The following is a 57,671-nucleotide window of genomic DNA, read 5'->3' on the forward strand; positions in this document are numbered from 1 at the left end:
CGTCAGGTCGGCGATACCCTGCTTGACGTCCTGCAGTTCGTTGCGCAGCTGTTCGTAGCTGTAATCGAGGGTCTCGGTAGGGTCTTCTGCCCGGTTCAGGACGGCGTTGAGCTTCGACCGGATGACGTACGACGCGCGCGAGAGGATTCCCATATGGTCTGATTCGTGGCTCCTGACTTAAATTTCTTACATGGTGTTTCACCCGGAGAGAGTTTTCGAGACGAACCGGCCCGGTCGACAGGTTCAGGCCGGCAGCGATCGACCGTCCGGTATGAGCGACGTGATCCACGTTCCCGGCGGCCGGCACGTCGTCGGCTCCCTGGACGCATCCGACGCCGACGCGGTGGTCGTCGCCTGCCCGCCCCACCCACAGCACGGCGGTTCGCGGTCGGACCCGCGGCTCCGCGCAGTCGGTGACGCGCTCGGGCCAGACGTGGCCTGTCTCCGGATCGACTACGGCCCCTGGGACGAGGGCCACGGCGAGCGGGTCGACGCCGAGAACGCCCTCGCGTGGGCCGCCGACAGCTACGACGCGGTCGGCCTGTTCGGCTACAGTTTCGGCGCGGCGGTGGCGCTGTGGGCGGCTGCCGAGTTCCGGGACGACAATCCGGACAGTCTACGGGCCTGTTCCGTTCTCGCACCTCCCGCAGGACTGTCCGCCGACCGTGAGACAGTCGATGCCGTCGGCAACATCGGATGCCCCCTCCAGGTCGTCTACGGCGAGCGCGACGAGACGGTCGCCTGGGAGCCGGTCGTCGAGCGAGCACGCGAACGCGGCGGGACAGTCGAATCTGTCACGGCCGGCCACCAGTTCGCCGGAGAGCGCGACGCGGTCGCCGACCTGGTAGCTTCGTTCCTCCGAGCACATCTCGTGTCCAAGCGATAACCTCACCCGAAGACATATCTCTCAGCCGAAACGAACGCCGCTGTGCGCCGCCCGTCCCTCCCCCTCGTCGTCGCACTGCTCGTCGGCCTCGTCCACGCCATCGCCGTCGTCGGCGTCCAACTCCGGTACGGCTACGAGGTCGGTCCGGCAGCGTACCCGCTACACATGACGCTGTGGCGCTACGGCGGGCTGGTCGTCCTCGGCGCCGTGCCGGTCTGGCTCGCGCTCCGGTACCGACTGGTCACGCCGTTGGTGCTCGTCGCCGCGCTGGCCGCCCTCGCCTTCCAGGCCGAACTGACGCCGCCGGACCCGGTGTTCCGTGACGTCGCCGAACTCGAACCCGGCGTCGACGGCCCGACCGGCATCACCGTCGTCGAGAACGGCCTCCACCTCGCGAAGTACGCGGGACCGTGGTACGTCTGGACCGTCGGGGCCGGACTGCTCGGGCTCTGGGAGGCTGTCGTCCGCCAGCGCCACGAGTGGCTGCCGGATTCGCCTGCCTGGATGGGGGCGCTGGTGGCGAACAAGTGGCCCGTGGTAGCGGTGTCCGGCGTCGCCCACGCGCTCGCCTCTGTCGCGTACGCCTGGGGGTGGGGGATGTCGGGGACCCCGCTGGGAGCCATCTGGGCGTTCGTCGGCGGCGTCGCCATGGTCGGTATCCCGGTGTACTACCTCCTAGCCGAGGACGTCGTCTGGCCCACCTTCGTCGCTACAGTCCTGTTCGTCAACAGTGTCCACTCACAGCAGTACGCCGGCCCCGGCGACCCCCACGCGCTGTACGCAGTCGGGTGGTTCTTCTTCCTGGGGATCGCGTTGCTCCCCGGCGCGGCCGAGTACGCGCTCCGACGCGTGGGCGACCGGTTCGGCTGGCGATCAGTGTGAGGAGCGCTAGCTCACCCAATACCCTTATAGTATATAATGATAAATAGGCATATATGGCGACAGCCCGCCAGCAGCGTGTCTCGCGAACGACCCGTCACGGAATGGTATCACTGACAGCCGGGTTCATCGCCGGTGTGACCCTCTTTTTACTGATCGGTGCGGGCGTCAACGACGCCGTCATCTCCGCGCTCTCGCTGGCGACGATCGTCACGATCAGTCGACTCCTCTCGCTGTGAGACGCTGCCGAGACCCACAGCCTTTCGGTACACCACCCCTTCGTGGCGATAGATGCCAGCCGAAGAAGGCCTCGTCGGTCGGACGCGTCGGTGGCTCCTGCTGGATGGGCGCCGGCTGGTCGTCACGGCCACGCTACTGGTCGGTATCGGCCTCGTCCTGGGGCCGATCGGCCACACCGTCGCCGGCGCGACCGGCGATGGCCTCACCGGCACGCATACGCTCTCATCCCTGCTTTCGACCCAGCTCAGCGGCGTCTTCCTGCTGGTCTCGATCGTCGTCTCGATCAACTCCCTGTTTATCTCCAACGAGCAACAACCGCTGGGCCAGCAACTCGACCGCATCCAGGAAGTCGGTGCGTTCCGGCGCGAACTGGAGTCGACGACGGACAAGGCGATCAGTCCGACCGAGCCGGCCCGGTTTCTCTCGGTGCTGACCCAGACGGTGCTGACACAGGTCCAGGCGCTGCAAGACGACCTGGCCGACGCCGACGCCGACCTCCAGGCCGACGTGACTCGGTTTCTCGAAGGTGTCACCGAACAGACCCGCGAAGTGAGTGACCGGCTCTCGGCGGCCAACACCCCCTTCGGTATCGTCCGGGCGACGATGGCGTACGACTACGGCCGGATGAGCCACGATCTCCGTCGAATCCGAACCGACTACGGGGACGACATCCCCGAGTCGTCCCACGAGACCATCGAGACGCTGCTTGACCTCCTGGAGTACTTCGCGACCGCCAGGGAGTACTTCAAAACGCTGTATTTCGCCCGTGAGTTCGCCGCGCTGTCGAAACATCTCCTCTACGTCGCCATCCCGGTCATCGTGTTGCTCGCCTTCTTCCTGTTGCATCTCGACGACTTGCCCAACACCCATCTACTGGTCCTGTCGGTTCACACCGTCGGCTACGCGCCGTTTGCGCTGCTTGCGGCCTACGTCGGCCGCGTGACCACCGTTTCACAGCGGACGGGTGCGGCCGGCCAGTTCGTCGTCGACCACTCGACGGACGGTCCCTCGCTGGACGACTGAGCCCGGCGGTTGACACATGCTCACGAAGCAGGGTGGTCCCGAAACCGTTTTGACGACCCACGGCGCACCGTCGGTATGCCGACCGAACCCGAAACGGACTACGACCCGGAGCTGGGTCGGAAGTTCATCTTTGTCACGGGCGGTGTGATGTCAGGACTGGGGAAAGGCATCACCGCCGCCAGTACAGGCCGATTGCTCAAGAACGCCGGGTTCGACGTCACCGCCGTCAAGATCGATCCGTACCTCAACGTCGACGCCGGGACGATGAACCCGTTCCAGCACGGCGAGGTGTACGTCCTGAAAGACGGCGGCGAGGTCGACCTGGACCTGGGCAACTACGAGCGCTTCCTCGATATCGACATGACGTTCGACCACAACGTCACCACGGGGAAGACCTACCAACACGTCATCGAGAAAGAACGGGCCGGTGACTACCTGGGGCGAACCGTCCAGATCATCCCCCACATCACCGACGACATCAAGCGGCGCATCCGCGAAGCCGCCGAAGGCAACGACATCTGTATCATCGAGGTCGGCGGCACCGTCGGCGACATCGAGGGGATGCCCTACCTGGAAGCGCTCCGGCAGTTCGCCCACGAGGAAGACGAGGACGACATTCTCTTCACTCACGTCACGCTCGTCCCCTACTCCAAGAACGGCGAACAGAAGACCAAACCCACCCAACACTCCGTGAAAGAACTGCGCTCGATCGGGCTCCAGCCGGACGTGCTGGTGGGGCGGTGTTCGGACAAACTCGACATCGACACCAAGGAGAAGATCGCGCTGTTCTGTGACGTGCCGACCGAGGCCGTCTTCTCGAACCCCGACGTCGACGACATCTACCACGTCCCGCTGATGGTCGAGGAAGAGGGACTCGACGAGTACGTCATGGAGCGACTGGACATCGCCGACGAGGCCCTCCCCGAGGCCGAACGGGAGAACCGCTGGCGTGAACTGGTCACCCAGCAGACCGACGGCGAGGTCACCATCGCCCTGGTCGGCAAGTACGACCTCGAAGACGCCTACATGTCGGTCCACGAGGCGCTGAAACACGCCGGTCTGGAGGAGAACGTCGACGTCGACGTGCAGTGGGTCGACGCCGAGAAGATGACCGACCGCCACGCCGACCGGATGCGAGACGCCGACGGCATTGTCGTCCCCGGCGGGTTCGGCTCGCGGGGCACCGAAGGGAAGATCGAGGCGATCCGCTACGCCCGCGAGAACGACGTTCCCTTCCTCGGGCTCTGTCTGGGCTTCCAGATGGCCGTCGTCGAGTACGCACGAAACGTCCTCGGTCTCCACGGAGCCCACTCGGCCGAACTGGACGAGGACACCCCCCATCCCGTCATCGACATCCTCCCCGAGCAGTACGAGGTCGAGGACATGGGCGGGACGATGCGGCTGGGCGCCAACGAGACCGACATCGAACCGGGGACGCTCGCAGCCGCACTCTACGAGAGCGACTCCTGTACTGAACGCCACCGCCACCGCTACGAGGTCAACCCCGAGTACATCGAGGACCTGGAGGAGGCCGGCCTGGTCTTCTCGGGCCGGTCGGACAACCGCATGGAGATTCTGGAACTGGCCCCCGAGGAACACCCGTACTTCATCGGGACACAGTTCCACCCCGAGTTCCGGTCGCGGCCGACCCGGGCGAGTCCGCCCTTCGTTGGCCTGCTGGAGGCGATCATCGACGAGGACCCACACAGTGTCGGGGAACAGGAGGTGAGCCACTGATGGTCGACGTCGAGTCGTTCATCGAGGACGCCAAAGCCGAGATCGCCGAGGAGATCGGCGACAAACACGCCGTCATCGGGCTTTCCGGAGGGGTCGACTCCTCGACAGCCGCCGCACTGGCCTACGAGGCCATCGGTGACCAACTGACAGCGGTCTACGTCGACACCGGACTCATGCGGAAAGGCGAGACCGAGGAGATCCGCGAGACGTTCGACTACATGGACTCGCTGCGGATCGTCGAGGCACAGGACCGCTTCCTCGACGCGCTGGGCGGCGAGACCGACCCCGAGGAGAAACGGCACATCATCGGCGAGCAGTTCATCCGGGAGTTCGAGACCGTCGCCCGCGAGGTCGACGCCGACTACCTCGTCCAGGGGACGATCTACCCCGACCGGATCGAGAGCGAGGGGACGATCAAATCCCACCACAACGTCGGCGGCCTCCCCGAGCGCATCGACTTCGAGGGGATCGTCGAACCGATGCGGGACCTCTACAAGGACGAGGTCCGGGAGGTGGCACGCGCGCTTGACCTCGAAGAGATCATCTCCGAGCGGATGCCGTTCCCCGGTCCCGGGCTGGCCGTCCGCATCATCGGCGAAGTCACCGAGGAGAAACTGGAAGTCGCCCGCGAGGCCAACCACGTCGTCGAGGAGGAACTGGTCGAGTACGAACCCTGGCAGGCACTCGCCGCCGTCATCGGCAAGGCGACCGGCGTGAAGGGAGACAACCGCGTCCACGGCTGGGTCGTCGCCGTCCGCTCGGTCGAGAGCCGCGACGGGATGACCGCCCGCGCACAGGAACTGGACTGGGAGACGCTCCAGCGCATCCAGAGCCGTATCACGGGCGCCCACGAGAACGTCGCCCGGGTCGTCTACGACGTGACCCACAAGCCGCCGGCGACGATCGAGTACGAGTAGGCGAGGCGGTGTTTTTCGACGCGTTCGCCGATCACTCCGCGAGGTCGGCCCCGGTGTTTCGCGGGGCGACGACCCGAACCGTCCCCTCGACACCCGCGGACGCCAACGCGTCCTGGCCCGCCTTGCGCGCCGTCTGCTGGTCCTCGACTGTGGTGAGTCCCCAGACCGTCGGTCCCCACGACGACTGGCCGGCACCGGTGATCGCCGGCACGTCGTTCAACCGCTCGACGAGTTCGCCCGCCGGCGGACGGTAGACGCCACCTTGCTCGTCGGCGTACCAGGCCCCGTTGAGCCGGCCCAGACGGGCCGCGGCCGACCCGAACGCGCGCCGGTCCCGCGTGGCGATCGCGGGGAGGAGCTGTCGAGTCAGCAGTGTCGAGATCTCGTCCGCGATCCCGGGATCGGCACGCTCGACGGCGTCGCGCATACTCCGGTCCTCCGTCGCGCCGCTGCGTCCGTGTTCGACATCGGGGACGACCAGCAGGAACCGCCAGTCGGCTGGAACGTCGTGGCGGGCCAGCACCGGCGGGACCTCCCAGTCGCCCTCGGCGGGCGGTTCGGCGGTGAACCGCTCGGTCGGGTGGCCGCCGTCGACGACGAACCCGCCCTGGAGGAAGGTGGCGACGCCGATGCCGCTTCGTCCCCCACGACCCAGTGCCGGCGCGTAGCTCCGTGCGTCGGCAGTCAGATCGTGAGCACGGGCGACGGCGATCAGCGCCGCCAGCGAGAGCTGTGTCCCGCTCCCGAGTCCGACGTGGCGCGGGAACCGCTCGGTGACCGACACCGCCGCGCCGGGCACGTCCAGTACGTCGACCGCGCGCTCGACGTACGGCCGCGCAGCCTCGTCGTCACACCGGAGTTCAGCGGCGGGCTCGGCCTCAACGACGAGTAGCGGCTCCGCCAGCGCGAGTCCGACACCACCGTAGAGTCGCTCGTGTGCCAGCGCGAGGTTCTGGAAGCCGAAGTGGAGTCGCGCGCCGGTCGTGACCGTCGGCATGACCGGCGGTTGGCCGCGACGAGGAATGAATGTAGCGACCCCGCGCCGGCCGGCGAAACGGCCGAAAAGTACATATCGACCAGTAGACTACCTCGGCACATGTCAGTCGACACGGCGTTGCGGGCCTTGGCCGATCACCTCGATACGTCGGCCAGCGCCGGGACCGCTGTCGAGCACGTGTCGGCAGCGACCGACGGCGAAGAACTCACGACGGAACTGACGATCGAGTTCCCGCTGGAACTGGCGACCGGCGCCGAGACGGTCACTGTCACGGACAGCGAGTACAGGGACGGGAGCGTCCACGTCGATATCTCGATGACTGTCGACGCTGAGACCCTCTGTGGGACGACCGCCGACGAGGGAGATCGCTCCGTGCCGAGCGCTCAGGACACCGAGGCTGCCGCCGGGAGCGAGGAGACGGCCGATCGGAACGCCAAAACGGATACCGGGACCGACGACACTGGGGCCGTCCCCGCGTACAAAGACCCCGAGCGGCTCCGAGAAGTCTACGAGGGTAACAACTCCTTCGCGGAGATGAAAGACGCTCTCGACGTGGACGTTACTGCCCAGACCGTTCGGCGAAACATGATCAAACACGGGATTCACGAGCCCGAGACGAACGCTGGGTCCGAAGCGGACGACAGCCCCGAACCCGACGACACCCGTCCGGCCCCTGAGCCGGGGTCCCGGGCGTTCGACGACGCCGATCTCCCCGAAGGGATCACCCCAGAGGATGTCCGCGACGCGGCAACGGAGTCGAGTTCCCTCCACGGTGCACAGCTCGCCCTGGATCTGGACATGGGCGAGACGCGGTCACTGCTGAAGGAGCTGGGCGTCCTCGAACACGTCACCGGACGGATCGCCGACCACGAGGACGACCCCGACCCCGCCGAGATCGAGCGCCAGATCTACGACTCGCTGACAGCGCGTGCCGACGGCGGCGAGAACGACGACTGAGTCGCTGGCCCCGGCCGATCGGTACGCGTGCCCTGCCCCCGAGAGAGTCTACTGTGACGGGGAGCCGTGGGTTACGGTACCGCGACTACAAGTTATTTAAGGTCGCCCGCGGCTTCGGTAGTGGTATGAGTCAGCAGGAACACCACGAGCGACCGGAGAAGGACCCCGACCTCCGGAGCAACGAAGTCACCGAAGGGCCGGAACACGCCCCCCATCGGGCGATGTTCCGGGCGATGGGCTACGACGACGAGGATCTGTCCTCGCCGATGATCGGCCTGGCCAACCCCGCAGCGGATATCACGCCGTGTAACGTCCACTTGGACGACGTGGCCGACGCTGCCTACGACGGCATCGACGACGCCGGCGGGATGCCCATCGAGTTCGGGACCATCACCATCTCCGACGCCATCTCGATGGGGACCGAGGGGATGAAGGCCTCGCTCATCTCCCGGGAGATGATCGCCGACTCCGTCGAACTGGTCTCCTTTGGCGAACGCATGGACGGGCTGGTCACCATCGGCGGCTGTGACAAGAACATGCCCGGCATGATGATGGCCTCCATCCGGACCGATCTGCCCAGTGTCTTCCTCTATGGCGGATCGATCATGCCCGGGGAACACGACGGTCGCGAGATCACGATTCAGAACGTCTTCGAAGGAGTCGGTGCCGTCGCCGAGGGCGAGATGAGCGAGGACGAACTCGACGAGATGGAGCGCAACGCCTGTCCCGGCGCTGGCTCCTGTGGCGGGATGTTCACCGCCAACACAATGGCCTCGATCTCCGAGGCACTCGGGTTCGCGCCGCTGGGGAGTGCCAGCCCGCCGGCCGAACACGAGTCCCGCTACGAGGAGGCCCGGCGCGCCGGCGAACTCGCCGTTGAAGTCGTCGCCGAACAACGCCGTCCTTCCGATTTCCTCACTCGGGAGTCCTTCGAGAACGCCATCGCCTTGCAGGTCGCCGTCGGCGGATCGACCAACGCCGTCCTCCACCTGCTCGCGCTGGCCGCCGAGGCCGGTGTCGACCTCGACATCGAGACGTTCAACGAGATCAGCAAGCGCACGCCCAAGATCGCCGACCTCCAGCCCGGCGGCGAGCGGGTGATGAACGACCTCCACGAGGTCGGCGGCGTCCCGGTCGTCCTGAACGCACTGTACGAGGCCGACCTCCTGCACGGCGACGCGCTGACGGTCACCGGCAACACCATGGGCGAGGAACTGGAGGCGTACGACCCGCCGGCGATCGAGGAGCTAGACGCCGACTACCTCTACACCGTCGACGAACCCAAAAACGAGCAGGGCGCCATCCGCATCCTCACCGGTAACCTCGCGCCCGACGGCGCCGTCATCAAGATCACGGGCGAGGACCATCTCCACCACGAAGGCCCCGTTCGGGTCTTCGACGAGGAGGAAAACGCCATGCAGTACGTCCAGGAGGGCCACGTCGAGTCCGGTGACGCCATCGTCATCCGCAACGAGGGTCCCCAGGGCGGCCCCGGCATGCGCGAGATGCTCGGCGTCACCTCCGCCGTCGCCGGCCAGGGCCACTCCGAGGACGTAGCCCTGTTGACCGACGGCCGCTTCTCCGGCGCGACACGGGGCTTCTCGATCGGTCACGTCGCCCCCGAGGCCTACGTCGGTGGTCCGATCGCCGCCCTAGAGGACGGCGATCAGATCACGATCGATATCGACAACCTCGAACTGTCGATCGATCTCACCGACGAAGAGATCGAACAGCGCCTCGACGACCACGACCCCGAACCCGCCTACGACAACGGCGTGCTGGCGAAGTACTGCCGGGACTTCGGTTCTGCGGCCAACGGCGCCGTGACCAATCCCGGCGTGAAGTGGGACTGAGATCGGTAGCGTTCGGACCTGAACTCGGGATATATCACCATCGCCGAATTTAAATACTATCCCGAACCACTCCGGAACAAACGTGCTCGACGGAGTGACAGCAGCTGACGAACTGGTGAACAGTACCGATCAATCAGTCTCGGGCGTCCCGTTGCAGGCGTCACAACCGGCCGAACCGCTTCTCCCGGAGTTGAGCGCCAAAATCGCGGGCGTCATCGGTGCCATAGAGCCGACCGTTACTGTCGCGTTTGCCGTCTTCGTCCCGCTGTTCGCTCTGTTCGTTCTCGGACCGTGGGTCGGTAGCCGGGTCGTGGCCGTCACGCGACGCATCGACCTCGGGGAGGCGATCATGGAGACACCACTGGGCGGGGCGTTCGTCTCGTCTAGTGAGGTACACGACCTCCTCTCGGGGATCGTCACCGCGCTGTTCGTGCTCATCGGGCTCGTGGTATCGCTGAGTCTGCTGGAGTTCAACCGGATGGTCGAGTGGGCTATCGCCGGTGCGCGGTACGTCCCGTCACTGTTCGGTGGCGTGGTGATCCTGTTGGTCGGATTCGTCGTCGCCGGCTACGTCTCTCGCTCGATCAAGGACACCGAGGTCGTCGGCGAGACCGATTTCGCGCCCCCGATCGCACTGGCTGGACGCGCCGTCGTCTACTTCACCGCGGTGTCGCTCGCGCTGGACGCGTTCGGATACAGTACGGCCATCCTGAACACGATGGTACAGGCGGTCGCGATCGGACTCGGGTTAGGTGTGGCCATAGCACTCGGCATTGGGTTCGGTCTCGGCAGTCAGGAGTACGTCGCCGAGCGGATCGGCGGCTGGGTCGAAGACGGGTAACGGGAGTCGGGCGGGACCACGGCCCCGAGGCACAACATCCGAATATCTGGACCCCGTAGTTCTCGCTGTGCCAGAGACGTATCTGTGTGCGAACTGTCGTGCGACGATCACCAGGGAGTTCGGCGTTCGATCGGTCATCCGGACCTGTGAGGAGTGCGATCGGAACGGCCGGTTCCTGCACACGTCGCTGGTCGACTCGCTGGAGTCGATCCCCGACTCGGACAGACCCGACGAATGGGAGACGATGCCCCTCGACGAGCGGTTCACGGACGCGCTCAAGCGAGGGCTCATCCAGTTGACCCGGTGACGGATCCGAACCCGTATTGTGTCGCCGCTCCAACGACCGGGTATGCTCGAACCCGGAGCCGACGCACCGGCAGTCAGCGCGACGAACCAACACGGAGAGACAGTTACTCCCGATTTCTCGACGCCGACAGTCGTCTACTTCTATCCCAAAGACGACACGCGGGGCTGTACCGTCGAGGCCAACGAGTTCCAGGCCGCGTTGCCGCAGTTTCGGGAGGGTGGAATCAGCGTCTACGGTGTCTCGATGGACGGCGTCGAGAGCCACGCCGCGTTCGCCGAGGCCGAAGGGCTGTTGTTCGATCTGCTTGCGGACCCTGCTGGCGAAGTCGCTGCTGCCTTCGGCGTCGACACGAGCGCGGGCCATACCGGTCGGCACACGTTCGTCCTCGCCGACGACGAGGTGGTAGGGGTCTACGATTCCGTCGACCCGAACGGCCACACCCAGGACGTCCTGACCGATGTCCGCAACGAGTTCGTCCGCGGTGGCTGAGACAGCGAGTTCTGTGACAGTCAGTGCATATTTCACTCGAGCGTGACCTCCAGTGCTCGGGTGGTGCCAGGGGGAAGACCCGGTCCCGAACACGTCAGTCGCCGACGCTACTCGTGAAGCTCGACGTTCACGATGTCGAAGCGTATCCCGCCGTCGGCAGCCTCCGAGAGTTCGATCTCCCACCCGTGGTTCTCGGCGACCGTTCGAGCGATATAGAGCCCGAATCCGGTGTTGCCCTCGACAGTCGTGTAGCCGGCGTCGAACACCCGTTCCGGCGGCTCGACATCGACACCTGGGCCGTCGTCTGCGACGAAGAACCCGTCCGGTGTCGCTCCGACAGTGACGGTGACCGACGGGCCGACGTGTTCCAGTGCGTTCTGGAAGAGAAACTGCATGAGCAGCCCGGCGGACTCCTGGTCCGCGACGAGGCGAGCATCGCTTTCGATCCGGAGTTGGGCCTGACTCTCGGCAAGGGTGTCCCAGACCTCGCGGCTGAGTCGAGAGAGCCACACCGGCTCCTGGTCGGCGATTTCGGTCTCCTGTGTCGAGAGGGAGACAACGGTGTCGACGACAGCCGAGATGCGGGCGAGTGACGCCTCGATGTGGTCGAGTTCCTCGGCGTCACAGTCGAGGAGTTCGAGGCGTCCGTGCGCGATCTGGAGTTCGTTCCGGAACTTGTGGGCAGCCAGGAGTGCGACTTTCACCATCCGCTCGTGTTGGCGCCGCAGGTCACGTTCACGTGTCTTCCGGGTGGTGATATCCTGGGTGAGCCCGACCAGTCCCTGAATAGTATCGTCGGCGTCGTACCAGGGGACCTTCTTCGTGAGGACGTACTCGGCGCTCAGGCCGAGGAACTCCTCGACCTCGATCCGGTCGGTCTCACCGTCGAGGACAGCCATCTCGTCACGGTAGGCCGCTTTACTGTGTTCGTCGACCAGTTCACCGACTTCGAGATCCGTGAGCCCGATCCGGTCGGTCGGCTGGTTGAACCCACGCCCCATCATGACGTGTCTGGCCGCCTCGTCTTTCGCGTAGAGGTGATCGGGCATCTCGTTGAACAGCGAGAGCAGCAGTGTCTCCATCGGCGACGGCTCCCGACCGGCGACCGACGGTGCAGAGCTGTCGAGAGCGGCTCGAACTGCGGCCTCGACCGACGGGTCGCGAACAGTTGTGACATCGAGCGCGGTCACGCCGAGTTCGTCGGGCACCGTCGCCGGATCGACGCCGACGAGGACCACCGGGAGATCGGGGAACAGTTTCGTGACGCCGCGCGCGATGTCGACCCCTGCCTGCCCGTCGACGTGTTCGGGGAGGACTAGACAGTGGTACACTTCGGTTGTCAGCCTGTCGAATACGTCGGTGAGCGTGGTCAAGACAGTGGCTGAGACGGACGATTCGGCGAACGTCGCCCGAGCCGTCTCGGCGTCGACACCGAACCCAGCGACCAGCAGAACCGATCGTTTCTCGCAGTCCCCCATCGTAACTAGGATAGTGAGACGGATTCACCTCATTGTTTCGGCAGATCCCGTCGATTGCGTCCCGCTGTGAGAGGGGTCCCTGTTCATCGAGGCGACAAAAACGGCCACCATAAGCCGGACCGACAGTTCGGTGATGCGAAGGGCGAGCCGCCGTGTTCGGGCTGACCGACGCCCTCTCGCTGCTGAGCCCGTCACAATCACCCACTCGCTGTGGACAGTGCCACGGAGTGACAGGTTAACTTGGAGACGAGTCGGACCCGCCAACAGAGAATAGTTAAGTTCGCCCTCTCCGTTCGTGGTGGTTGTACATGGCTGTTCGAGATCCGGATAGACAGCAGTCACGACACTCTCGACGATGAGCGGGGCGCTCACGCTGCTGGGACCGGTCATCACCATCGTCGCACTGGGGGTCGCTGCACAGGTGCTGGCCGATCGCCTCGAAGTGCCGAGCGTCCTCTTTCTGATCCTCGCGGGAATCGCCGTCGGTCCCGAGGGCGTCGGCTACTGGCTCCCGGTGGCCGCCCAGGCGCTGCTGGGGTCGGAAACACCGACGTGGATCGCGGCGATCGATCCGATCGTCACCCGAGAGTCGTTCGGTGACGCCCTGCCGGCGATCGTGAGCTTCAGCGTCGCGATCATCGTCTTCGAGGGCGCCTTTCACCTCCGGATCGAACGGCTCCGACAGGCCCCTCGGGAGACGATCCGGCTCGTCACCATCGGGGCAGCGATCTCGTTGCTCGCGACGGCAGCCGTCGTCTACGTCGTCCTCGGCGCTTCCTGGCCGATCGCACTGCTGATCGGCGCGTTGCTGGTCGCGACGGGACCGACCGTGATCACGCCGATCATGAACGTCATCGCGGTCCGGGAGCGGGTATCCTCGACGCTTGAAACAGAAGGCGTCGTCAACGACGTCGTGGCGGCGATCCTCGCGGTCGTCACGTTCGAGTATATCGTACTGGCAGACAGTGGCCTTCTGCGATTCATCCAGGAGTTCGCGTTCCGTCTCGGCGTCGGCGTCCTCGTCGGCTGTGCAGTCGCCGTCCTCGTGTGGTATCTCCTCAGCCGCACCGAACTCACCGCCGAGAACGCCCCGCAGAACGCCCGCTTGATCGTCCTCGTCGCGGCACTCGTGATGTACGGGCTCGCGGACGCGGTGGTCGCGGAGGCCGGGATCGCCGCCGTCGCGGCCGGTGGACTGGTCCTGGGGAACGTCGATCTGCCCTACCGCGAGGAGATCGAGCAGTTCAAAGGCGACGTGACGCTGCTGGTGCTGGCGTTCGTCTTCATCACGCTCGCCTCGCTGCTCTCGATCGGTGACCTCCTCTCGCTAGGGCTGGGGGGAATCGTCGTGGTCCTCGTCGTGATGGCCGTCATCAGGCCCGTCGCGGTCGCGCTGTGTACGGTCGGCGACCGGTTTACGCTCGCCGAACGGACCTTTATCGGCGCGATCGGTCCGCGTGGGATCATCCCCGCCAGTGTGGCGACGCTGTTCGCCCTGGAACTACAACCGACGAACCCCGAGGCTGCGACGACACTGGTCGGAACGGTCTTTCTGGTCATTTTAGCGACCGTCGTCGTCGAAGGCGGGTTCGCCCGCCACATCGCCGAAGCACTCGACGTGATTCCAATGCGTGTCATCATTATCGGTGGTGGGCGTGTCGGTACCGCGCTCGCCGAACGACTGGAGGACAGGGGCGAAGACATCGTTATCGTCGATAACGACGAACAGGCGATCGAAGCTGCCAGAGAAGCGGGCTTCGCCGCGAAGCTCGGCGACGGCGGGGACAAAGACGTCCTCCGTGCAGCCGGCGCCGAGAACGCGAAGGTCGTCGCCTGTGCGACCAGCACCGACGACGTGAACCTCCTGATCGCACAGCTGGCGACGACCACCTTCGACGTCGAGACGGTCGTCTCCCGGGTGAACGATCCGGGTAACATCGACGCGTTCGAGGCGCTGGATGTCGAACCGATACAGACCGGCATGTCCGTCGCGTGGTCGATGGACAACGTCATCGAGCGGCCGGCCATCTCGAAGTGGATGACAGAACTCGATCGAATGGGCGACGTTCAGGAGGTCGAGATCAGCCGCGACGAACTCGACGGGATGACCGTCGCAGCCCTGACCGACGAACTCCCCGACGACTGCCACCTCGCGTTGATCAGCCGGGACGGCGACAACCACATGCCACACCGCGACGACCAGGTGTATCTGGGCGACCACGCGACCTTTATCGGTCGGACTGAAGCGGTCCGTGAGGCTATCGACTACTGTACGGCGTAACCGTGAACAGACGCCAGGACGGTCCGGTAAACGGTGTGTCGGCGTTCTAATATCGCCGTCGTGTGAAACGTCCGCGTTGCGTGTGAACCGGCGAACTACTGGATACCCCACCCGAGTGTGTACGTCCACGGGCCATCACCCGCGATGCGTAAGAGCGCGACTGTCACGGTCAGTTCGGGTTCGCTGTCGGACTCGATCGTCATCGGGTCGCCTCGGATCTCCCGCGAGGCCGGGACCGTGCGCGAGAACTCGGGCTCGCTCCCGTCGGAGAGCGTCGCGTTCTGGATCGGGAGATAGAGCGCCGCCTCCGTGTAATCGCCGGGAGGGATTCCCGTCTCGAACAGGGACACGGTCCCGCCGGCACCCACCGCTGTGAGATCGATATCCATCGTCGTCTCGTCTAGCCGGACGGTTGTCCCATCGGTCGTTGTCAGTTCGAGCGCTTCGAACGTCGTCTGGAGCGTCTGGAACTTGTCGATGTTCGACTGGGACGAACGGACACCCAGAGATACCGCCGTACTCACGGTCTCTGTATCGGGCGAACTCTGGGATGTCGCCGTCTCTGACGCCGGGGGCGTAGACTGTGCGGCCGACGTGGATTGTGCCGGCGTTGGCGTTCCAGTCGCCGTGGCGGTCTCCGTCGCGGCCGCATCGCCATCGCTTTCAGTGTCTCCGCCGCTCGAACAGCCAGCGAGAGTTGTACCAATGCCGGCGGCTGCCAGGGTTGCCAACCACCGTCGTCGGGTACGACCGTCTGTAGATCGGTCACTCATATGTGGCACCAGCTATAATTATCCCACAGAAGAACAAATTATTTATATTTATTCATTGAGACAATACTTTCTGTTAATTATAGCGTTAATCAGCTCTACGACGACTGAACCGTCCTCAACGAACTCACAGGGACCAAAATCCCACTTCTGGCGGCGTAATACCTCAATAATGTGACGTAGTTTGCGAACTGATAGGTCGGGTGATTCGGGGCTACTTAAAGAGCGACTAAATTCCAGACGAATCTCCGAAGGAAGTTGGTCGCTCGGACACCTAAGCGTACAGGTGTCGGCATCTATGAAACCGGAAAGTGGGACCGGCGAGAGACAACACTGCTGTCTCTCGTGCTCCCAGTTTCGCTCCGCGAAAAGTGGGACCGCCGAGACTCGAACTCAGGTCCGACGCACCCCATGCGCCGAGGATACCACTACCCCACGGTCCCGCACTCAGGGAGAGGGGGGTCGCCCTCTTAGGGGTGTCGTTTTCGGAGCGTCACGCGTGAGTGTTGCACACGTGGACCCGCCCGACGGCAGCGCCGTCGTGTCGGCTCACCACAGGACTCAGACCAGAACGCGTTCGAGCGTGACGACGACTCCGGAGTCAGCGTCAGGATCGCCGGTGAGGGTTCCCAGACAGACCACAGCACCGTCGGGGGTATAACAAGCGACGAGCCCGTCCTGCTCGGGCCGGTTCCCACCGACTGGTGCCGGCTCGGTGTCGATAACGCCGGGCGCGTAGACCGGTGCGCCGTCGGCGACCTCACGGGCGGCACTGGGGGCGATCGTCACCCTAGGAAGATCGACGAGCGCGCGCTCGGCCGGCTGAATTACCTCCCGAAGCGCCGCCTCGTCGCCCTCGTCGGCAAAGGCGAGCGCGTCGACGAGGTCGTGCATCGTCACGAGGGCCGTATCGTCGAAGCGTCCGGTCGCCGTCCGGCGCAGGTCACCCATGTGCGCGCCGGTCCCCAGCGCCAGCCCGATATCGTGACAGAGCTTCCGGATGTAAGTGCCCGACTCACAGCGGACTCTCAGTAGCGCCCGACGGTCGCTGCGTTCGAGGACGTCCAGCGCGTGGATCTGCCGGCTCCGGAGCTGTCGTTTGACGGCGCTCTTTCGGGGCGGTTTCTGGTAGATCTCGGTCTCGAACTCGGCGACGACGGTCTCGAAGTCCGCGGGAGCAGTCGCGTGGAGTTCCAGCACGGCGACGTACTCCTTGACAGCCTCGTCGAAGATACGGGCGGCGCGGGCGGCGTCCCCGAGCAACACCGGGAGACAGCCCGTGACCTTCGGGTCGAGGGTGCCGCCGTGGGCCACCCGGTCCTGTCCCGTCGCGTCCCGGACCCACGCGGCGACCTGGTGGGCCGACGGACCGGGCGGTTTATCGAGGTTGACGACGCCGAACGAGCGGAGGGTATCGAGGTCACGGTCCTCGGGTGAGCCACGGAGCGTCATCAGAACTCGTAGCGGATGTCTTCGATCGGGGCTTTCCCCTCGTCGCCGTCGGCGCTGTAGGATTCGACGGCATGAAGCGTGACGCTCAACACGCCCTGTGGGTCCCAGCGGGCCGTATTGACCGACAGGTCGTAGATCGAGAGGTCGTCGAAGTCGATGTCGTAGTAGTCGCTGTAGCGTTGGGCCTCGCTGGCCCCGCGTTCTCTGGTCTCCGTGCGGGCCTGGTCGAACGGTTTGTTCTCCCGCTGTGCGATGCGATCGGCGCGAACGTCCAGCGGTGCAGTGAGCCAGAGCTTGATGTCGGCGTACTCGCCGGCCATCCATCCCGCGAGACGTGACTCCAGGACCAGGTCGTCCCGTTCCTTGGCGATATCCCGGAGCCGACGGTCCAGATCCCGGTCGATCTGATCGTCTTCCTCGGCGGCTTTGTTCAGTTCCAGCGGTGTCATCCCGCGTTCCTCGGCGAGCGACCGGAAGATGTCGCCGCCGCTGACGTGGTCGTAGTCCAAGGCGTCGGCAAGACTCCTCGCGAGCGTGCTCTTGCCGCTCCCGGCTGGGCCGGAGACGGTGATCAACATACACGCACTCCGGGTGGCCGGTTAAAAGAGGCTGTCTTTCGTCTCCCATCGGCCGTAGATTTTGCGAGACCGTCGCCACCGCCTGGCGACCCCATTGCGGCAGTGACGCCTAACAGGATCACCCGGCGCCGGGCGAGGTCTGGACGTTCAGCGCCTTCCGGATGATCTGGGTGAACGAGAGCGAACACAGGAAGTACCAGACGATCCAGGCCTGCATCGGGCCGACGACGCCCTGTCGCCAGGCTTCGACCTCCCCGTAGATGGGGAACACTGCCACTGGTGCCTCCAGGGTCAGACCGGGGCCGAAGACCATCCAGTAGAGCCACAGGAAGATGGGGATGTTGATGACCATGATCCACACCATCGGTCGGAACTGTTTCTTGAACATCCCGAGCTGGTCGCCCATCATCTCCATCTGTTCCTCTTCGAGACGGTCCAGCGCTTCCTGGTCGTCCCGCTCTTTGGCCTTCTTCCGGCGTTCCTGGATGTCCTGCATCTTCTCCTGGTGTTGCTCCATGCCGGACATGTCCATCAGGTTGTCCTGCAGGATCGTCGAGTTCGCACCCGTGATGACCGCCAAGACGAGGATGACGACGTAGAACGGGAGGATATCGGCCAGCGGGCCGAGCGCGATATCCAGGACGCCACCGATGGCGTTCCGGACGGAGTTCAGCGAGTAGCCGGCGAACATCCCGAGCGTCGCGAGGCCGGCGAGTTTGTCCCAGGTGGTCCAGCCCCCGTCGTCGTCCTCCTCCTCGGGGACGGCGTCGGACTCATCGAGTGCCTCCCGGACCCCGTCCGGGTCCTCGACGACGAACCCCTCGCCGTCGGCGTCGATGAGCAAGCCGGATTCGATCAGACGGCCCCACTCACCGCTGGTCATCTCATCGCTGACGTCACTCCAGGTGACCGTCCCCTTCTCCTCGGCGACAGTGAGGACTTCCTGGAGGGCGTCGGTCAGGGCCTCGCCGTCCTCGGCCAGTCGTTCTACCTTCGGCGCGGTGCGTGCCATTGTCAGTTAGTACAGCGGTGATGGTTTATCAACGTTTTACTCTACGCGTGCGTCGACGGCGTCACTGATGGCCGCCCAGACCTCGTCGGGCGTCCCCTCGCCGTCGATGGTGACGAAGCCGTCGTGGTCCTCGTAGTGGTCGATGACCGGTGCGGTGTTGTCCTGGAAGACATCGAGCCGATTCCGAACGGACTCCTCGTTGTCGTCCTCGCGTTGGATCAACTCGCCACCACAGTCGTCGCAGACGCCCTCGGTCTCGGGCGGGCTGAACTCGACGTGGTAGTTGGCGCCACAGTCGTCACAGATCCGGCGGCCGGTCAGCCGATCGACCAGTTCCTCACGGTCGACTTCGAGGCTGAGGATCACGTCGAGAGCAGTCATCCCCGACAGTTCCTCCGCTTGTTCGAGGTTCCGTGGGTAGCCGTCCAGGACGAACCCGTCGGCCTGGGAGAGCGCCTCGTCGACGATGGCGTTGACGACGGCGTCGGGAACGAGGTCGCCGGCCTCCATGTACGCACGCGGCGTGTCGTACTCCGTGTCCATCTCGCTGATGTCCATGTCCTTGTTCGCCCGGAGCGCGTCGCCGGTCGTGATGTGCTCGATCCCGTACTCCTCGGCGAGGTTCGCGCTCTGCGTGCCCTTCCCGGCGCCGGGTGGCCCCAGGATCAGCAGTCGAGGGTTCGACATGGGCGCGAGTTCAGTGGCCCCGGTTAAATGGTTGTCCAAACGCCGGCGTCGTCGGCCGGCTTCGGGACCGTCGTCTCGTGCCGTTCAACTGCCGATTTGAGCTTCCGGCGCGGTTTTTTATATGCCGTCTGTACGATTAGCTGGCATGAACCCGTGCCCTCCACCGACCACTCACGGTCGATCACAGACAGTACAGGCAGCCAACAACCCATCCCGGGAGGTGAGACGATGAGCCGGGTCCGGACGGTCCTGATGGCCCTGGCACTCGTCGGAACCGCACTCGCCGTACCGACGGGTGTGACCGCCGCCGAGGGGACACAGATCGGCGACGGCGAGACCGTGACGCTCGCTCCCGGGGCGAACCAGACGCTCACCGGCGAGACCGACCTCGATCCAGGGACGACCGTGACGGTTCGGCTCCAGTCCCAGCCCAACGAATCCTCGCCGTTCATCAAACAACAGTCGGCGACCGTCCGCGAGGACGGGACCTTCACCGCACAGTTCGATATGACGGTGATCGATCCTGGGACGGCGTTCAACGCCAGCGTCCGATCCGACGGACAACGCCTCACGAACACGACCGGGACGATCGTCCCCTGTGACGGTGGCTGTGAGACGGCAGACGACGCCGGATCAGCGACGAGTGACACCGGTACGACGCTTGACTATCAGGGCGAAACACTCTCGCTGTCGGCCGCACCCGGACAGCAGATCACGGGCCAGAGCGATCTCGACCCGGGGACGACGCTGACAGTCCGACTGCGCTCTGTCGATCCGGACTCCCCGTTCCTCCGCCAGCGGTCCGCCACTGTCCAGCCGGACGGATCGTTCCAGATGGCCATCGACATGAGTGAGGTCCCCGCCGGGGCCGGCTTCGAGGTGACCGTCCACAGCGGCGGTGAGACGCTGGTAGAAACCGGCGGGTCCGTCGTCGAGTGCGACAGCGACTGCCGTGACGTGACGGTAACGCCGGACGACGGAGACTACGAGACGCGGGTCACCAGCGTCGACACCAACAGCGTCGGCATGTCGCCGCTCGCTGAGGGTGTCGCAGGGAAGACGGTCCCGATTCAGGTCTCTGTCGGCGACCGTGACAACGCCTCGATCTCGATCGGCGGGCCGGCAGTGAACTACCAGCTGAACGCCACCGTCCGGGACGGCAACGACGACCGCCGCGTGCTGTTGCGGTTCCACACCGGCGCCGTCGGGTCCGACGAACCGACCCTGACCGCCAAGGACGCCAACGATTCGGTTACGATCACCTCCGAGACGGAGCTATCCACCAACCGACTGGACCCCGCGAGCTACGACGCGGCCGTGTTCGCCAGCGAGACGCCGACCGGTGAGCCGGTCACCGTAGGGACAGTCGTTCTCCACGCCGGTGACTCGGAGGGTGGTCTCCCCGCATCTAGCCAGCCCGACACCGCGGACGTGGAGACGGAACTCGGCCTCGACGAGACGATCGTTACGACGCGGACCGGCCAGCAGACGACGATGAAGCTGTTCATGGGGAACCACAGCACTGCCACCGTCGCTATCGGGAGTCCCGAGAGCGGCGTTGCGCTGAACGCGACTGTCGAGGACGGCAACGGCGACGGGACGGTCCCGCTGCTGTTAGACACGACGGCGGTCGGCGACGAGGACCAGCAGGCCCTGATAGCCGGTCAGGAGAGTGACTCCGTCACGATGACCACCCAGCAGGCAGACGGAACGCTCTCGCCCGGCGACTACGACATCGATCTCTACGCCGGTGAGACAGCCGACGGGACTCCCGACGACATCGGGACGCTGTCGGTACAGGGGTCGCTGACGAACGACACCGATACGACCCCGCCTGCCACTCCCAGCGACGACGGTCCCCAGTCGTCGCTGCTGGGCGGCGGCGCGCTCGCTGTCGGCGGTATCCTGGCTATCGCCGGACTCGGGCTGACGCTCGGCCTGTTCCGCGACTGACGCTGCCACCGGTTCCGCCTCGTTCTGGCGAGGCGCACCCACCGTGACGGCTGTACCGTCAGCCACACACCGGACGCGGCTGGGCCGATCCAGCTGATCAGTTCCGGAGTCGCTGAATTCGTTTCTCCGTGGGCGGATGCGTCGAGAACAGTCGTTCGAACAGCCCCGTGTCGGCGTTGAAGATACAGAGGGCGTTCATGCTGTCCTCGACAGTCGACTCACGACCCTCTGCACCACGGGAGATTTTTTCGAGGGCGCGCGCCAGTGGCTCCCCAGTGCCGATAGCTCGCCTGGCGTCCGCATCAGCGACGTACTCGCGGTACCGCGAGATGGCGAGGACGAACACCATCACGAGCGCGTTCGCGATCGAGGAGGCGACCATCGCCAGAATCCACGACCCGATGTTACGCTCACCGCCGAACAGCACCGCGAAGTACGCGACGTAGCCCACGAGCATCCCGATCGACTGCCCGACGACCATGGTTATCACGTCCCGGTTTTTGATGTGGGCCAGTTCGTGAGCGACCACGCCTTCGAGTTCGTCGTCGTCTAACAGCTGCAGCAACTCGGTCGAGACGACGACGACCCCGGCACCTTTCCGCCCGACGGCGAAGGCGTTCGGGACGCCCATGTCCATCGTCATGAGTCGGGGTTCGTCGATGCTCATATCGCGGCAGAGCCGCCGGACCATCTGGTGGACGTAGCCGAACCGCTGGTCGTCGGGCATATCCTCGGCGTTCCGGAGCGCCAGCCACTTCCCGAGTTTGTACTGGACAGCCGGAACGACGAGAATACCGACCAGTAACACCGGTATCAGCGGCAGTCCCAGAAGTACCGACAGTGCGGTCCCGGCGAAGAGATAGAACGCAAACAGGATCGCACCGACGACGAGCATCCGTAGTTGTAGGCCAACGTCTGTCATAGGGAATGCTACCCCGTCTGTCTGTAAAAGCCCCTTGAACCGGTCTCGCGGCTGTTCCACTCATCCAAGAGACATATGTAGCGCGTCGGTATCGAAATCTCAGTAGACGGTCAGCACAGAGCGCGCATTCGTCACGGCCGTTGTCCGAGGGATCACCGCTGCAATGTCAGTGCCGTCACCGCCGCGAGGACCAGACACACCATGAAAAAGAGTACGCCGGGTTCGATGACCTCGAAGACCATCCAGCCGACCGAGCCGTCGGGAAACGCCACCGACCCCTGGCTCGATGGGCCGGCTGCGCCGAGCGCGGTTCGGTTCCGGACGAGCAGTTCGGCGCCCCACTGGACGAACAACGCCGCGCCGGCGAGCAGCCCGATCCCGCCGACGAGTTCGGTGATCGACTGCTCGGTCGTCTCGGCTGGCTGTTGGTTGCCGACGAAGACGAGCGGGTCGTTGGCCGGCCCATACACCGTCATCTCGTTGCCTTTCTCGGAGTAGACCGTCTCGACGGGCTCGACAAGCCCCGTCGACTCCAGGTTCGAGAGGTGGTAGTCGACGTTCTGGATGGACGTATCGATCCGGTCGGCGATCTCCGAGGCGGTACCGGGCTCCTCGAACAGCGCCCGGAAGGTCGCCCGGCGTGTCTCCGACCCCAGCGCGTCGAGCACCGCGTCGGCGTCACCGTCGGTCATCTCGATGACACGCGGCGTCTCGGCCGTGGTCGTCGTCGAACGGTCCTGCAAGCGTGAGATGAGCCCCGACATGTGACGTATCCGGACGTTCGATGCACAGCCACAAATCCCTATCCGTTACTCAAATCGTCGTTTGAATCGTTGTGAACGACCGCGACAGCCTGTGTCGGCTCCAGGCTCCCCGCACCGGACAGCCGATCCGGACCCGTCGGTTCGCCGCTGGTGGTCGTCACGCTCCGTTCGACGCCTGCGGGCGAGAGCGTTCGGTTCGCATCGAGCATCAGTGCGACCGTCCCCGCGGTGTAGGCGGCCGCCGCCGACGTGCCGTTGAACCCGTCGGGCTTGGTCGCGGCCACCTGTCCGTCGGGGGCGACGACATCGACACCCCCTCGTTCGTCTCCCGTCGGACCGCCGGAGCTGTAGGGCCTGACCGCCCCGGTCTGTGGATCGTAGGCACCGACGGCGAGGACGCTCGGGTCCGTCGCCGGCGGGGCGACACTCCCCGGCGACTGAAACTGGAGCGTGTGTGTGGGCGATTCGAGGTCCAGGTGTGCGCCCGTCGCGTTGGCGGGGCCGGTGATCCGGACGTAGTACGTCCCCGGCTGGAGCCGGGCGACGATCCGTTCGTTAGGGACGCTGTCGGCCAGATACGGTTGCGAGCGGGCGACGAGCCTGTGGGCCGTTCCGTTGGTCCAGTAGAGTTCGGCCGTGTACTCCTCGGGACGGTGGGCCTCGTCCCAGGAGAGCCACAGGCGGAGTCGCGACTGGCCGGTCGTCCGCAGGTAGTTTCGCGTTCCGCCGTCGAAACTGTGGACGCCACCGTTGACCGGTTGATACGTCCCGTTCCAGTGCCCCTGTGCGAGGTTGCCCACCGGAGCGACGAAGACGACACCCGTCTCCGTCGCCCGCCGCGCTACGTCGGCGGCGTGGGACTCCCCGTCGTCCGGCTTTCCGTAGAACGACATCGGCGCGACGATGACGTCCACGTCCTCGCTGACGAGCCACTCGACGGCCGACTCGTAGCCGTTGGCAGTGTCGACGCTGGCGAGATAGAGGTCGCTGTCGGGGGCGTTCCGGGAGACCAGCGACGCCGCTGCGGTCCCGTGGCTGTCGCGGCCGCCGTTCGCGACCCCCTCACCCGGGGAGAACGAGCGTGTGTCGGCGACGTGGTCGGCGATGCCGGGATGGTCCGGATCGAAGCCCGTCACGTCGACGATACCGACATCGACGCCCGCGCCGGTGATCCCCGCAGTGTGGAGCCGCTCGATTTCCGTTCCCCGAACCGGGGTCCGGGGGGTGACTGCTTGGGAGGGCGGTGCGTCGTCGACGACAGCGTCGTCTGTGGCGAGGGTCCCACCGACCGTCGCGAGGACGCCGATAGAACCCACGAGGAGGGCAACAGCGGCAGTGAGGGCGAGCAGGGTTGTTCGTGACGACACAGTATCCATCTGTTTTCCGTAGGCTGTCAAAATCCTGCTGGGTTCGACCCGAGAGATCGCGAGGGGATCGGCTCGGACAGCGACAGAAAGTGCCCGTCGGAGCGGGGATGGAGCGTCAGCAGGGGAACGGTTGGGGGGTCAGCGTGTCCGTCGGGGGCGACGGGCAGGTGAACGATACACCGGTAGGAAGAAAAGCCCCAGAGCAGCGTTTCACAGTCTGAGACAGTGCCGGTTCAGTCCCGGAGTGCCTCCACGGGCCGGGCGTTCGCGGCCTTCCAGGCTGGGTAGAGCCCGCTGAGGAAGCTCGACACCGTCCCGAAGACGAACCCGACGACGGTGTAGCGAAGCGCTTCGGCGGTAAACGCCAGCGGGTCCGACAGGAGCTGGGCGTTGATCGCCATCCCCAGCAGGACGCTGAGACCGACACCGAGGACCGCACCGACGATGCCCAACAGCATCGCCTCGTTGAGCATCAGCCGCAGGACGTCCAACCGGTGGTATCCCACCGCCCGGAGGACACCGATCTCGCCTTTCCGCTCGATGGTCGACATCAGCATCACGTTGAGGATACTGACGGCGGCGACGAGCATCGAGACGGCGCCGACGCCCAGCAGGAACGTGTCGATCTGTGCCATCTGCTGGTTGAACCGCTCGATGGCCTGTTCGGCGTCCTGGACCGCATAGATCTCCTTGCGACCGTTGAGTTCCGCGTCGAGCGCGTCGGCCGTCCGGAAGGCTGCTTCGGGCGAGTCCGCACGGATGATCGCGGACTGGTAGCCGTCGGTCTCGACCTGAGGCTGTGGCACCACGACGGCGTCGTCGGTCCCGACGAGCGACGAGCGGCCGGACGGTTCGAGGACGGCGATCACGCGGTAGCTCTCGCCGTCGATCGTGACGCTGTCGCCGACGCCGACATCGAGTGTCTGTGCGAGTTCGGGGCCAACGGCGGCGCCGGAGCGCCACGTCTCGGGGATCTGCCCGCCGTCGGCGGCGACGAAGGCCCCGGGATCGGAGAGGCCGTACACCGTGGCCTGTTCAGTCGTCCTGAGCCCCGTCACCCCCGTCGAATACTGCGTGACGGTATGGACGGTGTCGCCGGTCGAGCGGTCGATGGCGGCGACGTGGTCCCTGGAGAACGCCTCGAACTCGGCGTCCTCGCCGGGCGTGATCCAGACGCTTCGCGTGATGTCGTCGACGCGGTTCAGCGTCGACTGTTCGAACGCAGCCCCGAACATTCCCAGGGAGGCGATGGCGACGACGCCGATGGTGATGCCAGCCATCGCTAAGGCCGTCCGGGCGCGTGCTCTGGTGAGGTTCTCCCAGGCGTAGGCGACCAGCGGCAACCGTCGGGAGAGGACCGACTCCATCATGTGTCGAGGCTCCCGTCGACGAGCGTGACGGTCCGGTCGGCGTACTCGGTCACCTGCTCGTCGTGGGTGACCGTGACGATGGCGACGTCCTCGTCGGCGACCCGCCCGAACACGTCCAGCACCTGTGCGCCGGTGTCCTGGTCGAGGTTCCCGGTCGGTTCGTCGGCCAGCAGGATGTCCGGGTCGTTGATCAGCGAGCGGGCGACCGCGACCCGCTGTTTCTGCCCGCCGGAGAGCTCGTCGGGGTAGTGGTCCAGCCGGTCGCCCATCCCGACCCGGCACAGCAGCTCTTCGGCCCGGTCGAGCAGCCGCGAGCGGTCCCCCCGGATCAGCGCCGGGACCGTGACGTTCTCCGTGGCGGTCAGGGTCGGCACCAGGTAGAACGACTGGAAGACGAAGCCGACCGTCTCCCGGCGGAGGTCGGTCCGTTCGCGGACCGACAACGACGAGACCGCCTCGTCCTCGACGGTCACCGAACCGTCGGTCGGTTCGTCGAGCAGGCCCAGCAGGTTCAACAGCGTCGACTTCCCGCTCCCGCTTGGGCCGACGATGGCGACGAACTCGCCCGCCTCGACCGCGAGATCGACGCCGTCGAGCGCCCGCAGCGTTTTCTCCCCGGAGTCGTACTCCTTGACCGCGTTGGTCGTGCTGATGACGGCCATCGTGTTCACCCCCGGAGACGGCGCCAGCCGAGCGCACCGAACAGGACGACTACGAGCGCGCCGCCGGCAGCCAGCGGCGGGACGGGGAACGACGACTGTCTGGTGGTCGCCTCGCCGGTGCCGGACTTCGCGGGCGTGAACGTGACCGACGTGGTCCGGTTCACGCGGGTGTCGTCGACGACGTAGCTCACTTCGAGCGGGACGGTGACGGTCCCGTTTTCCGTCGTCGTCGCCTGGACCTCGAACGACGAGAAGTCGCTGGCGGGGACCTCACCGACGAAAAAGCGGGACTGGGACTGGGCCGGCTGGACGGCCGCCGACTGGCCGACGGTGACCATCGCGCCGGTGGCGTTGCCGCCCCCGAGGTTGCTCGCGCTGCCACGGATCGTGAGCTGGTCGCCGTCCTGGGAGACCCGCAGCCCCGTCAGCGTGAGGGTCGCGGGGTTCTCGACCGGATCGGCCGTCGTCGACAGCGAACGCGTGACGGTCCGGTACTCGCCGCTCTCGGTGGTGTAGGTCAGCGTCGCGGTGAACGTCTGTCTCCCGGGATCGACTTCGCTTGCCGGGAACGTCAGCGTCGTCTCGTTGCCGGCCTGGAGCGACGAACGAACGCGACGGTCCTCGTCGAGTGTCATCGTTGCGTTCTGGCCCTCCAGTTCGACAGAGACGCCCCGGATCTCCTCGGAGAGCCCGTTCGAGAGCTGTAGGGAGACGTCGGTCCGGTCGTCCGGGCCGACAGCGCCGGTCGACAGCGACATCGCGGGATGGGGTTGGACGGCCGTGACCGTGACGTTGCGCGTGAACCTGTAGGTGTCGCCGTGGAGCGTATCCACGAAGACGTGGGCGACGGCGTGGTGCTCGCCTGTCTCGTCGACCGGCATCGTCAGGTCGTAGTTCGTCGACTCGCCGCCACCGAGGTTCTCGGTCGGTTTGATCCGGTCGTGCATCGTACTGTCCGGATCGGTGGTGTTGTGCAGCGCGACCCACCGGACGTTGTACGACTCGTCGTCGGTCGGGTTCGAGAGCGTCACGTCGACGGTCACGTCCTGATCGGGCGTCGGCCGCTCCGGGGTGGCCGTCGTCTCGACGGAGATCACGCCGCCTTGCTGGCCGGCGGCGGCCGGAAGCGAAACCGACGCGGCGACGATCAGCGTCGCCAGCAACAGGGCGCGTCTCATCGGTACCTCCGGGTGACAGTGGGTCGTCGAGCAAACGGTGCGACCGGGCGTGGGACAGCGATCATAGCGACTGAAACATCGATCCACTCGATAAAAGCCACAGGAGCAGCGTTTCAGCGCCAGAGACAGCCACCACCGGACGGACTGTAAGCGTCGCTCAGAAGAGCTGTGCCCCGCGACCGATGCGAGTCTGGTAGGCGCGTGCGTCGACACCGCGCTCGCCGAAGGCATCCAGCATGGCGCTGGCGATAGCTTTCTGGTCGTGGTCCTCGCAGGCGGCGATCACCGTCGGCCCGGCTCCCGAGATCGTCACGCCCGTGGCTCCGGCGTCGAGTGCGGCTTCCCGGACCGTCTCGTAGCCGTCGATGAGTTTCGCACGCGCCGGGGTGACGACGGTATCGTGCATCCCACGGCCCACCAGCGACGGGTCGTCGCGGTGCATCCCGGTCGTCAGCGTGGCCGCGTTCCCGACGGTCTCGATGAGCTGTTCGACCCGAGCGTGTTCGGGGACGACCCGGCGGGCGTCCCGTGTCGAGACGACGATGTCGGGGAGACAGGCGACCAGCGGGATGTCGGCGTCGATCTGTGTGACGCCCGAGTCCGTGGCGATGGTGAACCCGCCCATGATCGAGGGTGCGACGTTGTCGTCGTGGGCGTCCCCCGAGACGACCGCCTCGCCTTTCGCGGCGATCGGAACGAGTTCCTCCCGGGTGTACCCCCGGTCGTACAGGGCGTTGAGGCCGACGGCGGCGGCGGCGGCACTGGCCGCGGAAGAGCCCAGTCCCGAGGCGGGTCGGACGCCCTTGTCGATCTGGATGTGTGCGGGCGCGTCGAGCGCCTCGGCGACGGCCCCGACCGTGTTCTTCTCGGGGTCCTCCGGGATGAACTGGCTCCCGGCCCCGGTCACCTCGATAGTGGTCCGGTCGGCCTTTGTCAGCCGGACGACATCCGCCGGGCGTTCGAGGGCGGCGCCGAAGACGTCGAAGCCGCTCCCGAGGTTCGCACTGGTCGCAGGCGCCCGGACGGTCAGCATGCCTGCGCATTTCAGCAGTGTGGTGAAAAAGGTAGCGAACCCACGTAGTGGCGACCGACAGCGAAACACAAGCTAAATCCCACGACGACTGATACGGCGGAGTATGATCGGCGTCGTCGGCGGCGGGATCGCCGGCCTCTCGGCGGCCTACAGGCTCAGGCAGCGCGGCCACGAGGTCCGCGTCTTCGAGGCGAGCGAGGATCTGGGCGGCCTCGCGGCGGTGTACGAGACTGCCGGTGATCCCATCGAGAAGTTCTACCACCACCTCTCGAAATCCGAGGAGACCATCGTCGAACTGGCGGCGGAACTGGGGCTCGATGAGGACGTGGAGTGGCACGTCGGCAAGAACGGCTACTACGTCGACGGCGTCGTCCACCCGATGGACACCCCCTGGGAGATCCTGGCCTATCCCCACTTCACGCTGTATGATACGTTCCGACTCGGGCTGTTGACGCTCGATATCGACATCCGCGGTGGGGTCCCGAAGTTCGACACCTACGAGCGCCTGGAGGACTTCGAGGACGTTCCCATCGAGGAGTTCGTCGTCGAACACACCACTCAGGGCGTCTACGACAACTTCTTCGAACCGTTACTGGACGCGAAGTTCGGCTCTCGCAAGGACGACATCAGCGCCGCCTGGCTGCTGGGCCGGATCAAGTTCCGCGGCGAGCGCGACATCCTCCACGGGGAGATTCTGGGCTACCTCGACGGGGGGTTCGGCCGGCTCTTGGACGCGCTCGTCGACGCGGTCGGCACCGAGAACATCGAGACGGGCACGCGCGTGACAGACATCGACGCCGGCGACGGGACCGTCTCGTCGCTGACGGTCGACGACGACGACGGCGAGACCGTCCACGACGTGGATAGCGTCGTCGTCGCGGCGATGCCGAACGTCATGGAGGAGTTGACCGGCTACAGCTGTGCCATCGACTTCCAGGGAACGATCTGTTCGGTCATCAGCATGGACGAGCCGTTGCTCGACACCTACTGGCTGAACGTCGCCGACGAGGCACCCTTCGGCGCGCTCATCGAGCACACGAACTTCGTCTCGGCCGAGCGCTACGGGGGCGAACACCTGCTGTACGTCGCCCGCTACGTCCAGTCCCCGGAAGAAGATATCTGGCAACAAGACGACGAGGCAGTCCGGGAGACGTGGCTGGCCGGTATCGAGGACCTGTTTCCGGCGTTCGACCGCGAGGTTGTCAACTGGGTCCAAACCGCCCGGAACCCCCGGACAGCGCCGGTGTACGAGCGGGGCTACCTCGATATGGTGATCCCGTACGACCTGAGCGAGGCGGTGGCCGACGGACTCTACTACGCGGGGATGGCCTCCCGCGCGCAGTACCCCGAACGGTCGCTGAACGGCGGTATCGTCGCCGGCTACGAGTGTGCAGACCGGATCGAGGAGCGCGCTGTCGAAGCCCCCCGGTAGCCAGCGTCGCGTCGGCAGAAAACGGCGTGAAACTCATGATTGCAGCGCCCGTAGGTCCCGTATGCGCCGCCGGGAGTTTCTCGCAGCGCTGAGCTGTGGGTCCGGACTCCTCGCTGGCTGTACCGACAGCGGCGGGCGCGAGCGGGTCACGCCCGCGCCAGTCCCGACGGTCACGACGACGGAGCCACCGCGGCGCGACCGGACCGTCAACCCCTGCCCGGCGCTGCCACGGGACGCCGAGCAGTTCGTCTGTTCCAGCGTCGAGACCAGCGGCCGGCCGATACAGCTCACCGCGAGCAGGGACGTGTTCCCCGTCGATACCCTCAGCGAGGTCGGCAAGCGGATCAGGTTCGTCCTCAGTAACAGTTCGCTCGTCCCGTTCTCGACGGGGCCGGACTGGTGGACGCTGGCCCGAAAGGACCCGGACGGCTGGACCGTCGTCCACGACGGGAACCACCGGGAACACACCGACGTCGGCCCGAGCGATAGCTTCGTCTGGACGCTCGGACTGAACGGCTCGGTCGAGTCGGGACCGGCCCACCGAGACGTGGTCGTCGACACCAGAAACGGCCGCCACGCCTTCGTCGTCACCGGCTATCATCGGGACGGCGACCTGCTCGCAGTGATCGCGCTGTTCGAACTACGACAGCGGTGGACGGACACCCGCAAAGAGTAGACGGGTCAGTCGCCGGCAGCGTTCTCGGGGTCTTCGTCGACGCCCGGCGCCTCCGTCGGCGACACGTCCTCGGGTTCGTCCTGCCCGCCGACGACCACCTCGCCGTCCTCGGTCTCGACGTAGACGTCGTCGGCGAACCCACCCTCCGCGTGGGGGTGTTCGGGGTCGTCGAGTTTCTCCGGCGTCGAGGGTGCCTCGGCGATCCCGTCGGCGGGTTCGAACGCACCCAGCGGGTCGGAGATCGTGATCCCGTGGCGGTCGAAGAACTCGTCGTATCGCTCGTAGTGCATGTCGAGTTCGTCGCTGGGGAACTCCATCATCTCGGTCCAGCCGTGGTTGTAGAAGTCGAAGTTGGCCTGGATGTGTGTGATCTCCCGGGCCTCCGCTTCGGGGTAGCCAGCCTCCAGGGCGGCCACGTAGGTGTCCATCGTCGCGTCGAAGAAGTCGTCGAGATGGGCACGGCGCTCGTCGGCGTACTCGGGGTCGGCCTTGTCCGCGAAGACGTTCGTGTGCAGGCCGACGAGCCGGTCGTTGACTTTCTCGCCGACTACCGGGAGTGTCAGTGCCTGCTTGGCCGCGAAGTGCTTGACGTTCTGACGGAGCTTCATCGTGGCTCTCTCGGGGCGCGAGCGTCTTGAATGGCGTGCCTACTGACCGTTTGGACAGCCCCAGCGCCCGGTCAGAACTGACACGGAGATAGCAATCCACATTAAGGCCGATAGCGAACACCCTGCTATGAGCACGTCGCACGTGATTATCGGTGACGGCATCGCGGGCGCATCCGCGGCCGAAACAATCCGGGAAGCGGACCCGGACGCCAACGTGACGGTCATCACCGACGAGGGGGAAGCCCTGTACAACCGAATCCTCATCAAGGAGTTCGCCAAGGGAAAGCTGCCCGAGGCACCCATCTCCATCCACAAGCCCGAGTGGTACGAGGAGCGGGACATCGACCTCGAACTGAACACACACGTTACGGGTGTCGACGCCGACGCCCACGAAGTCCACACCCACCAGGGTGACGTCTACGAGTACGACAAACTGCTGGTCGCAACCGGCGGGACGCCCTCCCAACTCCCCGTCGAGAACTCCGACGCCGACGGGATCGACCACTTCTGGACGTTCCAGGACGCGCGCAGCATCAAGCAACACGCCGAGGAATGCGAGAAGGGGATCATCGTCGGGGCCGGCCTGCTGGGCATCGACCTGGCGGCGGTCTGTGGCGCACAGGAGATCGACGCCAAATACCTGATGCGTGGCAACCGCTGGTGGCGCTACGCACTCTCGGAGGACGGCGCCGAGATCATCCACGACGCGATGCGGGAGAACGGCGTCGAACCGGTCTTCGAATCCGGCGTCGACCACTTCGAGGTCGACGACGACGGGCGCGTCGAGGCAGCAGTCGATCCCGACGGCAACCGCTACGAGGGCACCTGGGCCGGCGTCGCCATCGGGCTGGACTTCAACACCGAGTTCCTGGGCGACCTCGATCTCGAAGAGGACGACGGCATCGTCGTCGACGAGTACATGCAGACCAGCGTCGAGGACATCTACGCGGCCGGTGACCTCACCCAGTACTACGACACGATCCTCAACGACCGCGCACAGAACGGCTCGTGGGGTTCGGCCAAAGAGCAGGGATCAGTCGCCGGCACCAACATGGTTGCCGACGCCGAGGAAGAGGCGTTCCGCTGGGTCTCCTCGTACTCGATCACCCACTTCGACTTCCCGTTCCTCTCCTTTGGCCATCCGACCCGTGGCGACGACGAGGCCGAGCGCAAGTACAGCGAAAACGAGTGGCGCCGCGTGGCCTTCGAGGACGGCCAGCTCGTCGGTGGCGTGCTCATCGGCGACCTCTCCCAGCAGTCGGCGTTCAAACAGATCATGCGCGAAGAGCTCCAGGTCGCGGACAAGAAGGAACTCTTACTGGAGAAAGAGGTCGACGTCGAGGAAGTCAAAGCGCAGGCACCCCAGGCCGAGTAACGGCCTAGCAGCGGGAGAACGACGCCCTTTTTTCGACCGGTAGCACAGGTTTAGGCATGGACGGCGGCAACGGCGACATGACCCTCGCGTTCGATCTCGACGCACTGAAGCAACTCGCCTACCCTGACAGCGTGTTCAACGACGCGCGCCAGTGGTCGGAGTACGTGGGCGTCGTCTCGGATCAACCCACCTACGTCGTGACGAACTTCACCCGGAAACACCGCGTCCGCCAGGACTTCTTCTCCGGTCCACGGAGCCGGGAAGAGAGCTTGACGAACGTCAAAGAACAGTTCGACACCGACCGGCACGTCTACGTCGGGACCAGCGACGAGGACGCCGCGCTGGCCGAGCGGGCCGGCTGGGAGTTTCTCTCCGTCGAAGACGCAGCGACGGCCGCCGAGTGGGAGTTGGGCGAGCCCTCGACGCCGGCCGCGACAGCCAACGAGGACGACGAACGCGACGACTGGCCCTGACAGTCCGGACCCACGGGATCGCGGCGTTTCGTTCGTATCAAAGACGTTTTGTAATTTCGTGTTCCCGGGGCGAATATGGGAATCGGAGTCGTCGACTCGCTCAAAGGTGGGGCACAGAAGCTGGCGTCGCCGAACGGCCTCGGAGTGCTGGGGGCGTTCGTGGCGCTGGCGGTGGCAAACGTCGTCATTACGCAGACGATCTTCCTTCGAAGCGTCGAGCGGGCGCTGTCACGCGCCGGCGTCGAGTGGTCCGAGGCGGTCGCGGAAGCGCCCGCGTCCGCTCCGCTGCCGATGGGTGCCGGGCTGGCCGGTCCGGAACAGTTCTTCCCGGAAGCGATCGGCGTCTCGTTGCCGGTTGCCGTGGCACTGTGGGTGCTCACCGCGCTGCTGGCCGAGGTCGTCAGAGTGCTGGGCATCCGGGTGTTCGCGAGCGACGAGAGCGGTGTCCCCTCGGGGCTGTTCGACAGCATCGGGTTCACGACGCTGAACTCGCTGATCGCGAGTCTCGTCGCGACGATCGTCGTCATGCTCGGTGCGGTACTGCTGCTCATCCCCGGGATCGTGCTGGCGATCCTCCTGGAGTTCGTCCGCCAGGAGGTCGCGCTCAACGACGCCAACCCGTTCGAGGCGCTGAGCAACAGCTACGCGCACGTGAAAGCGAACTTCCTGGCGGTGTTCGCCCTGGGAGTGGTCCTGTTTACCTTGCTACTACTGGTCGGCGTCGGAGCCGGGACGGTCGCCTCCGGCCCGTCGCTCCCGGGCCTGCCGTCGTTCGTCTCGGCAGTCCTCACGACCGGGGTAACGGTGTACACGCTGGCGGTGATGACCGACGCATACCAACAGGCCGTCGACGGCGAGACGGGAGGCGCCACGTCGACGGGCAGTGACACCCCGAACGACACCGAGGGAAGTCCGCTGTAGCCCTGGGCCACAACCGCTGTCCCACAGTCCGGGACGGATAGTTTTATTACGTTCTCAGTTCGGGAATCGAACATGTCCCTGCAAGTCGGTCAAGCCCTCCGCGACGGTATCGACGATCTGACGAGCGAACGCGGTGTGTTGTTCGTCGCCGTGTTCGTGCTCTATGGGTTGCTCAACGGCGTCGTGAGCCAGTCGCTCTCGCTGGCGATCAACCGATCGATCGCCTCCGCGTTCGACCTCCCGCCCTCGGCGATGCAACAACAGGGAGCCTTCGGCGGCGCTTCGAGCGCGCTGGGACTGGATCTTTCCCTCGCTGTCGCGGCCGTCTTGACGGTGCTACTGTGGGCGATCGGCGTCGCGCTTCGCATCGTCGTGATCCGGTCGTTTGCCTACGAGGGGCCGAGTCCGCTCCCGTCGGCGGCGACTGAGAACCTCGTGTCGACTGTCCTCACGGCACTGGCAGCGTCGGTCCTGATGACCGTGTTGCTGGGAATCGGGTTCGTGTTGCTGATCCTGCCCGGCCTGGCGCTTGCGGTGCTGTTTTTCTTCGTCATGCAGGAGATCGCGCTCAACGACAGCGGCGTTATCGAGTCGCTCAAGAACAGCGTCGATCTCGTCGGAGACAACCTCGGTGGTGTCGTCGTCCTCATCATCGTCACCGTCGTAGTGGGGATCGTGATCACCATCCCGCTGGGAGCGGTGTCGCTGGGCCTTCCCGCGACCGTCTCCACGGCGATGACGACGATACTCGGTCAGATCGCGTCCGTCTTCGGGATCGCCGTGGTCACCAGCGCCTACCAGCAGGCGATGGCCGACCAGGAAGCCGAGGAAGAGTTCTGAGCGGGAGATACCGCGGCGTTTAACCCCGTGACGGCCCAATCGGGGCCAATGGCAGAACCGCGCGTGCCCGGCAGCCGCGACTCCGCGCTCGAACTCCCCTGTGGCGAACACGCCGACACCCACGACCTCCACCTCGGGATGCGGGAGTTCGACTGTGCCTGTGGCGGGACTCACGCAGTCGTACTGGACCCCCACCCGTTGGCCCGGTTCGTCCCGGAGTTTCTCGTCGAGGTCCTGCAGGCGACAGTGGAACCGAGCGACGACCACGACGAGTTCACGACCGTCCACCTCCTCGGTGTCGTCATGGAGGAGTTCCCGGACTCCGTCGCCGTCGCCGACACGAGCGAGGACGGTGCCGTGGGCTACTCGATGGCCTGGGTGACGGAGTTCGACTCCCGGCGGCTCCACGAGATCGTCGTCGAGTTGCTCGTCGAACTGATGGAACACGCCGTCAGCCACGCCGAGGACGACGCGGTCATGGACGAGTTCGAGGCGCAGATGCTGGAGTTCGACGTGGCGACGTTCGTCGACGAGTACCGCGCCGAGCGGGACTTCGAGGACCGCCACGACAGCGCCGTCTGACCCGTACTGTTTCCTCCGTCGAGCCGTAGTGTCGGTATGGCCTGGCGCGTCGCCGTGGTGTTGATCGTGATGGTGACCGCCGGGTGTACCACACTGAGCGGCCAGTCCGCCCAGCCACCGACGGTGACGCCCGCGCCGGTCCCCGAACAGACCCCCGGCGAGAACGGCCGCCCGCTGGCCCCGGGACTGGCCACCGAGCGACTGGTCGATGCGGAGGTGCTCGCGGCCGCACACGTCGACCAGGTCCGGAACCGGTCGTACACGCTGTCGATCGACTGGGCGTCGGCCGGCCAACAGCAACGGAGCCTGCTGCGCGTCGAGAGCGAACGCCGCTACCGCTATCGGAGCCAGACCGGAACCGGCTACAGCGACCAGTCGTTCGTCGACGGCGAGACGCGGTTCAGCCGCCACGAGCGACCGCTTGGTGTCGAGTACACGAGCGGTGACGCCGAGCCCGCCCGCGAACGAATCAGCGGGATCACGGAGCGTCTCGTCCGGAACTTCCTCGGCGTGGGCAACAGTACCGTCACCGTCCACGAGGGCGATGCGGGCCGGTACTACCTGGTCCGGACCAGCCACCCGAACCCGCCGTCACTGAACGAGGTCCGGGACTTCCAGGCCCGTGCACGCGTCGAGCCCAGTGGGCTCGTCCGTTCGATGGAGTTTACCTTCCGGAACGCCGACCAGAACACGACCGTTCGGTACGGCTTCGAGTACACCAGGCTCGACGAGACCACAGTGGACCGGCCGGACTGGGTGACCCAACGGTGGCCCAACGTGACGACTGACGACAGACGGGGGCTGTCCGACAGCGGGTGACAAACACGGACCGGTGCCGTCGTGTGGTTTCGTGAAATCGGCCGTCTGACTGCTGTCTGACGGCGTTATATGGGGAACGAGGCCGAAGGGATGGTATGCGCATACGTCACGGTGAGTTCGAGCGCATCCGGTCGGTGCTCGAAGAAGCCGACGCCGAGGAGCCCCTGACCGCGCGCGAGATCCTCGACGTGCTCGCCGCACACGACGAGGACTTCGAGAGTGCCCACCGTGTCGCGACAGTACTGGGCCGGCGCGCCCAGACCGGCGAAGTCGAGGTCATCCAGGGGCAACCGTATCGGTACCAGTTCAGCGACCACGAGACCTGAGACACCGGGAACGGATGTGAACGCCCCCCGTGTGAGGGGAGCACATTACGATATTCGAAATTCGGCTTCGAGCTTCGTACCCTTTCGCCGGGCTTATTACGATGTGTGGACTCCGGTCGGGTAATGACAGCCGAGGAAGACCGCACGATACTTCTCATCGGGAGTGGCCCGATCAAGATCGGACAGGCCGCCGAGTTCGACTACTCCGGCGCACAGGCGTGTCGCGCCCTCCAGGAGGAAGGTGCGCGGGTCGTCCTGGTGAACTCGAACCCGGCGACCATCATGACCGATCCGGAGATGGCCGACAAGGTGTACCTCGAACCGATCAACACCGAGGCCATCAGCGAGATCATCCGGAAGGAGAACCCCGACGGGGTCATCGCCGGCCTGGGCGGCCAGACCGGCCTCAACGTCACGGCCGAGCTCGCCGAGGAGGGCATCCTCGACGAGTACGACGTGGACGTGATGGGGACGCCGCTCGACACCATCTACGCGACCGAGGACCGGGACCTGTTCAAACAGCGCATGGAGTCGATCGGCGAGCCGGTGCCGGCCTCGACGACCATCGCCTTGGACGACGACGAGTCCGTGACCGACTTCGACGAAGAAGCGCTCCGCCAGCGCGTCGAGGACGCCGTCGACGAGGTCGGTGGTCTCCCGGTCATCGCCCGCACGACCTACACGCTCGGTGGCTCCGGTTCCGGAGTCGTCCACGAGTTCGAGGAACTCGTCGAGCGGGTCCGCAAGGGCCTGCGTCTCTCCCGGAACGGCGAGGTGCTGATCACCGAGTCCATCGAGGGCTGGGTCGAACTCGAATACGAGGTGATGCGGGACGCAGACGACTCCTGTATCATCATCTGCAACATGGAGAACATCGATCCGATGGGGATCCACACCGGCGAGTCGACCGTCGTCACGCCCTCGCAGGTCATCCCCGACGAGGGCCACCAGGAGATGCGCGACTCCGCGCTGAAGGTCATCCGCGAACTCGGCATCCAGGGCGGCTGTAACATCCAGCACGCCTGGCGCGACGACGGCACCCCCGGCGGCGAATACAGAGTGGTGGAGGTCAACCCCCGCGTCTCCCGGTCCTCCGCGCTGGCCTCGAAGGCGACCGGCTACCCCATCGCCCGCGTCACCGCGAAGGTCGCCCTCGGCAAACGGCTCCACGAGATCGAAAACGAGATCACCGGCGAGACCACCGCCGCCTTCGAACCCGCCATCGACTACGTCGTGACGAAGGTGCCACGCTGGCCCATCGACAAGTTCACCGACGTGGACTTCGAGCTGTCGACGGCGATGAAATCGACCGGGGAGGCGATGTCCATCGGCCGGACCTTCCCCGAGTCGCTGCTGAAGGCGCTGCGCTCCTCGGAGTATACGCCCGCGGTCGACTTCGGCGACCTCGACGACGAGGAACTGGAAACGGAGTACCTCGTCCGGGCGAGCCCGGATCGCCCCTACGCGATGTTCGAGGCCTTTTCGCGGGGCTACACGGTCGATGAGGTCGTCGACCTGACCGACATCCACGAGTGGTACGTCGAGCGGTTCGAGCAGGTCGCCGACGCCGCCGAGGCCGCGATGGCCGGCGACTACGAGACCGCCGCCCAGGCCGGCTTCACCGACCAGGAGATCACCGCCCTGGCCGGCGGCGGGTTCGAGGACACCCACTCCTCGTGGCTCCCTGCTGCGCTCGGGGACGGCGGCGACGGGACCGAAGTGGAAGCGGCCACCGACGGTGGCGAGGCGGCGACACCGCCTCGGGAAGACGGTGGAACCGTCGATGGCGTCACGGTCGACTCGGTCGAGACCGAGACCACCGACCGCGACTACAAACTGGTCGACACCTGTGCCGGCGAGTTCGAGGCGACGACGCCGTATTACTACTCGACGCGGGACCCGATCTCGGGCATCGACCGCAACGAACTCCAGATCGACCCCGATATCGAGAGCGTCGTCGTGGTCGGCGGTGGGCCGATCCGCATCGGCCAGGGTGTCGAGTTCGACTACTGTTCGGTCCACGCGGTCCGCGCGCTGGAGGAACTGGGCATCGACGCCCACGTCGTCAACAACAACCCCGAGACCGTCTCGACGGACTACGACACCTCCGACGGGCTGTTCTTCGAGCCGATCACCGCCGAGGAGGTCGCCGACGTCGTCGAGGCGACCAACGCCGACGGCGTGATGGTCCAGTTCGGCGGCCAGACCTCCGTCGACATCGGCCACCCGCTCGAACAGGAACTTGAACGCCGCGGGCTGGACTGTGAGATCATGGGGACTTCCGTCGAGGCGATGGACCTCGCGGAGGACCGCGACCGGTTCAACCAACTGATGGACGACCTGGGCATCTCCCAGGCCGAGGGTGGCACCGCCACGAGCGAGACCGAGGCCCTCGAACTGGCCGAGGAGATCGGCTACCCCGTGCTGGTCCGCCCGAGCTACGTGCTCGGTGGCCGTGCGATGGACGTGGTCTACAACGACGACGACCTGAAGACCTACATCGAGGAGGCAGTGCGCGTCTCCCCGGACAAGCCGATCCTCGTCGACGACTTCCTGGCCGACGCCGTCGAACTGGACGTCGACGCCGTCGCCGACGAGGACGACGTGCTGATCGGCGGCGTGATGGAACACGTCGAGACCGCCGGCGTCCACTCGGGGGACTCGGCGTGTATGATCCCGCCGCGCTCCCAGGAGATCAACGACGTGATGCCCCGCATCCGCGAGGTGACCGAGGACATCGCGGACGCGCTGGACACGGTCGGCCTACTGAACGTCCAACTGGCCGTGCGTGACGGCGAGGTGTACGTGCTGGAGGCGAACCCCCGTTCCTCCCGGACGGTGCCGTTCATCTCGAAGACGACCGGCGTCCCGATCGCGAAACTGGCCGCGAAGGTGATGGCCGGCGGCTCGCTGGCCGACCTGGACGTCCAGGAACAGATCCCCGAACAGGTCTCGGTCAAGGAGGTCGTCCTGCCGTTCGACCGCCTGCCGGGTTCGGACCCGCGGCTCGGCCCGGAGATGAAGTCGACGGGCGAGGTCATGGGTACCGCCGGTTCCTTCGGCAAGGCCTACCAGAAGGCTCAGATGTGTGTCGACAAGCCGATCCCCCTGGAGGGGACGGCTATCGTCGACCTGCCGGTGCTGGGCTACGAGGAACACTTCGACGTCAAGAGCCTCGACGACTTCGAAGACACCGAGGCGGTCGTCGAGGCGATCCAGAACGGCGAGATCGACCTGGTCGCCTCCCGCGACCGGGACGTGCTGGAGGCGTGTGTCGAGGAGACGGTGACGTACTTCTCGACCCGCGAGAGCGCCGAGGCCGCACTGGAAGCGATCAACTCCAACGACCAACCCCTGGCCGTCCAGGCCGTCGACGAACGCCCCAAGACCCAACGCGAGTGGGGCCGCTGACGGCCGTCGGGACCGCTACTGGGTCGCCGGCCGTTCGCTCGGGCGAGACGACCGGATCGGCGCAGGGACACAACTGCTAAGACAGTCCCACCGAAACTACCGCGGACGTTGGTCGCTGACATCCTGCTAGGTGCCGTGGTCGCCGGCGGCAGCGTCGCCGCCGGGGTCGGTGCGCTGGGGCTGGCCGGCTATCTGGTCCGTCACCGCGGCAGTCCGGGAGTGAACTGGTTCATCGGCTCGTTTCTGGCGACCGCACTCTGGTGTCTCACCTACGGGTTCGGCCTGCTCGTCGACACCTATCCGCTTCGTGCCGATCTGGAGGCTGTTGGGCTGGTAGCCGCCGTCTGGACCGGCCCGCTGTTCCTGATGTTCACACTGGAGTACACCGGTCGGTCGGCGACAGCCCGGAGCTGGCAGTCCGGGATGATCCTGGCACCGCCGGCGGCGATCTCGGGGCTGATCGTGACCTTCCCGTACCACTCACTCCTGTGGAGCGGGCTCCAGCCGGCGCCGGTGTTCGGGCTTTCGGTCCCCGGATACACGATCGGCCCGCTGCTGTATCTGATGGCGACCTTCGTGTTCGGGTGTACGGGGATCGGCGCGCTCTTGCTGGTCGAGACCGTCGTCAGCTACGGCCCCCTCTATCGAACGGAGGCGGCGGCGGTTGCGCTCAGCACGATCCCCCCAGCGGCGGGTGTACTGCCCTGGCTGTTCAACGTCGGCCCGGTTCCACAGCTCAACCTGGGGCCGCTGTGTTTCCTCCTCCACGTCACGCTGGACGGCTACGCGTTCGTCGGCAGCAACATGTTCGAGACGAACCCGACGACGGAGCGGGCGGCCCAGCGGTCGGCCATCGACGACCTCGGTAGCCCGACCTTCGTCCTCGACACAGCCGACCGCGTGGTCACGGTCAACGACGCAGCCGTCGACGTGTTCGGCCTGGAACGGGAGTCGGTCCTCGGCGAGCCGCTGTCCACTGCCGTCGCTGTCGACCTGGAAGGTGGGGCCGACCATCAGACCGTCTCTGTCACCACCGACGGCCGCGACCGACAGTTCTCGGTAGTCACCTCACCGTTGACCGATCCGGCAGACAGAAACGTGGGTCGGACTGTCGTCTTTCAGGAGATCACGCGGGAACGTGAACGCGAACAGCGGCTGGACGTACTCAACCGCGTCATCCGGCACAACCTCCGGAACGAGATGACGGTCATCATGGGCCACGCGAACTTGATCGAAGGGCGTAGCGACGCCGAGGCGGTCGAAGCCTCCGCGGAGACGATCAAAGCGAGCGGAAACCGGTTGCTGGCGACCGGCGAGAAGGCACGGGAGTTCGAGCAACTCCGCGGTACCGAGACGTGTACGGAATCCGTCGACGTGAACAAGCTCGTCCAGGCGCGAACGGCAGACCTCAGAACCGAGTTTCCGGACGCGACCGTCGAGGCCGTGCTTCCCTCCTCACCGACAACCGTCGAGACTGACCCTCGCGTGCTGTCGCTCGTGATATCGAGCCTGTTAGAGAACGCGTTAGCACACAACGAGACGGACGATCCCAGGGTAGTCCTGACGGTCGAAGCGTTGCCCGCTGGCGGGATCGAGATCACGATCAGCGACAACGGACCGGGGATCGAAGCCGAAGAACTCGCGCCGATCCAGAAAGGCAGGGAAACGTCGCTGGAGCATACAACCGGGATCGGCCTCTGGATCGTCAGCTGGGGGGTCTCGATGCTCGGCGGGGAGATCGAGTTCGACACCGACGGCCAGGGAACCGCTGTCTCCCTCCGACTGGAGTGCAGGCGGTAGTAGCCGTTAGAAATCAATGCATACACGATCGCACGAACGCAGTGGGATCGGTGTGTAAATCGTTTCAATTGGTACTATAGAGACTTCCCGTAGAGGCCGGTGGCTCTGTCGGAGGATACTTTTTAGGTTGTGAATAGATGAAATATTCGGGGCCTGAAAACAGTGGACTGACCGTCAGCAGTCCTGATAAATCAACTAGCTTTTTTGAGCGCGGTACAAGATGGAGGGCGCGTATCTTGTACAGAATCATTTCCCGGTTCGGGTAGCTCGAATCGCTCAGTACAGGTGTATTGAATAGCATTGACATCGTAAGCAGCCCAATTGTCGATAAGACAATTTCTTCGGGACCTATAGATGCGTCTGATACGACGTATATCCGCGTAGCTGGAGAAGGTGGAGCAAGTGATGACTTGGACCAAATAACCGGCGGTTCTGACGGGCAAATAATAGTCCTACAAAGGGAGGATAACGGCATCACAGTCAGGGACAGCACCGTCTCAACCGATGTTATCAGACTTCTGGTGGGACAGATAAGACACTGGGATTCAAGGTTGACAAATTAATGCTAATGTACGACGCAGAAGATGCGCGCTGGAATCAGGTTGCGTTCTCGTCGAATGCATAATCCTTCACCTGTACTGGCCAATCCTATCTACTGTTTTTCAGGAAGCTTTGTACAAGAGAAGCGCTGTGAATCCAGCAGCGTTTTCGCCAATTACTCAAACGCTGTCAGAAAGCGCGTAACCGATGCAGAGCTTAAGCTCAGTACGGCCAAAGGTTGTTATTCAAATAATCAGGCTTGTGCTTCAATCTATTATATCCTGCCTAACAATTAGAGTGGCAAGTAAAAGCGGGATAAGCATGCGATTAAGCACAACGGTCGTTCTCTCTTTGGACGCAGAATTGAGTTGGGGATTCCACGACAATACTGACAGTCCAGTAGAACGAGTCACAACTACTCGGGATCGTCACCGATTGAAGCATCTCATTTCGATGATTGCTGAATACCATGATAAGTACGAGATCGAGATTGAAACCATGTCTCAAGTTGCAGACAAGGTGAGAACGAATGAATGAGTATAAAATTCGCCAATATAGATCCGGTGATAAAGAAGCGTTTCTTTCTCTCTATTCGGCTGTGATGGGTGACGAGAAGCAGGAAAATTGGTTTGCCTGGAAATACAAGGAGAACCCGTATATCGACCATGTTGCTATGATGGTTGGGGTTTTTGAAGAGACGATTGTTGGAGCAAGACCGTTCTTTGCCCTGCCAGTGAGTGTCAATGGGGAACATGAGGTTGCGCTTCAACCGGGGGACACGATGGTTCATCCGGATCATCGACGCCAAGGGTTATTCACCCGTATGACAGAACAGGCCATCGAACGGTATGCTGGCGATCATCCTTTCTTTTTCAATTTTCCGAACCACCGATCCCGTTCGGGATACCTCAAACTCGATTGGGAACCAGTGTCTGAACGATTATCCTATTACAGAGTCGAAAACCCCGAAAGTCTGGGAAAGTCTCGGGCTGATCAAAGAGCAGTTCAACTCTTAAGCAAGATCAGTTCACCAATTGCACAAGGGTATTATCATTTTCGAGATTCCACTGCGTCGGTGCCATCACAAACCAATATTAGAACAGAATCAGAACCTCCTGCAAAGGAACTTGCCACGCTGTATCGTAGCTCCACTCCAGATAAAATTCATGTACTGCGTGATGAGCAATTCTATCAGTGGCGTTTCAATAACCCTGACTGGGAGTACACTACCTATATAATATATGGAGAGACCAACCCGGAAGCTGCTATCATCACTGGAACATCAGATAATTCTGACTGTGTAACAACGAAATTTACTGATATAATTCCGCTAGAAAACCCATCAAACGATGCACTCAGAGGATTATTCAGTCGGGTTTTAACAGATCATACAGAAACAGATCTGTTTGTCGCTCCACCTCAAGGGATTCCAGACTCTGTACTGAGAGAGTTTGGATTCCACGCTGATACTGTTCCGCCGCTTTCGTTTCTCACAACACAAACAACCCATGTTGTGAGAGCATTGACCAATAGTTGGACGCAGAATGGGTTAGATATTACTGATCCAGACAACTGGCACATGACATTTGTTGAAGAGGATACGAGCTAAATCAGCAATGTATCTATTCATATTTGCCGGATCGCTAAGGGATGTCGTCGGAACCGTTCCCGGCGACCCCAGGGCGTCATAGAACGGTTCACATACTTATGCACTGATGCCGAGAAGTAGTCGTAGAGGTGACATCGGATTCGGCCAGGTACAGATCGTTGCTGAATACGCGCTTGTATTCAGCAGATCGCTCTCAACAAAACTCTATTTTGATAGAAACGTAAGCGGTCAATACGCAGCCACGCTCTATCAGTCGATTCAGGATTTAGGTCGGGAAAATAACGAAATCCCGTGCTGACTACAACCTCTATCTCTCGCACACTTGTTCTGACAGTTTCTGGTACGGTGGCTTGCCTCAGTTTGACGACTCGTAATACCGCCGCGTCCACTACTTTTTTGTCCAATACATCTGATTTGCTTCCATAAATAGGGAGCCGATATGTCACTAAGCGATACATACAGACCAGCGAATCGGCGCGAACGGTATCGGTTGATGGCTGCCGCTGCCACGCGTCCCTTTGCGGTCGGCGCTGTGGCCGTCCCTCTGGGGCTTCCTGTGTTGGGGTATCTCTCAAATAATATCCAGGTGATGTTTACTGTCCACCTCTTCCTGGGGGCATTCTGGTTCGGGACATCGGTACTCGGTGCGGTCGTTCTCGGTCCCGTCATGGGAAGTCTCTCCGCGGAAGCCAACGTCGAGTTCGCCGAAGGGTTCGTCCCGAAGATGAACCTCCTCATGGAACCGGTCTCGGTCGGCGTGGTCGGGTCAGGAATCGGCCTCGCCAGCATGATGGGGCTCTGGGCATCTCCGACACCGTCACTGTGGGCGGCGCTCGGTCTCGCTATCGCGCTGCTCGTTCTCGGGTTCGGCCCGCTTCACAGCTTCACAGCCGGCATGTTCGACGAGATCGCCGCTGAAGAGACCGACCACGAGCGACTGGCCTCGCTGAACAAGAAGTACGGCATGCTGAGTCTGGTCGAACTCGTCCTCATGATCGCCATCGTCGCCACGATGTCCGGCATCCGCTGGGGGTTCTAGCACCCCAACTGTCTCGGAGTCGCTCGGCCGGAATTACCCGTAAGAACCGGTCTCTCGCATCCGTCGCGTACATCGACGCGGAGTTGATACCGGTCGGAGACAACAGAGCTATCGTAGTAGTCCCGTCACTGACCCCTTCAGTGCTACTTCGGGCGCAAGGTCGCCGGAAGTGCGACGGCGGATACGCGATGGCGTTACTTCTCGGCCATCGCCAGCACGTCGTCGAAGAAGCCAAGCGAGTCGTGTGGCCCGGGGTTGGCCTCGGGGTGGTACTGCCGCGTGATGATGTTCAGTTCGTCGTTCTCCAGCCCCTCCGGCGTGTCGTCGTTGACGTTGACCTGGGTCACGTCGAGGCTGTCGCCGGGATCGGCGACCGTGTAGCCGTGGTTCTGGGTCGTCATCACGACCTGGTTCGAACGCAGGTCACGCACCGGCTGGTTGACCCCACGGTGCCCGAACTCCATCTTCTCCGTCTCGCCGCCCAGCGCGTTGGCGACGACTTGCTGGCCCAGACAGATGCCCGCCAGCGGTACGTCTCCCACGTAGGTATCGACCAGATCGCCGGCCTGCTCGAAGTTCTGTGGGTCGCCGGGGCCGTTCGAGATAAAGAGCAGATCGGGGTCGACATCGGCCACGTCGCTCTCGCTCGCATCGTAGGGGAAGACGTGGACGACGGCGTCACGTTCGACCAGGGATTCGATGATCGATCCCTTCGCGCCACAGTCGACCAGTGCGACCGTACTCCCGTCGCCGTCGGCGTTGTACGTCTCGACTTCGTCGACGGAGACCTGCTCGCCGATGTCGGTGTGCTCGGACATGTGTTTGCACTGTGCGAGCTGTTCGAGCGCGTCCTCGGCGGTCGCGTCGGGACCGGCCGCGATCCCACACTTCATCGCCCCCTCGTCGCGGATCTCCGTGACGATGTCACGGGTGTCGAGGTGGTCGACGGCGGGGACTCCCTCGCGTTCGAGCCACTCGGCCACGTCGTCGGTCATCTCGCGGGTGACGGCCGCACGCGGGTGGACGCGGTCGGACTCGAACCGTTCCTCCCGGACGCCGTAGTTGCCGATCAGCGGGTACGAGAAGGTCAGCACCTGCTCCTCGTAGGATGGATCGGTTAGGCTCTCCTCGTAGCCGGTGTAAGCGGTCGTAAACACCAGTTCGCCGCGTGCTGTGCCGGGTGCGCGGGCGCGCGCCTCGACGACGCGTTCGCCTTCAAGGGCCACGTATGCGTCTGCCATTACGAGATGCGTATACTATAGTGGCTGATAAGGGTTGCTTTCGAAGTCGAGTTACGAATTTCGTAATCCTCAAGAGGGGGGCCGAGGTAGCCTCTATCCTCGATGGACGAACTCGACCGGGAGATACTCTCGATCCTCCGGAAGGACGCCCGCACCCCGTATACGGAGATCGCCGACGCGGTGGGGACCTCCGAGGGGACGGTTCGCAACCGCGTCGAGCAACTCGTCGACGAGGGGATCATCGAACGGTTCACCGTCGCGACGCGGACAGGCAACGTCAAGTCGATGATCGAGGTGAGCGTCGACGTCGACGTGGATACGGGAGCCGTCTCCGATCGGATCGCCGAGTGGCCACAGGTCGATTTCGTCTGGCAAGTCTCCGGCGAGGAGGACATCGTCGTCGTCGTCGACGCCGCGGATACGAACGCCGTCAACGATCTCATCACGAGAGCCCGGGAGTTGGACGAAGTCGCGAGCACGAAGACGAGGCTGATTTTAGACGAGCGCGTTGGCTGACCGTGTCGAGATCGCAATGCGACCTCGGGGTGTGAGCGGCGGAGCCACGAACAGGGAAGCAACGCGCTACCTGAGATCCACCGACACGAGGTTGCTTCTGGACGAGCGCGTCGGATGAGCGAACCCGAGGCCTCAGTCTTCGGTGAGCCCGTCGAGCAGCGTGATCGCGCCGGTCTTGTCCAGCGGATCGTTCGCGTTGCCACAGTGGGGCGACTGCACACAGGCCGGACAGCCGTCGGCACAGTCACAGCCACGGAGCATCGTGAGCGTCGTTCGGGCGAGGTCGTCGATGTCCTCGTAGCCGGCGCGGGTCAGCCCGACGCCGCCGGGGTAGCCGTCGTAGACGAAGATCGTCGGCGCTCCCGTGTGGGGGTGTCGCGGCGTCGACAGGCCGCCGATGTCGCCCCGGTCACAGAGATACTCGAAGGGGAACATCGAGATCATCGCGTGTTCGGCCGCGTGGATCGAACCGGGGAAGTCGCCCGCCGGAGCCGTTCCAGTCTCCCGATTCTCACCGGTGTCGCCGGTCATCCGGCGGACCTCGCTGTCGAGATCCTCGGGGACGGTGTAGTACAGCGCCGTCGTCTCCAGGGTCGTCTCGGGGAGGTCCAGAGAGCGCTGTCCCAGTACCTCCCCAGAGGAACCGTCGTGGCGCTCGTAGCCGGTGATCTGTTTGCGCATCGTCACCGAGGCAAAGCGGACGGGCACGTCCGGGCGCGCCCCGAAGGCCCGTTCTTCGTGGTCGGTCTCGACGGTGATCGTCTTGTCGTGGAGCACGCGCGTAAAGTAGTCCGCCCAGGTCCGGTCCAGTTCGGCGACGCCGGCGCCAAGGTCCAGGTCGGTCACCTCGTAGCGTCGGCCCTGGTGGTGGTAGATAGCGCCGGGGTGGGCGTCCCGGAGCGCGTCCTCGAAGGGCAGCGTCGCCAGTACGTCGCCGTCGGCGACCAGTTTCACCTCGCGGTCGTCGGCGGTCCGGAGGCTCATCCCGTGGTGGGGCGAGCCGTTCGCGAGCCAGCGGACGCCCTCGTCGGTCGTCCGTCGGTCCAGAACTCCCTCGGCTTCCAGCGCCGCGACCACGTCCGGGAACGTCCCCCCGAAGTGGCGGTCGTCGTCGGTCGAGAGCCAGTTCTCTCGGGCGGCCGCGTGAACGTGATCCGGGAGGAGATGATCGTTCTCGGGGTTGGTGACCGCCTGTTCGGGCGGTTTCTCGAACAGTTCACTGGGGGTACGCATGACGAACTGGTCGAGTTGGTCCTCGCCGCCGACGAGGGCGACGAGCGCGGGGTCGGTCCCGCGGCCGGCCCGGCCGGCCTGCTGGAACGCACGCATCCGCGTGCCCGGGTAGCCGTCCAGCAGGACGGCGTCGAGGCCGCCCACGTCGACGCCCAGTTCCAGGGCGCTCGTCGACCACACACCCCGGAGGTCGCCCGATTGCAGCCGAGATTCGAGGTCCCGGCGGCGCTCGTCGGTCAGGGCGGCCTGGTAGGCGCCGACGCTGTTCGCGAGGTCGTACTCCCCACGGTCACGCAAGTCCGCGGCACTCTCGTCGGCGTAGCGCTCGGCGGTCTGGCGCGATCCTGCGAAGACGACGGTCTGGTAGCCCCGTTCCACGAGGTCGACGAACAGCCGTTTCGTCTCGACGTGGCTGGACCGGCGGCGGCCGCTCCCCCACCCACCGTTGGAGGAGTCCGACGAGCCGCCGCCGTCGTACTCCGGGGGGTTCCACAGCAGCCAGTGCCGCGGGCCGCTGGCGCTCGTGTCCTCGTCGACCAGCGAGAACGACGTGGTCGGTCGGCCGGTGACCGCCGCCGCGTGTTCGATGGGGTTGCCGATCGTCGCCGAGCAACACACCCACTCGGGGTCGCTGTCGAACCGCTCGGCGAGCCGCTGGAGCCGTCGGAAGACCAGCGCGACGTGGCTGCCGAACACCCCGCGGTAGCCGTGGATCTCGTCGACGACGACGGTCTCTAACCGCTGGAAGAACCAGTCCCAGAGCCGGTGGGCGTGGGGGAGGATGCCGTAGTGGAGCATATCCGGCGTCGTCAGCAACACTGTCGGCTGGCGCTCGCGGATCGCCTCCTTCTCCGCGCTGGACTGACGGCCGGTGTACTGATCGACGGCGACACCGGAGGCGAACCCCAGTCCCCGGGCCAGCTCGGAGAGCGTCTCTGTCTGGTCGTTGATCAGCGCGACCTGCGGGGCGATATACAGCGTCGTCGCCCGGCGATCCAGCGCACGCTCGAAGGCCGGCACGGTGTAGGCCAGGCTCTTGCCGCTGGCCGTCTCCGTCGCCAGGACGACATTGTCCCCGTCGCGTGTCGCCTCGATAGCGGTGGCCTGGTGGGCGTACAGCGAATCGATCCCCTCCTCGGCCAGCACGCTCGCTACCCGGGTATCGAGGGCACAGTCGGCGACGGTCGCCTCCCGGCCCGGGACCGTCCGCTGGTCGACGATCTGGCCCTCGTAGTACGGTCGGTCGCGGAGCCAGGCGATAGTCTCGTCCACACCTCCCGTCAGGGACCGACGGTGTTGAGTCCCGCGGTCGTCCGGCACAGTGATCTCAGTCGTTCTGTGCCGGCGGTTGCTGGGGCCGGTCGGGCCGCCCGAGCACGTCATCGAGACGGTCGAGCACCGCGTCGGCGCCCGCATCGGTACTGACGACCGTCCCGGCAGCGTCGACAACCGGCCGGTTCCCGGCGGCTACGTCGCCCGCCGTCACCACCGCGTCCGCCCGGCGTGCGAGCGCGACGGCCCGGTCCCGTGCCCCCTCGTCGATACCGGCGAAAGTCGGGACGGTCACCGTCTCGCAGTCCAGCGCCCCGGCCCGGGCCGTCGCGACATCGTCGGCGGGTGCGACGCCGAGGGTTACCGTCACCCCCGCATCGGCAAGTCGAGTCAGGGCCTTCGCCGCGATTCGTCCCGTTCCGACGACGTGGACCCGCCCCGTCATGTCCGGTCGAGCCGGCAACGGCGTCACCAGCGGCGCGTCGACGACCGGGTGGTCCGTGACCAGCGCGGTGGCGTCGAAAGCCTCACCGAGGGTCTCGGCGGCTAGCACCTCCTCGGGAGTGCCGGCGGCACGGACCCGCCCGCCAGCGACCAGGACGAGTTCGTCGCAGTACCGCGCCGCGAGGTTCAGATCGTGGATCGCGGCGACGGCCGTCTTTCCTTCCGTGACGAGGTCGCCGACCAGTTCCAGCGTCCGGATGGCGTGGTTGATGTCCAGGCTCGCGGTCGGTTCGTCGAGCAACAACACGGGCGTCGACTGGGCGAGCGCCCGCGCCAGCAGGACCCGCTGGCGTTCGCCCCCGGAGAGCGACGTCACCCGCCGGTCGGCGAACTCGGCGACCTCGGCCCGCTCGATCGCTCGGTCGACGGCCGCACGGTCCTCCGACCCGGCCCGCTCGAACCGGCCCAGGTGGGGCGTCCGCCCCATCTCGACGACCTGCTCGACGGTGAAATCGAACGACAGCGCCGTCGACTGGGGGAGCCGAGCGATCAGCCGCCCGGTCTCGCTGGCGGTACAGTCGTGGATGTCCCGGCCGGCAACAGTCACGGTCCCCTCGTCGGGGGCGAGCGTGCCGCCGACGGTCCGCAACAGCGTCGTCTTGCCGGCCCCGTTGGGGCCGACCAGTCCGACGAGCGAACCCTCCTCGACTGTGAGATCGACGGCCGAGAGGATCTCCTGGTCGGCGATCGACACCGAGAGGCCCGTGGCGTCGACGATCGGGTCGGTCACAGCTCGTGGACCTCCCGTTTGCGCAACAGATACAGGAAGAAGGGAGCACCGAGCGCGGCGGTGACGATCCCGACGGGGATCTCGGCGCTGCCCGAGCGGGCGAGCGTATCCGTCGCGACGAGGAACGAGGCCCCGGCGAGCGCAGCGGTCGGCAACAAGACACGGTGGTCCGGCCCGACGACGAGCCGCATCGCGTGGGGGACGATCAGCCCGACGAACCCGATGACACCCGAGACGGCCACGCCGGCGGCCGTGACGACCGCCGATCCGGCAAGCAGGACCCGCTTGCTGCGCTCGACCTCGACACCGAGAGACTGGGCGTCCTCGCTGCCCAGGAGGAGGACGTTCAGGTCTCGCGTGTACGCGAGGAGGGCGACGAAGGGAACCGCGACCAGACCCGCACTGAGCGTGACATCCGCCCAGGCGGTGTTTGCGAGGTGGCCCATCAGCCAGAAGACGGCCCGCCGCATGCTCTCGCCGCTCTGGAGGAGCAGGAAGGAGACAACCGCACCCAGAAACGTCTGGATCGCGACACCGGCCAGCAGGAGCGTCGCGACGGGGGTCTCCCCGTTGCGTGTCGCGATGAGGTAGACGCCGAAGGCCGCGAGCAAGGCACCGACGAAGGCCGCGGCCCGCAACCCCAGCCCCCAGGGGAGCGCGAACGGCAGGACGATGAACGCGACGGCGCCGACGGCCGCCCCCGAGGAGACGCCGATGATGGAGGGATCGGCCATCGGGTTCCGGAACACGCCCTGCATCACCGTCCCGGCGGCCGCAAGCGAGAAGCCGACGATCGCACCGAGGACGATCCGCGGGAGCCGGACCTGCAACACGATCTGACGCTGGAGTTCTCCGACCGGGAACTGAAACAGCGGGGTCGTCGTGAGTTCGGGACCACCAGCTGAGAGCGTGACCCCGGTGGGAACGACGACGGCGTTCAGCAACACCTTCCCCACGTCAGCCGGGGGAATCCACACGGGACCGATGCCCGCACTCACCGTGACGACAGCGAGAAGGACACCCACGAGCGCACCGGACCAGGAGAGTGCACGTCCGGTGGTATGCATGGTTGAAAGCCAACTTGGAGTAGGTAAATATTTATTGTTCCTGTGGCCCCTCCCTAGACGATGGAACGCTACAGGCGGCTGTGTGTCGGGTTGCTTCTCGTGGTATCTGCCGTCGGCGTCGTTCCGACCACGGCCGCCGGAACGACGAGTACCCACTGTGAGTTCCCGGTTACGATGACCGACGCGACCGGGACCGAGATAACTATCGAGGAGCGCCCCGAACGCGTGACGACCACGAACCCGTCGGCCGCACAGACGATGTGGGAGATCGGCGGCCGTGACCAGGTCGTCGGGCTCACCCAATACGCCTCGTATCTCGACGGGGCCGACCAGCGGACAAACGTCTCGGCGAGTTTCGGCGTCGACGTGGAGAAAGTCGTCGGCACCAACCCCGATCTGGTCATCGCACCCAACGCGAGCGCCGGGGACGTTCAGGCGCTCCGTGATGCGGGACTGACGGTCTACCATCTCCAGGCCGCGACCGATATCGACGACATCCGTCAGAAGACGACCACGATCGGCCGACTGACCGGTAACTGCCGGGGGGCTGAGGAGGCCAACGCGTGGATGGACGCAAACGTCGAGGCCATCCAGGGACTCACCGCCGACATCGAGGACCGACCCCGGATTCTCTATCCGCTCGGAAGCGGGTTCGTCGCCGCCAATAATACGTTCATCGACGCGCTGTTCGACATCGCCGGTGCCGACAACGTCGCCGCCCGCGACCACACCGGCTATCCGCAGTTGAGCAACGAAGTACTGCTACAGTTAGACCCCGAGGTGATCGTCGTCACCCGCGACCCCTCGATTATCACGCAGGAACCCTACGCCTCGACGACTGCCGGCCGGAACAACGCGACTGTCGCTCTTCTGACCCGGAACCTCAACCAGCCAGCGCCCCGAAGCGTCGTCAACACCGCCCACAACCTGACCGAACAGCTCTATCCCGACCGGTACAGCAGCGACACGTACGTCCCGCGCTCGGCCGTTCAGTCGACACCGACGGCGACCGAGAGCCAGCCGATCACGGCCACGCCGACCCCACAGGTGACGACAGCGACCGACACTGACGTATCGACGACGAGCGGGAGCGGTCCGGGATTCACTGCCGTCACCGCGCTCGTCGCGCTGGTTGCGAGCACGCTGCTCGCGCGGCGTCGATAGCGCGTCTACCGCCCCGTCATCGGTGCGTGTCGTCAGCGAACGCCAATTACATAACTGACACGTATTTCGATCGTTCGGTCCGATGTTCTCTCCGCATTACAGCGTTTGCGTCGGGCATAAACACACATAACATTCTTAATTTAGGGGTTTCAGTGTCAACGTAGCTCAGGAGATTCCAGTATGGATAACGTACCTGAAAACATCCTCCCCGACGCACTGTCCCGACGACGATTGATACAAAGCGCAGCCGGGATAGCCGCCGCGACCGTGGCCGGCTGTCAAGGTGACGGCGGCAGCGGTGGCAGTGACGGCGGTAGCGGCTCGATCGACCCTGTCCAGGACCGCGTCGAAGTCACGCCCAGCGAGATTCAGGAAGGCGGGACCTTCCGGACAGCGGTTGGCTCCAATCCCGACACCTTCGAGTTCGCCGAGAGTTCCTCCGCACAGGCGTCAATCATGCACAACCTCATCTTCGAGGGATTGACCACGACCAGCGCGAGCGGCGAGATCTACTCGTGGCTCGCCGAATCCTACGAACGCGTCGACGTTCAGGAGGCGAGTCCGGCCGACTACACGGAGTATATGACGACGGCTCCGTACGCGGAAGGCGAGGAGGGAGCCGTGTTCATCGACACGGACGAACAGATCGTCCTCCAAGACCCCGACAACCCGGACAGTCCCTCCGCCGGTGACGAGGCCCGCATCCTCACCGTCAACGAAGCCCCCGATGCGGTCGCCGACGGCACCTACGGGATGTACTTCCAGTTCCAGCTCCACGAGGGCGTGCCCTTCCACAACGGCGAGGAGATGACCGCCGACAACGTGGTCGCCTCCTACAACCGCCTCCAGAACTCCAGTCTCTCGGGACAGGTGTACGACTCCTTGCTACACATCGCCGCCGACGGCGACTACACCGTCGACCTCTACGTACAAACTCCCGACGCCGCCGCGATCCGGGAACTCGGCGATTTCCCGATCTATCCCTCCGAGGTCACGGAGAACCTCGAACTGGGCCAGATGGACCCCCGACAGGGGAACACGCCGCTCGGAACCGGGCCGTTCGAACTGGCCGAGTTCGCGAACGAGGATTTCGTCCGCTTCACGAAGTTCGACGACCACTGGTTCGAGACCGGCATGAAAGAGTGGTTCGACGGCCCCTCCGAGTTCCCGAACGGCCCGGTCGTCGACGAGGTCGACATCTCGATCATCTCCTCGGACGCCCAACGGTCGGCCGCACTCCAGAACGACGAGATCGACATGGCCTTCGGGCTGACCGCCAGCACGCTGACCAACTTCCAGGAGTCCGAGGAGTACCGGACCGCCCCGACCAACGGCGCCGGCTACACGTTCCTGCAGTTCCCGGTCCGGCAGGAGCCCTGGACCAACGCGAAGCTCCGCCGCGCCGTCAACAAACTGATCCCGCGCCAGACCATCTCCGACGAGATCTTCCAGGGGTGGGAGCAACCGGCCTGGGTCCCGCTGCCGCCGCTTGCCGCGGGTGCCGGCTCGACCGACTACGACGCGATGGTTGAAGACCTCCAGAGTTACAACACATACGACACCGAAGAAGCCACACAGATCGCCCAGGAAGCGGTCGACGAGTTGGGCATCGAGACGCCCATCGAGGTCACGCTGGAGACGAACTCTGACAACGACGACCGCGTCCGGACCGTCGAACTCATCGCCGAGTCGATGAACCAGACGGAGTTTTTCGACGTGACGGTAAACACCAAGGAGTTCCTCACGTTCATCAGCCAACTGCTCAGCGAGAACTACTGGCAGGAGGGGAAACTCGCCTTCATCGGACTCTCCGGCGGGTTCAACCCCCACGGCTACGCGAAGTCGGTTCACCACCCGGACAACTTCGCCCAGTGTTGTAACTTCCAGAACATCGACATCCAGGAGCTCAACGACCAGCTCCGGGAGGCACGCTACGGGGTCGACGTGGTCGAGGACCCGTCGCTCCGGGCCGAACGCTACGAAACGGTCTGGGAGACAGTTCTGGAGCAGAACGCGAACTCCTACGGAACCCACAGCACACTGGTCGGCGTCGTCAACGACTCCGTCAACGGGTTCAACACCTATCCGAGTACCCAGGATATCGTCGGCTACGCGATGTACAACGCCCCCGACCAACAGGTCACCTACCTCGATCAGTGAGGGTCTCCCCGCGTTAGAACATGAGCCTGCGACGATTCATCCTCAAGCGACTGTTGCTGGTGTTCCCGATACTGTTCGGTGTCTCGGTGATCACGTTCGCGCTCGTCCAGTTGACACCGGGTGATCCGATCGACGTGGTGGTGGCGTTGAACCCGGATATCTCGCCGGCCGAGGAGGCGCGACTGCGCGCACGGTACGGGTTGAACGACCCGATCTGGTCGCAGTACATCCAGTGGCTGACCGACGTGTTGCGGGGTGACTTCGGGACGGTCATCGCGACCGATCGGGCCGTCAGTGCGGTCATCGTCGAGCGGCTTCCCGAGACGATCGCGCTGGGACTGTTCGGCTGGGTGTTCGCGGTCGTCATCGCGATCCCGACCGGGATCTACGCAGCCGTCCGGAAAGACGAGTTGGGCGACCACGTCAGCCGCTTCGTCGCGCTGTCTGGCATCTCGATCCCGAACTTCTGGCTGGGGCTGATGTTGATCCTGATCGGGGCGCTCATCATCGATGCGTGGCCGGTGTTGCCCCCGCGGAAACCCCTGTATCACCCTGCGACGCTGTGGTATCTGCTGTTACCCGGCATCACCATCGGGACCGCGTCGGCGTCGACGCTAATGCGTATCATGCGCTCGTCGATGGCCGAGGAGATGAACAAAGAGTACGTGACAGCCGCCCGCGCCAAGGGCCTGCCCGAACGAACCGTCGTGCTCAAACACGTCCTCCGGAACTCGCTGATCTCGGTGACGACGGTCGCGGCGTTCCTGACCGCGAGCATCGTCGCCGGATCGGTCGTCGTCGAGGCCGTCTTCGGCTGGCCGGGGCTGGGACAGGCACTGGTTGGGGCCGTCAGGAACCGCGAGATCGACCTCATCTTGGCGATCACGCTCTTCATCGGGGTGGCGATCATCCTGGCGAACCTGGCGGCAGATATCATGTATGCGGTACTGGACCCACGGATCAGGTACGATTGACAATGTCTACTGACCGAGGACGGATCCGGGTAACCGGATTCGACACGGATCGAGTGAGCGAGCGAGAACCACTGTCGGACTGGAGCGAAGCCACGGGTGCGGAGACCATGAGTCGGTGGCGGCGAGCACTCCAGCGGTTCCGCCAGAACCGGGTCGCGATGCTTGGGGTTTACGTCGTCGCAGCGATGTCGCTGCTGGCGATCTTCGCCCGCCCGATCACGATCAGCGGGATCACCGTCCAGCCCATCGCGATCGCGCCCTACGACCCGAGCAACATCCTGTATCTGGACCCCGCTGCCGACGTGGGTCGGTACGACCCCCCGACCCTCGCACACCCGATGGGGACCGACGCCTCCGGGCGTGACCTGTTCTCACGAGTCCTCGTCGGCGGCCGGCGCAGCATCTCGATCGGCTTCGTCGTGGTGGGGATCACCGCCACCGCCGGTCTCGTCTACGGGGCCGTCGCGGCCTACTACGGCGGCTGGATCGACGAGGTGCTGATGCGGTTCGTCGACGTGATGATCGCGTTCCCCGGGCTCGTGCTGGCGCTCGTCATCGTCGCGCTGCTGGGCGGCGGCTACTGGCCGCTGGTCATCGCCTTCTCCGTGCCCGGCTGGACCGGCTACGCACGGATCATCCGCGGGGAAATCCTCTCCGTGAAGGAAAACGAGTACGTGCTGGCCGCCCAAGCCCTCGGCGCCCGCGACCGGTCGGTCATCTTCCGGCACATCGTCCCGAACGCGATGGCGCCGCTGATCGTCCAGGCCTCGCTGTCCATCGGGACGGTCGTGATCGGCGTCGCCGCGCTCGGCTTCCTCGGCCTGGGCTTCGAACCCGGCACGCCCGAGTGGGGGACGATGCTCGATCAGACCCGCGAGACGCTGATCCAGGGGCCACAGGGGACGATCCCCTGGTGGGCGACGGTGTTCCCCGGTGGCGCGATCTTCCTGTTCGTGATGGCGATGAACATGATCGGTGACGGCGTCAACGACGCCTTGGACGCCCAGGAGGTCGGCAACGTCGACCAGGGAGGTGGCGGATGAGCCTGCTGGAAGTCGACGATCTCACGGTGAACTTCTACACCGAGGACGGGGTCGTCACGGCCGCCGACGGCCTCTCCTACCGCATCGATCGAGGCGAGACCTTCGGTGTCGTCGGCGAGAGCGGGGCCGGCAAGAGCGTCACCGCGCTGTCCCTGATGCGCCTCATCGAGGACCCCGGCCGGATCGAAAGCGGCGAGATCCGGTTCAAGGGCGAGGACATCCTCTCGATGAGCGAGGAAGAGGTCCGGTCGGTGCGGGGCAACGAGATCGCGATGATCTTCCAGGACGCACAGACCGCGCTCAACCCCGTCTACTCCGTCGGCGAGCAGATCGCCGAGGCGATCCGCCACCACATGGACTACGACGACGAAACCGCCCGCAAGCGGACGGTCCGCCTGCTGGATCGGGTCGGCATCCCGGACGCCGAAAGTCGGTACGACGACTACCCCCACGAGTTCTCCGGCGGGATGCAACAGCGGGCGGTCATCGCGATGGCGCTGTCCTGTGACCCGGACCTGCTGATCGCCGACGAGCCGACCACCGCTCTGGACGTGACCACCGAAGCGAAGATCCTCGACCAGATCGAGGACCTGGCCGAGGAGTTCGGGACGGCCGTCCAACTGATCACCCACGACCTGGGCGTCGTCGCGAAGATCTGCGAGCGCGTGATGGTGATGTACGCC

The 57,671-nt window shown here is 64.9% G+C and carries 52 protein-coding genes and 1 tRNA gene (2 of these 53 only partly in view); 32 read left to right on the top strand and 21 right to left on the bottom strand.

Annotated features, from left to right (window positions below):
• Positions 1 to 153, bottom strand: the 5' end (the start) of a protein-coding gene (locus tag VJ109_RS02955) for a PspA/IM30 family protein (RefSeq protein ID WP_324758883.1). Its footprint begins 717 nt before the window's first position; only the first 153 of its 870 coding nucleotides appear in the window; the start codon lies at positions 151 to 153; the stop codon falls past the left edge of the window.
• A gap of 118 nt (positions 154 to 271) precedes the next feature.
• On the opposite strand from VJ109_RS02955, the gene VJ109_RS02960 reads away from it, so the two are divergent.
• From VJ109_RS02960 to guaA, 6 genes are all read left to right on the top strand, one after another.
• Positions 272 to 886, top strand: coding sequence for an alpha/beta hydrolase (locus VJ109_RS02960; protein WP_324758884.1), 615 nt, complete (start codon positions 272 to 274; stop codon positions 884 to 886).
• A gap of 42 nt (positions 887 to 928) precedes the next feature.
• Positions 929 to 1,768 (top strand): hypothetical protein, encoded by an 840-nt coding sequence (locus VJ109_RS02965; RefSeq protein ID WP_324758886.1) that lies wholly within the window; start codon positions 929 to 931, stop codon positions 1,766 to 1,768.
• Between the two features lie 53 nt (positions 1,769 to 1,821).
• On the top strand, positions 1,822 to 2,004 hold the full coding sequence (locus tag VJ109_RS02970; RefSeq protein WP_324758887.1) for a hypothetical protein: 183 nt from the start codon (positions 1,822 to 1,824) through the stop codon (positions 2,002 to 2,004).
• A 52-nt stretch (positions 2,005 to 2,056) separates the two neighbouring features.
• A complete protein-coding gene (locus VJ109_RS02975; RefSeq protein ID WP_324758888.1) occupies positions 2,057 to 3,028 on the top strand; it encodes a DUF7972 family membrane protein in 972 nt (323 codons plus the stop codon).
• Between the two features lie 75 nt (positions 3,029 to 3,103).
• A complete protein-coding gene (gene pyrG, locus VJ109_RS02980) occupies positions 3,104 to 4,765 on the top strand; it encodes a glutamine hydrolyzing CTP synthase (RefSeq protein ID WP_324758889.1) in 1,662 nt (553 codons plus the stop codon).
• Positions 4,765 to 5,682: a glutamine-hydrolyzing GMP synthase gene (guaA, locus tag VJ109_RS02985; protein ID WP_324758891.1), complete on the top strand. Its 918-nt coding sequence runs from the start codon at positions 4,765 to 4,767 to the stop codon at positions 5,680 to 5,682. The genes pyrG and guaA overlap by 1 nt, the downstream gene beginning before the upstream one ends.
• Positions 5,683 to 5,713: 31 nt before the next feature.
• On the opposite strand, the gene VJ109_RS02990 is transcribed toward guaA, so the two are convergent.
• The gene (locus VJ109_RS02990; RefSeq protein WP_324758893.1) at positions 5,714 to 6,679 is read right to left on the bottom strand and encodes a beta-ribofuranosylaminobenzene 5'-phosphate synthase family protein; all 966 of its coding nucleotides are present in this window, start codon (positions 6,677 to 6,679) and stop codon (positions 5,714 to 5,716) included.
• 99 nt (positions 6,680 to 6,778) lie between these two features.
• On the opposite strand from VJ109_RS02990, the gene VJ109_RS02995 reads away from it, so the two are divergent.
• The 5 genes from VJ109_RS02995 to VJ109_RS03015 all read left to right on the top strand — a co-directional run bounded on the left by VJ109_RS02995 (position 6,779) and on the right by VJ109_RS03015 (position 11,126).
• Entirely contained in the window at positions 6,779 to 7,636 is an 858-nt protein-coding gene (locus VJ109_RS02995) for a DUF8073 domain-containing protein (protein WP_324758895.1), read from the top strand.
• 125 nt (positions 7,637 to 7,761) lie between these two features.
• Positions 7,762 to 9,489 carry a dihydroxy-acid dehydratase gene (gene ilvD / locus VJ109_RS03000; protein ID WP_324758897.1) on the top strand — a complete coding sequence of 576 codons (1,728 nt, stop codon included), beginning with the start codon at positions 7,762 to 7,764 and terminating at the stop codon, positions 9,487 to 9,489.
• A gap of 82 nt (positions 9,490 to 9,571) precedes the next feature.
• On the top strand, positions 9,572 to 10,330 hold the full coding sequence (locus VJ109_RS03005; protein WP_324758899.1) for a mechanosensitive ion channel family protein: 759 nt from the start codon (positions 9,572 to 9,574) through the stop codon (positions 10,328 to 10,330).
• A 67-nt stretch (positions 10,331 to 10,397) separates the two neighbouring features.
• Complete coding sequence (locus VJ109_RS03010) at positions 10,398 to 10,637, top strand: hypothetical protein (protein WP_324758901.1); 240 nt, start codon at positions 10,398 to 10,400, stop codon at positions 10,635 to 10,637.
• A gap of 42 nt (positions 10,638 to 10,679) precedes the next feature.
• Positions 10,680 to 11,126 (top strand): peroxiredoxin, encoded by a 447-nt coding sequence (locus VJ109_RS03015; RefSeq protein WP_324758902.1) that lies wholly within the window; start codon positions 10,680 to 10,682, stop codon positions 11,124 to 11,126.
• A 107-nt stretch (positions 11,127 to 11,233) separates the two neighbouring features.
• Here VJ109_RS03015 and VJ109_RS03020 read toward each other — a convergent pair whose 3' ends face one another.
• Positions 11,234 to 12,604, bottom strand: coding sequence for a sensor histidine kinase (locus VJ109_RS03020; protein WP_324758904.1), 1,371 nt, complete (start codon positions 12,602 to 12,604; stop codon positions 11,234 to 11,236).
• 355 nt (positions 12,605 to 12,959) lie between these two features.
• On the opposite strand from VJ109_RS03020, the gene VJ109_RS03025 reads away from it, so the two are divergent.
• The gene (locus VJ109_RS03025; RefSeq protein WP_324758906.1) at positions 12,960 to 14,885 is read left to right on the top strand and encodes a cation:proton antiporter domain-containing protein; all 1,926 of its coding nucleotides are present in this window, start codon (positions 12,960 to 12,962) and stop codon (positions 14,883 to 14,885) included.
• Between the two features lie 95 nt (positions 14,886 to 14,980).
• On the opposite strand, the gene VJ109_RS03030 is transcribed toward VJ109_RS03025, so the two are convergent.
• The 6 genes from VJ109_RS03030 to VJ109_RS03055 all read right to left on the bottom strand — a co-directional run bounded on the left by VJ109_RS03030 (position 14,981) and on the right by VJ109_RS03055 (position 19,384).
• Positions 14,981 to 15,409: a hypothetical protein gene (locus VJ109_RS03030; protein WP_324758907.1), complete on the bottom strand. Its 429-nt coding sequence runs from the start codon at positions 15,407 to 15,409 to the stop codon at positions 14,981 to 14,983.
• Positions 15,410 to 16,027: 618 nt separating this feature from the next.
• Positions 16,028 to 16,098: transfer RNA gene (locus VJ109_RS03035), tRNA-Pro, on the bottom strand.
• A gap of 118 nt (positions 16,099 to 16,216) precedes the next feature.
• A complete protein-coding gene (locus VJ109_RS03040; protein WP_324758909.1) occupies positions 16,217 to 17,107 on the bottom strand; it encodes an RNA-guided pseudouridylation complex pseudouridine synthase subunit Cbf5 in 891 nt (296 codons plus the stop codon).
• Positions 17,107 to 17,685: a (d)CMP kinase gene (gene cmk, locus VJ109_RS03045; RefSeq protein ID WP_324758911.1), complete on the bottom strand. Its 579-nt coding sequence runs from the start codon at positions 17,683 to 17,685 to the stop codon at positions 17,107 to 17,109. The genes VJ109_RS03040 and cmk overlap by 1 nt, the downstream gene beginning before the upstream one ends.
• 118 nt (positions 17,686 to 17,803) lie before the next feature.
• On the bottom strand, positions 17,804 to 18,697 hold the full coding sequence (locus VJ109_RS03050; RefSeq protein WP_324758912.1) for a DUF106 domain-containing protein: 894 nt from the start codon (positions 18,695 to 18,697) through the stop codon (positions 17,804 to 17,806).
• A gap of 36 nt (positions 18,698 to 18,733) precedes the next feature.
• Positions 18,734 to 19,384: an adenylate kinase gene (locus VJ109_RS03055; protein WP_276180543.1), complete on the bottom strand. Its 651-nt coding sequence runs from the start codon at positions 19,382 to 19,384 to the stop codon at positions 18,734 to 18,736.
• Positions 19,385 to 19,612: 228 nt separating this feature from the next.
• Here VJ109_RS03055 and VJ109_RS03060 point away from each other — a divergent pair, with 228 nt between their 5' ends.
• Positions 19,613 to 21,337: a BGTF surface domain-containing protein gene (locus tag VJ109_RS03060; protein ID WP_324758914.1), complete on the top strand. Its 1,725-nt coding sequence runs from the start codon at positions 19,613 to 19,615 to the stop codon at positions 21,335 to 21,337.
• Between the two features lie 97 nt (positions 21,338 to 21,434).
• Here the strand turns inward: VJ109_RS03060 and VJ109_RS03065 are convergent, their stop codons facing one another.
• From VJ109_RS03065 to VJ109_RS03095, 7 genes are all read right to left on the bottom strand, one after another.
• Positions 21,435 to 22,259, bottom strand: coding sequence for a M48 family metalloprotease (locus tag VJ109_RS03065; RefSeq protein ID WP_324758915.1), 825 nt, complete (start codon positions 22,257 to 22,259; stop codon positions 21,435 to 21,437).
• A gap of 152 nt (positions 22,260 to 22,411) precedes the next feature.
• Positions 22,412 to 23,023 carry an ArsR/SmtB family transcription factor gene (locus VJ109_RS03070; protein ID WP_324758916.1) on the bottom strand — a complete coding sequence of 204 codons (612 nt, stop codon included), beginning with the start codon at positions 23,021 to 23,023 and terminating at the stop codon, positions 22,412 to 22,414.
• Between the two features lie 38 nt (positions 23,024 to 23,061).
• Positions 23,062 to 24,390 carry a S8 family peptidase gene (locus tag VJ109_RS03075; RefSeq protein ID WP_324758917.1) on the bottom strand — a complete coding sequence of 443 codons (1,329 nt, stop codon included), beginning with the start codon at positions 24,388 to 24,390 and terminating at the stop codon, positions 23,062 to 23,064.
• A 233-nt stretch (positions 24,391 to 24,623) separates the two neighbouring features.
• Entirely contained in the window at positions 24,624 to 25,760 is a 1,137-nt protein-coding gene (locus tag VJ109_RS03080; protein WP_324758918.1) for an ABC transporter permease, read from the bottom strand.
• Positions 25,757 to 26,422 carry an ABC transporter ATP-binding protein gene (locus VJ109_RS03085; RefSeq protein ID WP_324758920.1) on the bottom strand — a complete coding sequence of 222 codons (666 nt, stop codon included), beginning with the start codon at positions 26,420 to 26,422 and terminating at the stop codon, positions 25,757 to 25,759. The genes VJ109_RS03080 and VJ109_RS03085 overlap by 4 nt, the downstream gene beginning before the upstream one ends.
• Before the next feature lie 5 nt (positions 26,423 to 26,427).
• The gene (locus VJ109_RS03090; RefSeq protein WP_324758922.1) at positions 26,428 to 27,600 is read right to left on the bottom strand and encodes a COG1361 family protein; all 1,173 of its coding nucleotides are present in this window, start codon (positions 27,598 to 27,600) and stop codon (positions 26,428 to 26,430) included.
• Between the two features lie 157 nt (positions 27,601 to 27,757).
• On the bottom strand, positions 27,758 to 28,633 hold the full coding sequence (locus tag VJ109_RS03095) for a homoserine kinase (RefSeq protein ID WP_324758923.1): 876 nt from the start codon (positions 28,631 to 28,633) through the stop codon (positions 27,758 to 27,760).
• 103 nt (positions 28,634 to 28,736) lie between these two features.
• Here VJ109_RS03095 and VJ109_RS03100 point away from each other — a divergent pair, with 103 nt between their 5' ends.
• The gene (locus VJ109_RS03100; RefSeq protein ID WP_324758924.1) at positions 28,737 to 30,065 is read left to right on the top strand and encodes an NAD(P)/FAD-dependent oxidoreductase; all 1,329 of its coding nucleotides are present in this window, start codon (positions 28,737 to 28,739) and stop codon (positions 30,063 to 30,065) included.
• A 61-nt stretch (positions 30,066 to 30,126) separates the two neighbouring features.
• On the top strand, positions 30,127 to 30,741 hold the full coding sequence (locus VJ109_RS03105) for a hypothetical protein (protein WP_324758926.1): 615 nt from the start codon (positions 30,127 to 30,129) through the stop codon (positions 30,739 to 30,741).
• Positions 30,742 to 30,746: 5 nt separating this feature from the next.
• Here VJ109_RS03105 and VJ109_RS03110 read toward each other — a convergent pair whose 3' ends face one another.
• Complete coding sequence (locus tag VJ109_RS03110) at positions 30,747 to 31,349, bottom strand: DUF6149 family protein (RefSeq protein ID WP_324758927.1); 603 nt, start codon at positions 31,347 to 31,349, stop codon at positions 30,747 to 30,749.
• A 127-nt stretch (positions 31,350 to 31,476) separates the two neighbouring features.
• Here VJ109_RS03110 and VJ109_RS03115 point away from each other — a divergent pair, with 127 nt between their 5' ends.
• From VJ109_RS03115 to VJ109_RS03165, 11 genes are all read left to right on the top strand, one after another.
• Positions 31,477 to 32,724, top strand: coding sequence for an NAD(P)/FAD-dependent oxidoreductase (locus VJ109_RS03115; RefSeq protein WP_324758928.1), 1,248 nt, complete (start codon positions 31,477 to 31,479; stop codon positions 32,722 to 32,724).
• Between the two features lie 56 nt (positions 32,725 to 32,780).
• Entirely contained in the window at positions 32,781 to 33,197 is a 417-nt protein-coding gene (locus VJ109_RS03120; RefSeq protein ID WP_324758929.1) for a DUF7124 domain-containing protein, read from the top strand.
• Positions 33,198 to 33,272: 75 nt separating this feature from the next.
• A complete protein-coding gene (locus tag VJ109_RS03125; RefSeq protein WP_324758930.1) occupies positions 33,273 to 34,118 on the top strand; it encodes a DUF7847 domain-containing protein in 846 nt (281 codons plus the stop codon).
• Positions 34,119 to 34,190: 72 nt separating this feature from the next.
• Positions 34,191 to 34,958: a DUF7847 domain-containing protein gene (locus VJ109_RS03130; protein ID WP_324758931.1), complete on the top strand. Its 768-nt coding sequence runs from the start codon at positions 34,191 to 34,193 to the stop codon at positions 34,956 to 34,958.
• Positions 34,959 to 35,006: 48 nt separating this feature from the next.
• The gene (locus VJ109_RS03135) at positions 35,007 to 35,540 is read left to right on the top strand and encodes a DUF5815 family protein (protein WP_324758933.1); all 534 of its coding nucleotides are present in this window, start codon (positions 35,007 to 35,009) and stop codon (positions 35,538 to 35,540) included.
• 36 nt (positions 35,541 to 35,576) lie between these two features.
• Positions 35,577 to 36,359, top strand: a complete 783-nt coding sequence (locus VJ109_RS03140) for a hypothetical protein (protein WP_324758935.1) — start codon at positions 35,577 to 35,579, stop codon at positions 36,357 to 36,359.
• A gap of 95 nt (positions 36,360 to 36,454) precedes the next feature.
• The gene (locus VJ109_RS03145) at positions 36,455 to 36,685 is read left to right on the top strand and encodes a hypothetical protein (RefSeq protein ID WP_276180506.1); all 231 of its coding nucleotides are present in this window, start codon (positions 36,455 to 36,457) and stop codon (positions 36,683 to 36,685) included.
• A gap of 123 nt (positions 36,686 to 36,808) precedes the next feature.
• Positions 36,809 to 40,096, top strand: coding sequence for a carbamoyl-phosphate synthase large subunit (gene carB, locus VJ109_RS03150; RefSeq protein ID WP_324758937.1), 3,288 nt, complete (start codon positions 36,809 to 36,811; stop codon positions 40,094 to 40,096).
• A 108-nt stretch (positions 40,097 to 40,204) separates the two neighbouring features.
• Positions 40,205 to 41,896 carry a histidine kinase N-terminal 7TM domain-containing protein gene (locus VJ109_RS03155; protein ID WP_324758938.1) on the top strand — a complete coding sequence of 564 codons (1,692 nt, stop codon included), beginning with the start codon at positions 40,205 to 40,207 and terminating at the stop codon, positions 41,894 to 41,896.
• A gap of 1,069 nt (positions 41,897 to 42,965) precedes the next feature.
• Positions 42,966 to 44,045 (top strand): GNAT family N-acetyltransferase, encoded by a 1,080-nt coding sequence (locus VJ109_RS03160; protein ID WP_324758939.1) that lies wholly within the window; start codon positions 42,966 to 42,968, stop codon positions 44,043 to 44,045.
• 493 nt (positions 44,046 to 44,538) lie between these two features.
• The gene (locus VJ109_RS03165) at positions 44,539 to 45,084 is read left to right on the top strand and encodes a hypothetical protein (protein ID WP_324758940.1); all 546 of its coding nucleotides are present in this window, start codon (positions 44,539 to 44,541) and stop codon (positions 45,082 to 45,084) included.
• A gap of 194 nt (positions 45,085 to 45,278) precedes the next feature.
• On the opposite strand, the gene carA is transcribed toward VJ109_RS03165, so the two are convergent.
• Positions 45,279 to 46,325, bottom strand: coding sequence for a glutamine-hydrolyzing carbamoyl-phosphate synthase small subunit (carA, locus tag VJ109_RS03170; RefSeq protein WP_324758941.1), 1,047 nt, complete (start codon positions 46,323 to 46,325; stop codon positions 45,279 to 45,281).
• Positions 46,326 to 46,427: 102 nt separating this feature from the next.
• On the opposite strand from carA, the gene VJ109_RS03175 reads away from it, so the two are divergent.
• The gene (locus VJ109_RS03175) at positions 46,428 to 46,841 is read left to right on the top strand and encodes an Lrp/AsnC family transcriptional regulator (protein WP_324758942.1); all 414 of its coding nucleotides are present in this window, start codon (positions 46,428 to 46,430) and stop codon (positions 46,839 to 46,841) included.
• A 132-nt stretch (positions 46,842 to 46,973) separates the two neighbouring features.
• On the opposite strand, the gene VJ109_RS03180 is transcribed toward VJ109_RS03175, so the two are convergent.
• The 3 genes from VJ109_RS03180 to btuC are packed head-to-tail and all read right to left on the bottom strand — an operon-like array spanning position 46,974 to position 51,647.
• Complete coding sequence (locus VJ109_RS03180) at positions 46,974 to 49,346, bottom strand: DEAD/DEAH box helicase (RefSeq protein ID WP_324758943.1); 2,373 nt, start codon at positions 49,344 to 49,346, stop codon at positions 46,974 to 46,976.
• A 55-nt stretch (positions 49,347 to 49,401) separates the two neighbouring features.
• Complete coding sequence (locus VJ109_RS03185; protein WP_324758944.1) at positions 49,402 to 50,580, bottom strand: heme ABC transporter ATP-binding protein; 1,179 nt, start codon at positions 50,578 to 50,580, stop codon at positions 49,402 to 49,404.
• Positions 50,577 to 51,647, bottom strand: coding sequence for a vitamin B12 ABC transporter permease BtuC (gene btuC / locus VJ109_RS03190; RefSeq protein WP_324758946.1), 1,071 nt, complete (start codon positions 51,645 to 51,647; stop codon positions 50,577 to 50,579). Before btuC ends, VJ109_RS03185 begins: the two co-directional genes overlap by 4 nt.
• A gap of 60 nt (positions 51,648 to 51,707) precedes the next feature.
• Between btuC and VJ109_RS03195 the strand changes: the two genes are divergently transcribed.
• The 5 genes from VJ109_RS03195 to VJ109_RS03215 all read left to right on the top strand — a co-directional run.
• Positions 51,708 to 52,811 carry a PGF-CTERM-anchored ABC transporter substrate-binding protein gene (locus tag VJ109_RS03195; RefSeq protein WP_324758947.1) on the top strand — a complete coding sequence of 368 codons (1,104 nt, stop codon included), beginning with the start codon at positions 51,708 to 51,710 and terminating at the stop codon, positions 52,809 to 52,811.
• Positions 52,812 to 52,991: 180 nt separating this feature from the next.
• Complete coding sequence (locus tag VJ109_RS03200) at positions 52,992 to 54,971, top strand: ABC transporter substrate-binding protein (protein ID WP_324758949.1); 1,980 nt, start codon at positions 52,992 to 52,994, stop codon at positions 54,969 to 54,971.
• Positions 54,972 to 54,991: 20 nt separating this feature from the next.
• The gene (locus VJ109_RS03205; RefSeq protein ID WP_324758950.1) at positions 54,992 to 55,945 is read left to right on the top strand and encodes an ABC transporter permease; all 954 of its coding nucleotides are present in this window, start codon (positions 54,992 to 54,994) and stop codon (positions 55,943 to 55,945) included.
• 2 nt (positions 55,946 to 55,947) lie between these two features.
• Positions 55,948 to 56,988, top strand: a complete 1,041-nt coding sequence (locus VJ109_RS03210) for an ABC transporter permease (RefSeq protein WP_434737269.1) — start codon at positions 55,948 to 55,950, stop codon at positions 56,986 to 56,988.
• A protein-coding gene (locus VJ109_RS03215) for an ABC transporter ATP-binding protein (protein WP_324758953.1) crosses the window boundary here: on the top strand, positions 56,985 to 57,671 show its 5' portion. Its footprint extends 414 nt past the window's final position; only the first 687 of its 1,101 coding nucleotides appear in the window; its start codon is at positions 56,985 to 56,987; its stop codon lies off the right edge, out of view. The genes VJ109_RS03210 and VJ109_RS03215 overlap by 4 nt, the downstream gene beginning before the upstream one ends.

Source organism: Haloarcula montana, from assembly GCF_035666295.1.
GTDB classification, from domain to species: domain Archaea; phylum Halobacteriota; class Halobacteria; order Halobacteriales; family Haloarculaceae; genus Haloarcula; species Haloarcula montana.

Coding starts and splice junctions, on each gene's coding strand:
- VJ109_RS02960 (WP_324758884.1), top strand. CDS start 272: ATGAGCGACGTGATCCACGTTCCCGGCGGCCGGCACGTCGTCGGCTCC.
- VJ109_RS02970 (WP_324758887.1), top strand. CDS start 1,822: ATGGCGACAGCCCGCCAGCAGCGTGTCTCGCGAACGACCCGTCACGGA.
- VJ109_RS02975 (WP_324758888.1), top strand. CDS start 2,057: ATGCCAGCCGAAGAAGGCCTCGTCGGTCGGACGCGTCGGTGGCTCCTG.
- pyrG (WP_324758889.1), top strand. CDS start 3,104: ATGCCGACCGAACCCGAAACGGACTACGACCCGGAGCTGGGTCGGAAG.
- guaA (WP_324758891.1), top strand. CDS start 4,765: ATGGTCGACGTCGAGTCGTTCATCGAGGACGCCAAAGCCGAGATCGCC.
- VJ109_RS02990 (WP_324758893.1), bottom strand. CDS start 6,679: ATGCCGACGGTCACGACCGGCGCGCGACTCCACTTCGGCTTCCAGAAC.
- VJ109_RS02995 (WP_324758895.1), top strand. CDS start 6,779: ATGTCAGTCGACACGGCGTTGCGGGCCTTGGCCGATCACCTCGATACG.
- ilvD (WP_324758897.1), top strand. CDS start 7,762: ATGAGTCAGCAGGAACACCACGAGCGACCGGAGAAGGACCCCGACCTC.
- VJ109_RS03015 (WP_324758902.1), top strand. CDS start 10,680: ATGCTCGAACCCGGAGCCGACGCACCGGCAGTCAGCGCGACGAACCAA.
- VJ109_RS03020 (WP_324758904.1), bottom strand. CDS start 12,604: ATGGGGGACTGCGAGAAACGATCGGTTCTGCTGGTCGCTGGGTTCGGT.
- VJ109_RS03025 (WP_324758906.1), top strand. CDS start 12,960: ATGAGCGGGGCGCTCACGCTGCTGGGACCGGTCATCACCATCGTCGCA.
- VJ109_RS03040 (WP_324758909.1), bottom strand. CDS start 17,107: ATGACGCTCCGTGGCTCACCCGAGGACCGTGACCTCGATACCCTCCGC.
- cmk (WP_324758911.1), bottom strand. CDS start 17,685: ATGTTGATCACCGTCTCCGGCCCAGCCGGGAGCGGCAAGAGCACGCTC.
- VJ109_RS03050 (WP_324758912.1), bottom strand. CDS start 18,697: ATGGCACGCACCGCGCCGAAGGTAGAACGACTGGCCGAGGACGGCGAG.
- VJ109_RS03055 (WP_276180543.1), bottom strand. CDS start 19,384: ATGTCGAACCCTCGACTGCTGATCCTGGGGCCACCCGGCGCCGGGAAG.
- VJ109_RS03060 (WP_324758914.1), top strand. CDS start 19,613: ATGAGCCGGGTCCGGACGGTCCTGATGGCCCTGGCACTCGTCGGAACC.
- VJ109_RS03065 (WP_324758915.1), bottom strand. CDS start 22,259: ATGACAGACGTTGGCCTACAACTACGGATGCTCGTCGTCGGTGCGATC.
- VJ109_RS03070 (WP_324758916.1), bottom strand. CDS start 23,023: ATGTCGGGGCTCATCTCACGCTTGCAGGACCGTTCGACGACGACCACG.
- VJ109_RS03080 (WP_324758918.1), bottom strand. CDS start 25,760: ATGATGGAGTCGGTCCTCTCCCGACGGTTGCCGCTGGTCGCCTACGCC.
- VJ109_RS03085 (WP_324758920.1), bottom strand. CDS start 26,422: ATGGCCGTCATCAGCACGACCAACGCGGTCAAGGAGTACGACTCCGGG.
- VJ109_RS03090 (WP_324758922.1), bottom strand. CDS start 27,600: ATGAGACGCGCCCTGTTGCTGGCGACGCTGATCGTCGCCGCGTCGGTT.
- VJ109_RS03095 (WP_324758923.1), bottom strand. CDS start 28,633: ATGCTGACCGTCCGGGCGCCTGCGACCAGTGCGAACCTCGGGAGCGGC.
- VJ109_RS03100 (WP_324758924.1), top strand. CDS start 28,737: ATGATCGGCGTCGTCGGCGGCGGGATCGCCGGCCTCTCGGCGGCCTAC.
- VJ109_RS03105 (WP_324758926.1), top strand. CDS start 30,127: ATGCGCCGCCGGGAGTTTCTCGCAGCGCTGAGCTGTGGGTCCGGACTC.
- VJ109_RS03110 (WP_324758927.1), bottom strand. CDS start 31,349: ATGAAGCTCCGTCAGAACGTCAAGCACTTCGCGGCCAAGCAGGCACTG.
- VJ109_RS03115 (WP_324758928.1), top strand. CDS start 31,477: ATGAGCACGTCGCACGTGATTATCGGTGACGGCATCGCGGGCGCATCC.
- VJ109_RS03120 (WP_324758929.1), top strand. CDS start 32,781: ATGGACGGCGGCAACGGCGACATGACCCTCGCGTTCGATCTCGACGCA.
- VJ109_RS03125 (WP_324758930.1), top strand. CDS start 33,273: ATGGGAATCGGAGTCGTCGACTCGCTCAAAGGTGGGGCACAGAAGCTG.
- VJ109_RS03130 (WP_324758931.1), top strand. CDS start 34,191: ATGTCCCTGCAAGTCGGTCAAGCCCTCCGCGACGGTATCGACGATCTG.
- VJ109_RS03135 (WP_324758933.1), top strand. CDS start 35,007: ATGGCAGAACCGCGCGTGCCCGGCAGCCGCGACTCCGCGCTCGAACTC.
- VJ109_RS03140 (WP_324758935.1), top strand. CDS start 35,577: ATGGCCTGGCGCGTCGCCGTGGTGTTGATCGTGATGGTGACCGCCGGG.
- VJ109_RS03145 (WP_276180506.1), top strand. CDS start 36,455: ATGCGCATACGTCACGGTGAGTTCGAGCGCATCCGGTCGGTGCTCGAA.
- carB (WP_324758937.1), top strand. CDS start 36,809: ATGACAGCCGAGGAAGACCGCACGATACTTCTCATCGGGAGTGGCCCG.
- VJ109_RS03160 (WP_324758939.1), top strand. CDS start 42,966: ATGAATGAGTATAAAATTCGCCAATATAGATCCGGTGATAAAGAAGCG.
- VJ109_RS03165 (WP_324758940.1), top strand. CDS start 44,539: ATGGCTGCCGCTGCCACGCGTCCCTTTGCGGTCGGCGCTGTGGCCGTC.
- carA (WP_324758941.1), bottom strand. CDS start 46,325: ATGGCAGACGCATACGTGGCCCTTGAAGGCGAACGCGTCGTCGAGGCG.
- VJ109_RS03175 (WP_324758942.1), top strand. CDS start 46,428: ATGGACGAACTCGACCGGGAGATACTCTCGATCCTCCGGAAGGACGCC.
- btuC (WP_324758946.1), bottom strand. CDS start 51,647: ATGCATACCACCGGACGTGCACTCTCCTGGTCCGGTGCGCTCGTGGGT.
- VJ109_RS03195 (WP_324758947.1), top strand. CDS start 51,708: ATGGAACGCTACAGGCGGCTGTGTGTCGGGTTGCTTCTCGTGGTATCT.
- VJ109_RS03200 (WP_324758949.1), top strand. CDS start 52,992: ATGGATAACGTACCTGAAAACATCCTCCCCGACGCACTGTCCCGACGA.
- VJ109_RS03205 (WP_324758950.1), top strand. CDS start 54,992: ATGAGCCTGCGACGATTCATCCTCAAGCGACTGTTGCTGGTGTTCCCG.
- VJ109_RS03210 (WP_434737269.1), top strand. CDS start 55,948: ATGTCTACTGACCGAGGACGGATCCGGGTAACCGGATTCGACACGGAT.